Raw genomic sequence first — 56,951 nt, 5'->3', positions numbered from 1 at the left:
CGCAAGGGCGTGAACCGGGCGATGACGAGCATCAGCACGAAGCCGAGGGCGAGGATGTACGCGCTCGCGGCGCCGAACTGCTCGGCGGCCATGGCGGTGACGACCTCGTTGGTGGGGACGACGCCCTCGGCGCCGGTGACGGCGAGCACGAGGCCGCCGAGCGGTTCGAGGGCGGCGGTGACGACGCCGGCGCCCGCACCCAGGATGAGGAATCCGAGCGCGGCCTTGAGCGCGCCGCCGATGACCTGCCCCGCGCTCTTCTTCAGCGCGATGAGGCCGACGGCGACGATGATGCCGACGAGGTAGGCGGGCACATTGAGGATCTGCTGCCCGATGAAGTCGAGTACGACGACGAGCCAGTCCATCGTGATTTCCCTTCTTGGCGGCGCGGTCTCCCGCGCCTCTCAGCTAGAGCGCAAGGCCCTGCTGGAGCTTCTCTTGCACCTCGTCCTGGTCGACGAAGTTGTCGACCACGACGACGGGGGTGTCGATGTCGCCCAGCTGGTCGGCGAGCTCGCCGCTGGTCATGACCAGGTCGGCGCTCGCGGCCGCGCCCCGGGCGGAGGAAATATCGGCGGCTTCCACATCCGCGTCCACGCCGAGGGCCTCGAGGGCGTTGTCGATGTTCATCTTGAGCAGCACGGACGTACCGATGCCCATGCCGCAGACGGCGATGATCTTCATGGTTCTCCTTCTTCGGTTGTGCCCCTGTCGGGGCGGTGCCGAGGCTATTCGCCGAGCAGCGCGGCTCGGATCTCGGCGGGGTCGGTGGAGGCGCGCAGCCGCGCGAGGGTGTCGGCGTTCGCGAGCACGCCCGCGAGCTTCGACATGACCTGGATGTGGGCGTCGTGGTCGCGCGAGGCTAGGCCGACGACGAGGTCGACGGGGTCGTTGCTCGCGCTGCCGAACTCGACGGGCTCGGCGAGCGTGACCCAGCTGAGGCCGGTGCGCCTGACCGCCTCGGAGGGGCGCGCGTGGGCGAGCGCGAACCCGGGGGCGATGACCATGTAGGGGCCGAGCTCCTCGACCGCGGCGATCATCGCGTCGGTGTACTCGTCGGTGGTCGCGCCGCTCGCGACGAGCAGATCTCCGCTCGCCCGGACGGCATCGCGCCAGTCGGCCGCCCCGGCCTTGAAGGCGATCGCGGATTCGGGAAGAACATCGTGCGTCATGAGCCGTCCTTGGGTCTGGAGACCAGCGATGAATTGCTTTCATTTTACGCCCGGCACCCTTCGAAACCCCAGGGCGATTCGGCGACCCCACCCGGGTGCCCGGTTCATGGGACAATGCTCGTACCATGCCGATCAAGCCCAATATCCTGCAGCCGCTCGCGACTCCCGCCGAGCGCATCCGCAACTTCTGCATCATCGCCCACATCGACCACGGGAAGTCGACGCTCGCCGACCGCATGCTGCAGCTGACCGGCTCCGTCGAGGAGCGCGTGATGCGCGCGCAGTACCTCGACAAGATGGACCTCGAGCGCGAGCGCGGCATCACCATCAAGTCGCAGGCGGTCCGGATGCCGTGGCACATCGCGGGCGAGGACTTCATCCTCAACATGATCGACACCCCGGGGCACGTCGACTTCTCCTACGAGGTCTCGCGCTCGCTCGCGGCGTGCGAGGGCGCGATCCTGCTCGTGGACGCGGCGCAGGGCATCGAGGCCCAGACGCTCGCGAACCTCTACCTGGCGCTCGAGAACGACCTCGAGGTCATCCCGGTGCTGAACAAGATCGACCTCCCCTCGGCCGATCCCGACCGCTACGCGGCGGAGATCGCGAACCTCATCGGCGGCGAGCCCGAGGACGTGCTGCGGGTCTCCGGCAAGACCGGCGCCGGCGTCGAGGCGCTGCTCGACCGCATCGTCGACCGCATCCCCGCGCCCGACGGCGAGCTCGACGCCCCCGCCCGCGCCATGATCTTCGACTCGGTGTACGACACCTACCGCGGCGTGGTCACCTACGTCCGGGTCGTGGACGGGGCCCTGAGGAGCGGCGAGAAGATCCAGATGGTCTCGACCGGCGCCTCCCACGACCTGCTCGAGCTCGGCGTCTCGGCCCCCGAGCCGCGCCCCGCGGACGGCCTCGCGGTGGGGGAGGTCGGCTACCTCATCACCGGCGTGAAGGACGTCCGCCAGTCCCGGGTGGGCGACACGGTCACGACCGCGCGCAAGCCCGCCCAGGAGGGGCTCGAGGGCTTCGTGGAGCCGAAGCCGATGGTGTACTCCGGCCTCTATCCGATCGACGCGGGCGACTACCCGGACCTGCGCGAGTCGCTCGACAAGCTCAAGCTCGAGGACGCCGCGCTCAACTACGAGCCGGAGACCTCCGTCGCGCTCGGCTTCGGCTTCCGGGTCGGCTTCCTCGGCCTCCTGCACCTCGAGATCATCACCGAGCGCCTCTCGCGCGAGTTCGACCTCGACATCATCACCACGGCGCCCAGCGTCACCTACGACGTGCAGGTCGAGGACGGCACGGTGCACCACGTCACGAACCCCTCCGAGTTCCCGGAGGGCAAGATCGACGAGATCCGCGAGCCGATCGTGCGCGCCTCGGTCCTCGTGCCGAAGGAGTACATCGGCAAGGTCATGGAGCTGTGCGAGAAGCGCCGCGGCAGCCTCATCTCGATGGACTACCTGTCGGAGGAGCGCGTGGAGCTGCGCTACACCCTCCCGCTCGGCGAGATCGTCTTCGACTTCTTCGACCAGCTGAAGTCGCGCACCCAGGGCTACGCGTCCCTCGACTACGAGCCGGTGGGCGACCAGGCCGCCGACCTCGTGAAGGTCGACATCCTGCTGCAGGGCGAGAAGGTCGACGCGTTCAGCGCGATCGTGCACCGCGACAACGCCTACTCCTACGGCACGATGATGGCGGAGCGGCTGCGCAAGCTCATCCCCAGGCAGCAGTTCGAGGTGCCCATCCAGGCCGCGATCGGCGCGCGCATCATCGCGCGCGAGAACATCCGCGCGATCCGCAAGGACGTGCTCGCCAAGTGCTACGGCGGCGACATCTCGCGAAAGCGGAAGCTGCTGGAGAAGCAGAAGGAGGGCAAGAAGCGGATGAAGATGGTCGGCCGCGTCGAGGTGCCGCAGGAGGCCTTCATCGCGGCGCTCTCCGGGGACACGGAGAAGAAGGGCGACAAGAAGAAGTAGGTCGCGGCCGTGGGCGCCGACGCCTTCGCTTGCTAGCGTCGTCCCTATGCGATTCGGCACCGATTTCGGCACCACGCGCTCCGTGGTGGCCGCGGCAGACCGCGGCAACTACCCCATCCTCACCGTGGACGACGCGGACGGCGATCCGCAGGACTACATCCCCACCCAGATCGCCCTCGACGAGGGGCGCATCGTCGCCGGCTGGGACGCCGTGCGGCTGGGCGAGGAGGGGCTGCCGGTGGCGCGCTCGTTCAAGCGCCTGCTCGCGGCCCCTGGCAGCACGGCGCAGACGCCCGTGCGCATCGGGGAGGACCGGGTCGCGCTCGGCGACGCCGTGACGGCCTTCGCCGAGCACGTGGCCGGGATCATCCGGCGGCACCCGCTGGCCGCGGATTCGGCGGACGAGCCGATCCGCGCGGTCGTGGGCGTGCCGGCGAACGCGCACAGCGGCCAGCGGCTGCTCACCCTCGACGCCTTCGCCCGGGCCGGCATCGAGGTGCTCGCCCTCGTGAACGAGCCCAGCGCGGCGGCCTTCGAGTTCACCCACCGCTACCCGCGGGGCATCAACTCGAAGCGCACCTCCGTGGTGGTCTTCGACCTCGGCGGCGGCACCTTCGACACCTCGATGGTGCGGGTGGCCGGCACCGATCACGAGATCCTCCGCACACGGGGCATCAACCAGCTCGGCGGCGACGACTTCGACGAGGTCCTGGCCTCGCTCGCGAAGAGGGCCGGGGGACTCGAGCACGACGCGATGGGGACCAGGGCCCGGGCACGGCTGCTCGACGAGGCGCGCAGCGCGAAGGAGCGCATCGCCCCGCAGTCCCGACGCATCTTCCTCGAATTCGGGGACACCGACATCACCGTGCCGGTGGAGGCGTACTACGAGGCCTGCGAGGGGCTCGTCGAGCGCGCGATCGGCGCCGTCGGGGAGCTGCTCGGCGAGGAGCCCGCCGAGCAGCTCGCGGGCTCCGAGGTCGCCGGCGTGTACCTCGTGGGCGGCGCCTCCGGGCTCCCGCTCATCCCGCGCATGCTGCGGGAGCGCTACGGACGCCGGGTGCACCGCTCGCCGTACCCGGCCGCGTCCACCGCGATCGGGCTCGCGATCGCGGCCGATCCGGATTCGGGCTATGCGCTGCGGGACCGCATCGCGCGGGGCATCGGCGTGTTCCGCGAGCACGACACGGGCCGCCGAGTCGGCTTCGACGCGCTCATCGAACCCGGGACGCCGCCCGACGAGCGCGGCGAGCTCGTGGTCCGCCGCCGCTACCGGGCCGCGCACAACCTGGGCTGGTTCCGCTTCGTCGAATACGCCGCGCTCGACCCGGCGGGGGAGCCCACGGGGGACCTCTCGCCGCTCGTCGAGCTCCTCGTGCCCTTCGACCCGGCGCTGCGGGACGCGGACGACCTCCGGCGCGTCCCGGTCGTGCGCCGCGAGGGCGGCCCCCTCGTCGAGGAGACGGTGCGCATCGACGCGAACGGGATCACCTCGGTGCGGGTCGAGGACCTCGACACGGGATACGCGGTCGAGGCCGAGGCGCGCAGCGCGGAGGAGCGTCGGCCGCGCGGCCGCCGGCTCGCCGCCGGGCGCGGCTAGCGGGTGGTCGCCAGCGGGGCGTTCCGCCGCACGCCGACGACGTCGTGCGCGGGCCGACCGGCGAGCCGGCCGCGCTCCTCGAAGTGCGTGAGCAGGCGCCCCTCGAACCGCGGGGCGAACCCGCCGCGCTCGGGCTGCTCGTCCGCGGGGTCGGGGCGCTCGCCGCGGTGCGGGTTCTCGAACCAGGCCGAGTCCTCCACCACGTCGCGCATCTGCCAGGCGTAGTTCTCCCAGTCGGTGGCCATGCGCCAGACGCCGCCGGGCTCGAGCACGCCGGCGGCCGTGTACGTGAACACGTCGCTCACGAGCCGGCGCTTGCGGTGCCGCGCCTTGCGCCACGGATCGGGGAAGAAGGTCCACAGCTCGCGGGCGCGCGGGTTCGCCGCGTTCGGGTGGGCCGGGTCCGGCCGGCCGGTGGCGATCCCGGTGCCGTCCACGCCCACGCCGACCCCGCCCTGCACCGCGCGCTCGTCCTCGCGCACCTCGAGACCGAACACGACCGGCAGCGCCTGGGCGACGTCCGCCTCGATCACCCGCACGTTCTCGAGCCCGTTGCGGGCGAAGTTGCCCACGCACTTCGCGACGCCCGGATGCCAGGCCTCGAACGCGAGGAAGTCCCAGTCGGGATGCTCCTTCGCGGCGTGGGCGAGCTGCTCCCCGTTGCCGGGGCCGATCTCGACGACGAGCGGGGCCTCCCGCCCGAACTCGGCGCGCAGGTCCACGACGGCCCCGGAGGAGACGGTCGCGGTCGCATCGCCCTCGGGGAGGTCGATGATGTACTTCGGTCCGAAGCGCTCGAGATTCTCCTCGTAGTCGCGCGCCATGCGGGTGTGTCCGCGCATGGAGAACGACCGGATGCGGAAGCGCTCGCGGGCCTGCGCGTTCGAGCGCCCGGCCTCGTTCGATGTAGTCATTGCTCCCTATTAAACCCCGATGAGCGGTACCCTGGACGAGTGACTGTGAACAATCCCTTCGGCCAGGTGCTCGTAGCGCTCATCACCCCCATGGATCACGACGGCGAGGTCGCGTGGGGCGATGTCGAGCGTCATGTCGACTCGCTCGTCTCGCAGGGCGTGGACGGCGTCGTCATCTCCGGGACCACCGGGGAGACCTCGACGCTGACGGACGACGAGAAGCTCAAGCTCATCAAGGTCGCGAAGGACGTCGCGGGGGACCGCGCCCGGATCATCCAGGGCGGGCCGTCGAACGAGACCGCGCACGCCATCCAGCTCGCGAAGCAGTCCGAGGACGCCGGCGCCGACGCCATCATGGCCGTCACGCCGTACTACAACAAGCCCACGCAGGCGGGGCTGCTCACGCACTTCCGCATGATCGCGGACGCCACCGACCTGCCCATGATCCTCTACGACATCCCCGGACGGGCCGGCGTGCCCATCAGGTACGAGACGATCCTCCGGCTCGCGAAGCACCCGAACATCCTCGCCGTGAAGGACGCCAAGGGCGACCTGGCCGAGGTCTCGCGGGTGCTCAACGAGACGGATCTGCTCTACTTCTCGGGGGACGACCCCATGGTGCTCCCGGCCATGTCGATCGGCGCGAGCGGGCTCATCGGCGTCACCGCCAACATCGCCCCGCAGCCGTACCGTACAATCGTGGATGCAGTCAACCGCGGCGACCTCGCCGCAGCCACCGCCGAGCACCGGCTTCTCGAACCGCTTGCGCGCGCCACCATGCGCCACATCCCGGGAACCGTCTCGACCAAGTACATCCTGCACGGTCTCGGCCGCATCTCGTCCCCCCGGGTACGGTTGCCGCTCGTCGGGCCCGAAGACTCCGAGGCCACGCTCATCGAGAACGACCTCGCGCAGGTGCACGGTCTCGCCGGCGTCGACTTCACAAATTTCCGCCCCGATCGGAACGCGGCCGCAGGCGGCGCGCTCCCGAAGATCGCCGGCACCACCCGCTAGCAAGACGCCGCGAGGCGGTGCCGCCAAACTGACAGGTACTGAATGACCGATACGTCCACCAAGGAATCTGCGAAGCAGAACCTTCCCAAGCTCAAGCGCGATGCCATGCGCATCATCCCCCACGGGGGCCTCGGCGAGGTCGGCCGCAACATGACCTCCTTCGAGATCAACGGCAAGATCCTCATCATCGACTGCGGCGTGCTCTTCCCCGAGTCCACGCAGCCGGGAGTCGACCTCATCCTGCCCGACATCGAGTCGGTCATGGACCGGCTCGACGATGTCGTCGGCATCTTCCTGACCCACGGCCACGAGGACCACATCGGCGGCGTGCCGTACCTCCTCAAGCGCAAGCCCGACATCCCCCTCATCGGCTCGAAGCTCACGCTCGCGCTGGTGGAGGCGAAGCTGCGCGAGCACCGCATCAAGCCCTACACGCTCACCGTCGCCGAGGGCGACGTCGAGGAGTTCGGCCCCTTCCGCTGCGAGTTCATCGCGATCAACCACTCGATCCCGGACTCGCTCGCGGTGCACGTGTCGACGAAGGCGGGCTCCTTCATCCACACGGCCGACATCAAGCTCGACCCCACGCCGCTCGACGGCCGGCTCACCGACCTGCGCGCCTTCGGCCGCCTCGGCGAGCAGGGCGTCGACCTCTTCCTGTGCGACTCCACCAACGCCGAGATGCCGGGCCACTCCGGCAGCGAGATGAGCGTGGCCCCGGCCATCCACGAGGCGGTGCGCACCGCCACGGGGCGCGTGGTCGTCTCGAGCTTCGCGAGCCACATCCACCGCGTGCAGCACGTCATCAACGCCGCCGTCGCGAACCGACGCAAGGTCGCGCTGGTCGGCCGCTCGATGACCCGCAACATGGGCATCGCGCTCGACCTCGGCTTCCTCGACGCCCCCGAGGGCACGCTGGTCGACTACAAGAAGGCCCTCGGCATGCCGAGGAACAAGGTGGTCTTCATCTGCACCGGCTCGCAGGGCGAGACCCTCGCCGTGCTGAACCGCATCGCGCAGCACGACCACGCGATCGAGGTGGGCGAGGGCGACCGCGTCGTGCTCGCCTCCAGCCTCGTCCCCGGCAACGAGGTGCCGGTGTCGAACATGATCAACAACCTCATGAAGTCCGGCGCCGATGTGGTGCACAAGGGCAACGCCCGCGTGCACGTCTCCGGTCACGGCTTCGCCGACGAGCTGCTCACCTGCTACAACGTGATCAAGCCGAACTACGCAATGCCGGTGCACGGCGAGTACCGCCACCTCGTGGCGAACTCGCGCATCGCCGCATCCTCGGGCGTGCCCGAGGACCACATGGTGATCACCGAGAACGGCGGGGTCATCGACCTCGTCAAGGGCGTGCCGCGCAAGGTCGCGGACATCCCGGTCGGCTTCGTCTACGTCGACGGCAAGACCGTCGGCTCGGTCACCGAGGACGACCTCAAGGACCGCCGCACGCTGTCCGAGGAGGGCTTCATCTCGATCTTCGCCGTGGTCAACCCCACGGACGGCAGCATCGTCGCCGGCCCGGAGCTGCACGCCCGCGCCTTCGCCCCCGACGACCGCGTGTTCGAGCCGCTGGTGCCCCAGGTGCGCAAGGCGCTCGAGGACGCGCTCGCCGACGGCGTGCGGGACAAGTACCGCCTCTCGCAGGCGGTTCGCCGCGTGGTCGGCCGCTGGGCCGGCACCAAGCAGCGCCGCCGGCCGATGATCGTCCCGGTCGTGACGTTCTCGAACTAGCGCTCCCGCCGGTGGGCGCGCGGATTCGGGGCACTCCGCGAGATGTGCCCGCGCCTGCGCGCCCGCACCGGTAGCGTATTGACCATGTCTAACTCGTCGCCGAAACGCGCCCAGAACCGGAACGCGGGCACCAAGACCGGTGCCCGCGGCCAGTCGGGGAAGTCGTCGGGCAAGACCGACACCAAGGTCCAGCTGAGCGTCGAGGAGCAGGCGCTCGGGGCCCGCGCCTGGAACGGCTTCGCCCACGCCATCGGCGGGGGAGCCCGGGCCATGGGCCGCGAGCAGCTCGCGGCCGAGGACCGCCGCGACTCCTTCCCGACGGTGCTCATCCTGCTCGCGATCGTCGGCGCCGTCATGGTCTGGTTCTTCCCGGGCCACGGCTTCGCGATCGCCATGAACGCGTTCACCTTCGGCGGTCTTTTCGGCGTGGTCTCCTACGCCATGCCGGTCGTCCTCATCGCCCTCGCCCTGTGGCTCTTCCGGCACCCCTCCTCGGTGTACGACAACGGACGCGTCATGACGGGCCTCGCCCTCGCGCTGTTCAGCGTGTGCGGCATCTGCCACCTGCACGGCGGCGAGCCGGAACCCGCTCAGGGCATGCCGCTGCTCGCGCAGGCGGGCGGCATCTTCGGCTGGATGGTCGGCGGGCCGCTCGGATTCCTCATCACGAAGATCGGCGCCACCGTCGTGCTCGCGCTCGTATTCGTGCTGTCGCTGTTCGTGCTCACGAAGACGCCGCCGCGGCAGCTCCCCAACCGGGTCCGCGAGGGCTGGAACTGGCTCGTCGGAGCCGACGCCACGACGGCGGATGCGGGCGAGAAGGCCGAGCGGAAGGCCGCCGACAAGGACGGCGGCCGCTCCGGCTCGGACCGCGAGGACGACCGGGTGCCCTGGTGGCGCCGCAACGAGTCCGGTCGAGAGGTGGACCCCGCCTACGACACGCCGCTCGTCGACCCCGAGGATCGCGAGGGCGCCGACGCGATCACGGAGCTGCTCGACGAGGCCGAGACGCAGGTGCTGCCGCAGACCGGCAAGGGCCGCGGGAAGCAGCGTCGGCAGGCGGCCGCGCAGGACGGGGCCCCGGCGCCGGACGACCACCCCACCGAGGTGATCGGCGGCGCGGATGCGCCGACCGCGCAGATGCCCGCCGCGCCCGCCTCGACGGAGCCGAGCGAGGCGGACGCGCTCGCCGCGGTGGAGGAGGACGAGACCGCCCACTGGGATACGCGCGCCGACGACGAGGAGGCGGGCGAGTACGTCCTGCCCTCGCAGACCTTCCTCAAGCGGGGCGCGCCCGCCGCGACGAGGACCGAGGCCAACGACGAGATCATCGAGGCCCTCAACCAGACGTTCGCCTCCTTCAACGTGGACGCCAAGGTCACCGGCTTCTCCCGGGGCCCCACCGTCACCCGCTACGAGGTCGAGGTGGCGCCCGGCACCAAGGTCGAGAAGGTCACGCAGCTCTCGAAGAACATCTCCTACGCCGTGCGCTCGAACCAGGTGCGGATCCTCTCGCCCATCCCCGGCAAGTCCGCGATCGGCGTCGAGATCCCCAACACCGATCGCGAGGTCGTGCAGCTCGGCGACGTGCTCGCCTCGCAGAAGGCGGTCAAGGCGACCCACCCCATGACGATCGGCGTGGGCAAGGACGTCGAGGGCGGCTTCGTGCTCGCGAACCTCGCGAAGATGCCGCACCTGCTCGTGGCCGGCTCCACGGGCTCCGGCAAGTCGAGCTTCGTGAACTCGATGATCGTGTCGCTGCTCACCCGCTCCAAGCCCTCCGACGTGCGCATGGTGCTCGTCGACCCGAAGCGGGTCGAGCTCACGCCGTACGCGGGCGTCCCGCACCTCATCACCCCCATCATCACGAACCCGAAGAAGGCCGCCGAGGCGCTGCAGTGGGTCGTGAAGGAGATGGAGATGCGCTACGACGACCTCGAGAACTTCGGGTTCCGGCACGTCGACGACTTCAACGCCGCGATCCGCGCCGGCGAGGTCCAGGTGCCAGAGGGGTCCAAGCGCAAGCTCAAGCCCTACCCCTACCTGCTCGTCGTGGTGGACGAGCTCGCCGAGCTGATGATGGTCGCCCCGCGCGACGTCGAGGACTCGATCGTGCGCATCACCCAGCTGGCCCGCGCGGCCGGCATCCACCTCGTGCTGGCCACGCAGCGGCCCTCGGTGGACGTGGTCACCGGCCTCATCAAGGCCAACGTGCCCTCCCGCCTCGCATTCGCGGTGACCAGCTCCACCGACTCCCGGGTCATCCTCGACCAGGTCGGCGCGGAGGCGCTGATCGGGCAGGGCGACGGCCTGTTCTCGCCCGCGGGGCAGAAGCCGATCCGCGTGCAGGGCGCCTGGGTGGACGACGGCGAGATCAACCACGTCGTCTCGCACGTCAAGGCGCAGGCCCAGCCCGAGTACCGCACCGACGTCACGGCCCCCGCCGAGAAGCGCGAGATCGACTCCGACATCGGCGACGACCTCGAGCCGCTGCTCGCGGCCGCGGAGCTCGTCATCACCTCGCAGTTCGGGTCGACCTCGATGCTGCAGCGCAAGCTCCGCGTCGGCTTCGCCAAGGCGGGCCGGCTCATGGACCTGCTCGAATCGCGCGAGATCGTCGGCCCCTCGGAGGGCTCCAAGGCGCGCGACGTGCTGCGAACGCCCGAGGAGCTGCCGCAGGTGCTCGCGATGATCCGCGGCGACGAGCCCCCGGCCCCGCAGGCCGCGCCGCAGGGCGGCGGCGACTACGACGACGGCCCCGCCGACCTGGTGACCGAGCAGTACGAAGGGCTCGAGGTCGTCGAGGGCGAGGAGGACGAGGACGCCTGGGGCCTGACCGGGCGCGACTAGCGGAACGACGATGACGGGGAAGAATCGAGCGATGACGTGACCGAGGCGAAGCGCATCTGGCGCCGGGGGGACGGGCCGGTGAGCGCGTGGGCGGTGCCGAACATCATCACGATGGTGCGCATCCTGTTCGTCCCGGCCTTCGCGTGGGCGATGTTCGCGGACGCCGGGCAGGACGGGCCGTTGCGGTGGGCGGCGTTCGCGCTGTTCGTGGTCGGGATCTCCTCGGACGCGATCGATGGGCACCTCGCCCGCAGCCGCAACCTCATCAGCGACCTCGGGAAGATCCTCGACCCGATCGCCGACAAGGCCCTCACCGGGGCGGCGCTCGTGGTGCTGTCCATCCTCGGCGAGCTGCCCTGGTGGGTGACCGGGCTCATCCTGCTGCGCGAGCTCGGCATCACCGTGTGGCGCCTCGTCGAGGTCCGTCGCATCGTGCTCCCGGCAGGGCGCGGCGGCAAGCTGAAGACCGTCGCCCAGGCGGTGGCGATCTCCCTCGCCGTCGCACCGCTGACCGCGATCCTGGGGGACTGGTTCGCGTGGGTCGACACGGCGACGATGTCGATCGCGTTCATCCTCACGATCTGGTCAGGTATCGACTATCTCGTGCGGGCATACTGGCCTCAGCAGGGCGAGCGATGAGCCGCTACGGCCGTCCGACCTCGTAGGAGCGCAACCATGGTGACACCGAACCCCTTCGGCTCGCGGTTCGAACCGGCCGATCACGGCACGAAGCTCTCGGACGCGAACCTGATCGCGCCCATCACCGCCGACGACGAGTCGCAGCGCCAGGCGGTGCCGGCGCAGCCGCCCCGGCCGCCGGCGCAGTCCGACCCGCCGCCGGCGCCCGCGCGCACGGAGCCTCCGGCGCCCCCGGCCCAGGCCGATCCCGCGGTCGATGCGGGACTGCCGCCCCTGCCACCGGTCGCGAGCACGACGAACGCGCCGGCGGAGGCCACGGTGGAGCTCGCGAACCTGCTGCTCGGCGCCGGGCTGAGCATCGCGGTCGCCGAATCGCTGACAGGCGGCGGGCTCGCGGCCGAGCTCGTCCGGGTGCCCGGCATCTCCGAGTCGTTCCGCGGCGGCATCGTCGCCTATCAGAACGAGATCAAGCACTCGCTGCTCGACGTCGACTCGCGCGTGCTCTACGAGCACGGGGCGGTGCACCCGGAGGTCGCGCGGCAGATGGCCGCGGGCGTGCGGGAGAAATTCGTGATGGACGACCGCCATGCCGACATCGGGGTGTCGACCACCGGCGTCGCGGGACCGGGGCCGGCGGAGGACAAGCCGGCCGGCACGGTCTTCATCGGCGTGAGCTCCCTCTGGGGCGAGCACGTCGCGACGCTGGACTTCTCGAACCTCGTGCGCGAGGACGACCCCGTCGGCTCGCGGCAGCGCATCCGGTTCGCGACGATCGAGGCGGCGGTGTTCAACGTCGTCGAGCACCTCGCGACCTACGCGGAGACATGATCCGAACGGCTCGGGCGCACCCGGTGCGGACTTCTCGGGGAACGGGAATGATTTCTGTCGGGGGCGGGTTATACACTGCATCAGCCCCTACCGACGTACCACGAAAGGGAGGTTCCGTATGGTGCTAGTCCGACACGAAATGGGAGAGGTGCTTCGGAACGTCCGTCTCCGCAAGGGCGCTACGCTCCGGCAGGTGGCAGGGCGCGCGTCCGTCGCTCTCGGCTACCTGTCCGAGATCGAGCGCGGCCAGAAGGAGGCGTCGAGCGAGATCCTCGCCTCGGTGGCCGAGGCGCTCGAGACGCCGCTGTCGCAGATCTATCACGAGGTGGGCGACCGGCTCGTGGTGCACGAGGGCCTCGAGCAGCGCGAGCAGCGCCTCGCCGGCGTCATCCCCGACACGGTTCCCGACGACATCCTGAACAGCCCCCGCGAACCGATCGCCGCGCACTAGCGCGACGCACCGTCAGCCGAGCCCCCGCCGCCGATTCCGGCGGCGGGGGCTCGTCGTCGCGCCGGCGGGCGTACCATTGCCGGATGCGATTGAGCGAGTTCCAGCGTGCGGTCACCGACGAGTTCGGCGAGGTCTACGGCGAGAGCGTCGTGCGCGATGTCGTGCTGGACCGCCTCGGCGACCGCACCGCGAAGCAGGCGCTCGACGCGGGCGAGGACGCCCGCCGGGTCTGGGAGGCGCTGTGCACGGCCATGGACGTGCCGAAGGATCGCTGGTACGGGGTCGGCAGGCTCGACCCGCGGCGCGATTCCTGAGCGGACGGCGTTTTTGTTCTGACACGCCACACCGGCTCGCTCGAACGACTGTTCGAGACGGTGTAGTGTCGTGCACGTGGGTTGTGGAGACCCGGTCATCCCCATGGCGACGCCCCGTCGGAGCCGATGTCGGTGGCCGGCCCTACCTTGGTGGGCAACAGGTCGAAACCAACCCGCACGCCTTGTCCGAGCGCTCCGCATCAGCGCAAGACAGCCTGTAGGCGACAACACCCGCAACGCAAGGAGCCGATCATGGCCGCACCCAAAGACCGCGAAAAAGCACTGGAATCCGCACTCACCCAGATCGACCGCCACTTCGGCAAGGGGTCGGTCATGCGCCTCGGCAGCGAGGAGCGCGCACCCATCGAGGTGATCCCCACCGGCTCGATCGCGCTGGACGCGGCGCTCGGCATCGGCGGCCTCCCGCGCGGCCGCGTGGTCGAGGTCTACGGGCCCGAGTCCTCGGGCAAGACCACCGTGGCGCTGCACGCCATCGCCAACGTGCAGGCGCAGGGCGGCATCGCCGCCTTCGTCGACGCCGAGCACGCGCTCGACCCCGAATACGCCAAGAAGCTGGGCGTGGACATCGACCAGCTGCTCGTGTCGCAGCCCGACACGGGCGAGCAGGCGCTCGAGATCACGGACATGCTGGTCCGCTCGGGCGCGATCGACCTCATCGTCATCGACTCGGTGGCGGCGCTCGTGCCGCGGGCCGAGATCGAGGGCGAGATGGGCGACTCGCACGTCGGCCTGCAGGCCCGCCTCATGTCGCAGGCGCTGCGGAAGCTCACCGGCGGGCTGAACCAGACCAAGACCACCGCCATCTTCATCAACCAGCTGCGCGAGAAGGTCGGCGTGTTCTTCGGCAGCCCCGAGACGACCTCGGGCGGCAAGGCGCTCAAGTTCTACGCCTCGGTCCGCCTCGACATCCGCCGCATCGAGACCCTCAAGGACTCGGGCGACGCGGTCGGCAACCGCACCCGGGTCAAGGTGGTGAAGAACAAGATGGCCCCGCCGTTCAAGCAGGCGGAGTTCGACATCCTCTACGGCCACGGCATCTCCCGCGAGGGGTCGCTCATCGACTACGGCGTGGAGCACGGCATCGTGAACAAGTCCGGCTCCTGGTTCACCTACGAGGGCGACCAGCTCGGGCAGGGCAAGGAGAACGTGCGCCGGCATCTCCTCGACAACAAGGACCTCGCCCGCGAGATCGAGGAGAAGATCCAGGTCAAGCTGGGGCTGCGCGAGGGCGAGCCCGAGCCGGTCGTGGATGAGGAGACCGGCGAGATCGTCGAGCTCGGAGCCTGATGGCCGAGGAGCACGAGGATCTCGCGAAGGTCATCCCGTTCCCGACGGCGAAGCCTTCCGACCCCGCAGCCGCGTCGACCGCTCAGGAGGAGCGGTTGGCGCGGCTGCGCGCCGATATCGCGGCGACCGAGGCGGAGTACGCGCCGGTCGCCGCGGCGCCGGGCGAGGAGCCGGTCGAGGTCTCGGTCGAGAGCGCGATGGACGAGGCCGCCGAGCTGCTCGTCCGCGCTCTCGCGCGAAGCCCGAAATCGGAGCGGGAGGCCGATCGTCTCCTCGCGGAGCAGACCGACCTCGAACCGCTCGAACGGGAGCGGGTCGTCCACCGGATGATCGACCTCGGCTACCTCGACGATGCGCGTCTCGCGGAGCAGCTCGCGACCGGTTCGCTGAGCCGGAAGGGGCTCGGGCGGGGCGGCATGAGCCGAGAGCTGCAGCGCCGGGGCATCCCGGAATCCGTGGCGGAGGCGGTACTCGCCGAGTTCGGCGGGGACGAGGAGTACGAGCGCGCGCTCGAGCTGGGCGCCGACCGGGCGCGCAAGCTGCGCGGCGTCGACCGCGAGGCGGCCCGCCGCCGGCTGTACGGCTTCCTCGCCCGGCGCGGGTACGGCGGCGACATTGTGGGCCGCGTCGTCCGCGAGCTGCTCTCCTGAACGCCGCGTCCCCGGCCTAAGCTGGTGGGCGATCCCGATCGTCGATGCAGAACCGAGGTGCAGACAGTCCGATGTCCGCTTCTTCCGAGGGGCGCCGCGGCATCGCCCGCACGCTCGGCGATCGGCTCCTGCCCCGAGCCTCCGACTACCGACCGTTCGCGCGGCACTGGCGGGTCGACATCACCGCGGGCATCACGGTGGCGATCGTCGCGCTGCCGCTCGCCCTCGCCTTCGGCATCAGCTCGGGAGTCTCCGCCGCGGCGGGACTCGTCACGGCGGTGGTGGCCGGTCTCGTGGCCGCCGTCTTCGGCGGCTCGAACGTGCAGGTGTCGGGGCCGACCGGGGCGATGGCCGTGGTGCTGGCCCCGGTGGTCGCCGTGCACGGAGCCGGGTCGGTCCCGCTGCTCGCCCTCATGGCGGGGATCCTGCTGCTGTTCATGGGTCTGCTCGGGCTCGGCCGCGTCGTCTCCCTGATCCCCTGGACCGTCGTCGAGGGGTTCACACTCGGCATCGGCATCATCATCTTCCTCCAGCAGGTGCCGATGGCCTTCGGCACCACCGCGACGATCGGCATGAACCCGGTGCTCGCCGCGGGCGAGTCGATCGGGCGGGCCGACTGGTCGGTCGCGTGGCAGACCCTCCTGGTGGTCGCCGTCACCTGGGCGCTCATCCTCGTGCTGCCGCGCGTGCACAGGGCGATCCCGGCCAGTCTGATCGCGGTGGCGGCGGCCACGGCGCTGGTCGTGCTCGTCGATATGCCCGTCCCCCGTATCGGCGAGCTGCCGACGGCGCTTCCCGCCCCCTCGATTCCCGCGTTCGATCTCGGCTCGCTGAGCGCGCTCATCGCGCCGGCGATCTCGATCGCGCTCCTCGCGGCCATCGAATCGCTGCTCTCGGCGCGGGTCGCCTCGCGGATGGCCGACACCGGTCACTACAACCCCGATCGGGAGCTCAGCGGGCAGGGCCTCGCCTCGATCGCCTCGGGCCTCTTCGGCGGGATGCCCGCCACGGGCGCCATCGCCCGCACCGCGGTCAACGTGCGATCCGGTGCGCGCAGCAGGGCGAGCGCCATCGTGCACGCCTTGATCCTGCTCGTCGTGATCTACCTCGGGGCCGCTCTCGTCTCCGAGATCCCGCTCGCGGCGCTCGCCGGCGTGCTCATGGCCACGGCCATCCGGATGGTGTCGCCCCTCACGATCAAGGCCGTCATGCGCGCGACGCGCGCCGACGCCCTGATCTTCTTCGCGACGGCCGGGATCACCGTGGCGTTCGACCTCATCGTCGCCGTGGAGATCGGTCTCGTGGCGACGGCGATCTTCGCGCTCAAGCATCTCGCGGACCAGGCCGGGGTGCGACGGGAGGAGCTCCCCGGCGACCGCGTGGAGGGCGATGAGCGGATCGCGCTCGTGCGCATCGACGGCGCCATGTTCTTCGGCGCCGCCGAGCGGCTGCGACGGCAGTTCGAGGATCTCACCGGCATCGAGGTGGTGATCATCAGGCTGTCCCACCTCAGCGGACTCGACGCGACCGGCGCGAACGCCCTCGTCGAGATCATCGAGACTTTCGAGCAGCGCGGGGTGACGGTGCTCATCAAGGGCCTGCACCCGCGCTATCAGCAGGTCGCCAAGGCGCTGGGCGTCTATGACGCGCTGCGCGACGAGCGCCATGTCCGGGCTTCGCTCGAGGACGCCGTCGACCACGCCCGGAGCCATATCCGCAGGGGACCATGGCGGGCACCCGGAGGCGGGCGCGAACCGGAGCCCGCGGACTAGCGCCCGCGCGCCGATCGGTCGCCTCGCCCGCGCGGGTGATGCGCGCCCGCGGGGTACCCCGGATACTGGGGGCATGGTCACGATCGGCGGGATCGCGGGCGGCGAGGCCCGGATCGGCGGCAACGGCGCGCTCGTCGCCGCCGCGGTCGTCCTCGTGCTCGCGATGCCGCTCACGCTGGTCACCCTCGTGGAGGGGACGGCGCAGCCGCTCGACCGGGCGGCGTTCGCGTGGATCGTCACGCTCTGCGCGCTGCTGCACGCTACGGCGTTCCTGAACAGATGGGCTCCGCTCACCGCGTTCGTCGTCGGCTCCGCCCTCATGCTCGTCCTGGCGCTCACCCCGATCCCGGAGCTGTCGAGCGCGGCGATGATGCCCTCGAGCCTCGCCTACCTGCCGCTCGTCTGGCGGATGGCGGCGGACGACTCCAGAACGCGCTCGACCGCAGCGCTCGCCGTCGGGTTCGCCGGAGCGGCCCTCATCACCGCCGTCGACGCCGTGCAGGGCGGCGCGCGCGAGCCGCTGCTGCTCATCGTCGAGGCGGGAGCGCTGGCCGCGGGCATCCTCGCCGCGTGGGCGCTCGGCTCGCTCTCGAAGCAGCGGCGCCTGGCCGAGGCCGAGCGGGTCGAGGAGCGCGCCCGCCGTGCCGTGGCGGAGGAGCGCGAGCGGATCGGCCGCGATCTGCACGACATCGTGTCCCACTCGCTCGCCGTGATGATCGCGCAGGCGGAGGCGGCGCGCGTGCTCGCCCGCGGCTCCGGCGCCGACGACGCGCTCGAGAAGGTCGCGGAGACCGGGCGCTCGGCCATGCAGGGGCTGCGCGGCATGCTCCGCGTGCTCGACGATCCAGGGCGGAGGCCGTTGGCGCCGACGCCCGGCATCGACGGGATTCTGGCGCTCGTCGAGCGGGCGCGCAGCGCCGACCACTCGATCCGGCTGACCGTCCGGGGCGATCCGGGCACGGTGGAGCCCGATGCGGGCATCGCGGCCTACCGGGCCGTGCAGGAGGCGCTGACCAACGCCGTGCGGCACGTCGCCCCGCCCCTGCGAATCGACGTCGACATCGCATGGGAGGCCGCCGAAGTGGCCGTGACCGTCCACGACGACGGCGGCAGCGGCGCGAGGCCGGCAACCGGGGGCGAGCAAGCGGGGACCGGGCTCATCGGCATGGCCGAGGGCATCGAGCGGGCCGGGGGAGCGCTCTCGATCCGCCGCGGACGCGGCTGGCGGCTCCGCGTCGTGCTCCCCGCAGCGGAGCCGTCGTGAGCAGCGCCGGACCCCGACCGGTATCGGTGCTGCTCGTCGACGATCAGGACCTGCTGCGCGACGCCCTCGCCACCGTCCTCGGCGCGGACCCGCGCATCCGCGTATCTGGCGGGGTCGCGAACGGCGATGCCGCCGTGGAGCACGTGCGCTCGCACCGCGTGGACGTGGTGCTCATGGACATCCGGATGCCCGGAATGGACGGCATCGCCGCCACCTCCGCGGTGCTGCGGCGCAGTCCCGCCACCCGCGTGCTCGTGCTCACGACGTTCGACCTCGACGAGTACGTGTTCGCGGCCGTTCGCGCCGGGGCGAGCGGATTCCTCACCAAGGACACGCGCCCCGCGGATCTCGCCGACGCCGTCTGCCGGGTCGCCGAGGGCGACGCCGCGGTCGCGCCCAGGGCGGCCGCGTCGCTGCTGCGGCACGTCCGACGCCAGGTGCTGCCGGACGGCGATCCGCTCGCCGTGCTGACGCCGCGCGAGCGCGAGGTCTTCTTGCTCCTCGCGCGGGGCGCGTCCAACGCCGAGATCGGTGCCCGGCTCTTCCTCACCGGCAACACCGTGAAGACCCACGTCCGCGCGGTGCTCGCGGGCCTCGGCCTGCCGGACCGCATCCAGGTGGTCATCTGGGCCTACGAGCACGGCATCATCCGACCGGGCGAGGCGGACGAAGACCACCCGGACGGGTGAGCGCCCTCCGCCCGGACGGGCGAAGACCCGGCGCCCCGGCACGGGCGATCGTCGAGTCATGCATACTCCATCGCAGAACGAACCCCGTCGTCCATCCGTCCCAGAACGCTTCCCAGGCCTCCTCCGGAGCGCGACCGCGCTGGGCGTCGTCGTGCTCGCGACGGCCCTCCTCTGGCTCCTCGCGCCCGAGCACGGCCCCTACGTCGGCGCCCCGCTCCCGCTGCAGGCGCTGCTGGGCTCGCCGGAATCGGGCCCCGCGATCATCGCCGCCCTGCAGGCGCTCGTCGGCGCGGCGACCACCGCCGTCGGCCTCGCCTCGATCGCCGGCCGGACGCCCTCGGCCGCGCTCCTCGGCACGACGGGGATCGCCTCCGGCGCGATCATCGGGATCGGCTTCGTCGGCTTCAACGGCATCGCCGTCTCCGGCTACCTGCTCGCGCTCGCGCTGCCCGTCGCCGTGCTCGCGCTGTCCGCGATCCTCATCGCCCGTCGGCGCGTGCTCGGCGCGCTCCTCGCGGCGCTGCTCCTCGCGCTGGTGCTGCTCGCGATCCTGGGGCCGATCCCGGCAGGCCTCTTCTACGAGCAGGTCGCGACCGCGCTCCCGGAGCGGCTGCTGCCGATGCTCGCGACGCTGCTCTTCGTGCTGTTCGCGGGGGTGTGGCTCCTCTGCGGCGCGCTCGCGGTGCTCCGCGAGCCCGGACGGTTCGGCGCGTTCGTGCGCCGCCATCGCATCGCGATCACCGTGCTGGCCGCCTGCTGCTCCCTGCCCTACGCGATCGCCCGCGCCAGCTGGCTGACGCCGTGGCCGCTCTTCGGCGGGGAGGAGATCGAGCGGGGCGGGGCGACGGTCCTGGCGACCGGGCTCATGCTGGGTGCGGCGCTGCTCCTCGGCGGCGTGCTGACGCTCGGCCTGATCCTGCCCTGGGGGACGACCTTCCCGCGCCTGTTGCCGCGGATCGGCGGCCGGCCCGTGCCGGTGCCGCTGGCGGTCGTGCCCGCGGTCGTCGTGGCGGCGCTGTTCACCGCCGGAGGGGCGGAGTCCCTCCTGGTTGCCCTTGCCTCGTCCGGGACGCTCCCGGTCGCCCAGCTCGCGCTGGTCCTCGTGCTGCCGTTCTGGTTGTGGGGCCCGCTGCTCGGCCTGGCCGCGTGGGGATACGCGCAGCATCGCTCCGCCTCCCCGGAGCCGACCTACTCCTCCGCGGAGGCGTGATCGCGGGCGGGGGCCAGGCGGAGCACCTCGCCCCGCCAGCGCCGGCGCAGCCAGCGGTCGTGGCTCGCGATCACCACAGCGCCGGGGTAGTCGGGAATCGCCCGTTCGAGCTCCTCGGCCAGCGCGAGGGCGAGATGGTTCGTCGGCTCGTCGAGCAGCAGCAGCTCGGGCGGCTCGACGACGAGCGGCGCCAGGGCGACGCGGCGCCGCTGCCCGTAGGACAGCTCGGCGATCGGAACGCCCGCGGCGGCGTCCTCGAGCAGTCCCAGCTCAGCGAGCCCCGGCGCGGAGTCCGGGTGCCGCAGGGCCGCGCGGTACGCGGCCTCGGCGGCGAGCGCGGGATCGGGCCAGGCGTCGTACTGCGAGAGCCTGCCGACCGTGCAGGTCCGGGTGACGGCCCCCTCGTCGGGGTCGACCTCGCCCGCGAGCACCGCCAGCAGCGTCGACTTGCCCGCGCCGTTCGGCCCCTCGACGAGCAGCCGCGAGCGGGGGCCGATCTCGAGGGACACCGGATCCAGTCGATCGCGGACCGCGACCGCGTCGAGTGCGACGAACGGCTCGTCCCCGCCGGCGGGCGCCGCGGCGTCGACGGCCTCCTCGCGGTCGGCGAAGCCGCGGAAGCGCAGCGGCCGGGGTGGCTCGGCCACTGGGGATCGGTCGAGCTCCGCGAGCCGGTTCCGGGCCTGGCGCACCCGGCCCCCGACGGTCTTCGCGGCCCGATCGGCCTCGAACTTCTTGGCGATGCGGCCCTCGCCGCGGGGCTGCTCGGTGTGGAACACCTGCCGGGCGCTCACGCCGATGACGTGCGCGAGGCGGGCCCGCTCGTCCTGCTCCTCGGCGTAGGCCTCGCGCCAGCGCGCGAGATCGCGGTCCCGGGCGAGCAGGTAGTCGCTGAACCCGCCCGTGTAGCGCCGCCCCTGCATGACGCCGTCCCGCGGCCCGCCGGGCCCGAACGAGGGATCGATGTCCACCACGCCGGTCGCGACCGCATCGAGGAACGCCCGGTCGTGGCTCGTGAAGAGCACCGGCCCGGGCCAGGAGAGGAGCTCCCGCTCGAGGAAGGCCACGGCCTCGTCGTCGAGGTGGTTGGTGGGCTCGTCGAGCAGCAGCGCGTCGGGCCGCTCGAGCAGCAGCGCGGCCACGGCCAGCCTGCGGCGCTGCCCGCCCGACATCGCCGAGAGCGGACGGTCCCGGTCGAGCGAGCCGAGCCCGAGCCCCTCGAGGACGGACGCGATGCGGGCGTCCAACGACCAGAGGCCGGCGCGCTCGGCGTCGACGAGCGCCGCCTCGTAGCGCTCCGCGGCCGCTGCCGCCTCGGGCGCGTCCTCGCTCGAGAGCGCGAGGGCCGCGGCCTCGAGCCGGTCGCCGATGGCGCGGACGGGCGCGACCGCGCGGTCGATCGCCTCGCCGAGCCGCAGCAGCGCCGGCTCGGGCTCGAGTTCCTGGGGGAGCAGGGCCGTCGCGGCGGGGCGCCCGACGGCGCCGGAGGCCGATTGGGCGTCGAGCCGGCCGGCGATGAGCTCGAGCAGCGTCGACTTGCCGGAGCCGTTCGCCCCGATCAGGCCGACGCGCTCGCCGGGGCCGGCCGTGAGGCCGACGTCGCGGAGGAGCCGCCGGGTGCCGTGGAGGACGGAGACGCCGTCGAGGACGATGGCCGAAGCGGTGCGGAAGGCGAGTGGGGGCGCCATGAATGTTCCTTGCAGATCGCGGTGGGAGGAGAACACTCAGCGCTGGAACATGCCCGACAGCCTAACCGCAAATACCGGCCCTGCCAATACCGCCGTAGAATTGCCCCATCATGACCGAAACCGCCACCACCATCACGCCCTCGCCCGCAGCATTCGGCCCGGACGGCGAGCCGCGGAGCTTCTTCGTGCGCACGCTCGGCTGCCAGATGAACGTCCACGACTCCGAGCGCATCACCGGCTCGCTGCTGTCGGCGGGCTACGTCGAGTCCGAGACCGAGGACGCCGACGTCATCGTCATCAACACGTGCGCGGTGCGCGAGAACGCGGCGAACAAGCTCTACGGCAACCTCGGCCAGCTCGCGAGCCGCAAGCGCGAGCACGAGGGCATGCAGATCGCGGTGGGCGGCTGCCTCGCGCAGATGGAGCAGCAGAAGATCGTCGAGAAGGCGCCGCAGGTGGACGTGGTCTTCGGCACGCACAACATGGGATCGCTGCCGGTGCTGCTCGAGCGCGCCCGGCACAACCACCAGGCGGAGGTCGAGCTGCTCGAAGCCCTCGAGACCTTCCCGTCGACGCTGCCCACCAAGCGCGAGTCCACCTACTCGGGCTGGGTGTCGATCTCGGTGGGCTGCAACAACACCTGCACGTTCTGCATCGTCCCCTCGCTGCGCGGCAAGGAGAAGGACCGCCGCCCCGGCGACGTGCTCGCCGAGGTGCGGGCCCTCGTCGACCAGGGCGCCATCGAGGTCACGCTGCTCGGGCAGAACGTCAACTCCTACGGAGTCGAGTTCGGCGATCGGCAGGCGTTCTCGAAGCTGCTCCGCGCGTGCGGCGAGATCGAGGGGCTCGAGCGGGTGCGGTTCACGAGCCCGCACCCGGCGGCCTTCACCGACGACGTGATCGACGCGATGGCCGAGACGCCCAACGTCATGCCGCAGCTGCACATGCCGCTGCAGTCCGGATCGGACCGGGTCCTCCGCGCGATGCGCCGCTCCTACCGATCCAAGAAGTTCCTCGGCATCCTCGACCGCGTGCGCGAGCGCATGCCGCACGCGGCGATCACGACGGACCTCATCGTCGGGTTCCCGGGCGAGACGGACGAGGACTTCGAGGAGACGATGCGCGTCGTCGAGGCCTCCCGGTTCTCGAGCGCGTTCACCTTCCAGTACTCCATCCGCGAGGGCACCCCGGCGGCGACCATGCCCGACCAGGTGCCGAAGGAGGTCGTGCAGGAGCGCTTCGACCGGCTCATCGAGCTGCAGAAGCGCATCTCCCTCGAGGAGAACCGGGCGCTCGTGGGCACGACCCAGGAAGTGATGGTCGCCGCCGACTCCGGCAAGAAGGACGGCGCGACGCACCGGCTCACCGGCCGGGCCGAGGACAACCGGCTCGTGCACTTCGCAGTGCCCGAGGGTTCCGCGCAGCCGCGCCCCGGCGACGTCGTGTCCCTCGAGATCACGCGCGGCGCGCCCAGCTATCTCGTGGCCGACGATCCTTCGGGCGCGCCGCTGCGCATCCGGCGGACGCGCGCGGGAGACGCGTGGGACGCGGCGCGGGCGGAGAGCTGCGGCTCGCCGACCGCCGACGGGTCGGGCGCCGGCGGCGCGGTGAGCCTCGGGCTGCCGACGCTCCGCATCGGCGCTCCGGGCTCCGCGTGACCGATCTCGTCGTCATCGGCGGGGCGACGGGCACCGGCAAGACGGGGCTCTCGCTCGCCGTCGCGGAGGCGCTGGCCCGCAGGGGCCGCGCCGCGGAGATCGTCAACGCGGACGCCATGCAGCTCTATCGCGGCATGGACATCGGCACCGCCAAGCTCCCGGTCGCGCAGCGGCGGGGCATCCCGCACCACCTCTTCGACGCGCTCGACGTCGCCGAGACCGCCACGGCGGCCTGGTACCAGCCGCTCGCGCGCGAGACGATCGACGAGGTGCGCTCGCGGGGCGCGGTGCCCATCCTCGTGGGCGGCTCGGGGCTGTACATCGCCTCGGCGGTCTTCGACCTCCGCTTCCCGGGCCGGGACGAGCGGGTCCGCGCCGACCTCGAGCGCGAGCTCGAGCAGTGGGGGCCGGGCATGCTCTTCCAGCGGCTGCGGGAGTACGACCCCGCGGCCGCCGAACGGATCGACCCGAGGAACGGGAGGCGCATCGTCCGCGCGCTCGAGGTGATCAGGGTCACCGGCGAGCAGTTCTCCGCGCAGCTGCCGGAGCAGGACCGCTGGTGGCGCGAGACCGCGATGGTGCTGGCCGAGGTGCCGCGCGAGGAGCTCGTGCCGCGACTGGACGACCGGGTGGTGCAGATGTGGCGGGACGGGCTGGTCGAGGAGACGGCCGGACTGCTCGAGCGGGGGCTCGCCCCGGACTCCACCGCGGGCAAGGCGATCGGCTACGCCCAGGCCGCGGCGCAGCTCGCCGGCGCCGTGGGCGAGACCGAGGCGATCGCGGAGGCGCAGCTGCTCACGCGCAAGTACGCGCGCCGGCAGGTCTCGTGGTTCCGCCGCTACGACTCCGCCCTGCGCCTTCGCGCCGACGAGCCCTGGGCGGCCGAGCGCGTGCTCGAGCACGCGGGTCTCGCCTGAGGAGGAGGCCCCTGCGCGTCCGGCTAGCATGGCTGGCATGGCGCGAATCTCGTTCACGAAGGTGCAGGCGGCGGGCAACGACTTCCTCGTGGTGGTGGACGCGGACGACGCCCTGGCGCTCTCGAGCGAGTCGATCGCGGAGCTCTGCGACCGGCGGCTCGGGGTCGGTGCCGACGGGCTCATCCGCATCGTGCGCAGCGAGCGGCTCGCCGAGGGGCGAGGGGTGCTCCGCGAGGCGCCCGAGGCGGAGTGGTTCATGGACTACGCGACCCGCACCGGGGCCACCGAGGCCTTCAGCGCGAACGGGCTGCGGGCGATGGCGCGGGTCCTGATCGACGCGGGCCTCGCCGAGCTCCCCGCAGGGGAGACGCTCTCGATCGCCACCCGGGTGGGCGTCAAGGACGTCCAACCCAACTCCACCGGCGGCTTCCAGACCGATCTCGGCCGCTGGCGGCTCGCGGGCGGAGAGCCCCTCGTGCACGCGAAGGGCCTCGCCGTCGCGCGCCCCGGCCTCGGCGTCGAGGTCGGCGTGCCGTACGTCGTGGTCGCGCTCTCGAGCGAGGAGGAGCTCGAGGCGCTGGACCTGGGGGTCGCGCCGAGGATCGAGCCCGCCCACCCGTCGGGGCTCAGCACCGCGTTCGTCGTGCCGCAGGAGCCCCTGGTCAAGAACGGGGTGGGCAGGCTGCGGTACCGCGTCCACCGGCGCGACCTCGGCGAGACCCGCTCGAGCGGCACCGCGGCCGCGGCGGCGGCGCTCGCCGTCCGGCACTGGGCGGGATCGGGCGCGCCGCATCACTGGAGCGTGGCCGCGGAGGGCGGGGTCCTCCAGGTCCGGATGTTCCCCACGGAGGAGGGCGAGCACCTCGGCCAGGCCGGCCCGGTGCGGACCGTCTTCGCGGCCGAGATCGATCTCGCGCGCGCCGAGCCGGAGCGCTGAGCCCCGGACGGATGAGGATCCGTTCCCCCGCGTGCCGTGTCCGCGACCGGGGGCGGGGCGACTGGCAGGGCGGCGCACGGAGGATCCGGGATGGTCCCGGAGCCGGGCGGCGATCAGCCCTCGGTCGGTCGCCCGGCGCGGCGGCCGGTCCTACGCTTGCGGGACACGTCCGGTCCCGTCGAGGAGGATGCATGCGATCATCTGCCCACCGTCGTGCGGCGTTCGGCCTCGCGCTGATCGCGGTGCTCGCGACGGCGGGCTGCGCGCCCGCCGCGCCGGCGACGATCCCCGCCACGGCGTCGTTCCCGCCCGTGGCGGACGCGCTGCCGCTCGGCTGCGCGGAACCGGTCGAGGGCGAGTTCCCCTCGCCGCTGGCCTACGCGCCGGCGGCGCAGTACGCCGAGCTCTCCAGGCGCGGCGAGGATCTCGTCCTGACCGCGCATCTCGCGGGCCGGCAGCCGGAGCAGGAGTTCCTCGCGGTGCTCGACATCACCCGGTACGGCCCCGAGGGCGGCGCGAACCTCCTCCTCGGCGCGGACGTGCGCATCGACGCCGAGGGCCGGTGGTCCGTGGCAGCCACGAGCGGTCTGGAGGAGGCCCCGGAGACGGGCGAATCCTCGGTCCGCCCCACCGCCGACGGCTACGAGCTCGTGATCGCGGGCGCGGGCGCCGCCTTCGACCGGCTCGACCCGTCGGCGGGCCCCGGCATCGTGGAGGTGGACGCCCTCCTCGGCGCACCGGTCGCCTGCGGCTCCGGATACCCGGGCCGGCCGCAGGACGGGCCGGCCTTCGTCGCGGAGGGGCTGCTGCGCTGCGTCGACCGGCGCGGCGGGGGCGAGACGGCGCTCCCGCCGGAGTCGACGCTCGGATACTTCGCCATCGGCGAGGACGGCGCGGCCACGGTGATCCGCGGGCAGGAGTTCCCCGAGATCGAGGAGGCGAAGCCGGGCGGCGCCTCCTCCTCGCATCCCCCGCTCGCCCGGGGCGAGGCGGCGGAGATCCCGCGGCTCACGCCCGACATGGAGCGGGGAGAGGGATTCTCGACGCGCATCGGGCTCGAGGGCGGCGGCGTCGAGTGCTCCTCGGGCTACCTCCCCGCGCCGGACTGGTAGGCGCGGCCGCTCAGTCGAGGCAGAACTTGTTCTGCTCCGGATCCCGCATCACGATGAACCCGCGATGCATGCCGTTCGTCGCGGGCTCGACCCGGGTCACCCGGGTCGCGCCGAGTCCGACGAGCTCGGCGGCGCGCCGCTCGAGCGCGGCCATGCGCTCCTCGCCGGCGAGCTCCGTCGCGGTGCGGATGTCGAGATGGAGGGGGTTCTTGCCGGTGTGCGTCTCGGGAACGCGCTGGAAGAAGAGCGAGGGGCCGTCGCCGTCCGGATCCACGAGCAGCGAGGCCGAGTCCCGGTCCGCCTCGGGGACGCCGGCCGAGGCGAGGAACGCGTCCCAATCGGCGAAGCCCGCGGGCGGCGGCGCCTCGACGTAGCCGAGCGCCTCCGCCCAGAAGGAGGCGAGCGCCTCGGGGCCGTGGCAGTCGAACGTGACTTGGAATCGCAGGCTCATGGCCTCACGCTAGGCGCGCATCATGCGGGAGCCCCGTGAACGGCGCGGTCCCGGGGCGGCGAGGCCCGCCCGCGGTCAGCCGCGCGCGATCCGGAGCACCCGGAAGCCCTTGCTCGTCGCGGCCCGCGAGACCGAGTAGCCGTCGCCGAGGGACTCCGCCAGGCGCCGCTGCAGCGAATCGGCGCCGAGATTCTTCCCGACGACCAGCCAGGCCTCGCCCTCGGGGGCGAGGCGCGGCAGCCAGCCGAGCAGCAGCTCGTCGAGCGCGGCCTTCCCGATGCGGATCGGCGGGTTGGACCAGATCACGTCGAAGCGCAGGTCCTCGGGCACCGCATCCGGCTGCACGGCGCGCACGCGGTCGAATCCGTGCCGCTGCGCGTTCTCCGCGGTGAGGCCGAGCGCGCGCTCGTTGACGTCGACCGCCCAGACGTCGAGCCCGGGAGACTCGGCGGCGAGCGCGAGGGCGATGGGACCCCAGCCGCAGCCGAGGTCGAGCGCGGCGCCGCCCGCGGGCGGCTCGGGGGCCTCCGCCAGCAGGATGCGGGTCGCGTGGTCGAGGTGCGCCGCGGAGAAGACGCCGCTGTCGGTGGCGACGGTCAGCGGACGGCCGCGGAGCTCGACGTCGATCTCGCGCCGACGCGCCGCGGCCTGGGGATTCTCCACGAAGTAGTGCTCGGACATGTCTAGAACGGTATCGCAGGGCGTAGGATTGCTCGAACATGCTCGAAAATCATCACACCCCTTCTTTTTCGACTTCGTCCGACACGGACGCCGAGAACACTCCAGACACCGCACCCGGCTCGACCGATCGTAACGACGCGATGGTCGAGCGGGTCCTCGACCGCGAGGCCTCGCCGCGCGCCCGCAGCAGCGTATTCGGCGAATCCCGCGCCGAGGCGCTGCAGCACGAGTCCACCGTCGCCGATTCGGAGATCGACGGCCTCCAGCTCGACCGCGAGGCGCGGCGCTCGCTCCAGACCGTGGACGGCCTGTCCACGGAGCTCGAGGACGTCACCGAGGTCGAGTACCGCCAGGTGCGGCTCGAGAAGGTGGTGCTCATCGGCGTGTACCCGGCCGGATCGCAGCAGGACGCCGAGAACTCCCTGCACGAGCTCGCGGCGCTGTGCGAGACGGCGGGGGCCGTCGTGCTCGACGGCGTGCTGCAGCGCAGGCCCAATCCCGACCCCGCGACCTATCTCGGGCGGGGCAAGGCGGGGGAGCTCGCCGACATCGTCGCCGAGACCGGCGCCGACACAGTCGTGGCCGACACCGAGCTCGCGCCCTCGCAGCGTCGCGCGCTCGAGGACGTCGTGAAGGTCAAGGTCATCGACCGCACCGCCGTCATCCTCGACATCTTCAGCCAGCACGCCAAGAGCCGCGAGGGCAAGGCCCAGGTCGAGCTCGCACAGCTCGAGTACCTGCTGCCGCGCCTGCGCGGCTGGGGCTCGTCCATGTCCCGGCAGGCCGGCGGCCAGGTCGGCGCGGCCGGGGCCGGCATGGGCTCCCGCGGCCCCGGCGAGACGAAGATCGAGCTCGATCGGCGCCGCATCCACACCCGCATGGCCAAGCTGCGGCGCGAGATCGCGGCGATGAAGACCGCGCGCGACACGAAGCGGGCCCGCCGTGAGCGGAACCTCGTGCCGGCCGTGGCCATCGCCGGCTACACCAACGCCGGCAAGTCCTCGCTGCTCAACCGCATCACCCGGGCGGGCGTGCTCGTCGAGAACCAGCTCTTCGCGACGCTGGACGCGACGGTGCGGCGCACGGAGACGGCGGACGGCCGTCCCTACACGCTCGCCGACACGGTCGGGTTCGTGCGGAACCTGCCCCACCAGCTGGTCGAGGCCTTCCGATCCACGCTCGAGGAGGTCGCCGACTCGGACGTGCTCGTGCACGTGGTCGATGCGTCCCACCCCGATCCGGCGGGCCAGCTGCAGACGGTGCGGGAGGTCATCGGCGAGATCGACTCCCGCGACATCCCCGAGCTGGTGGTCTTCAACAAGGCCGACCTCATCGACGACGACACGGAGCTCGCGCTCCGCGGCCTCGAGCCGGACGCGGTGTTCGTCTCGGCCCGGAGCGGCAGGGGCGTCGAGGAGCTGCTCGAGCGCATCGCCGGGATGATCCCGGTTCCCGAGATCGAGGTCGACCTGGTGGTGCCCTACGATCGCGGCGACATCGTCTCGCTGCTCCACGGCGAGGGCGCGATCCGCAGCGAGGCGCACGAGGCGGACGGCACGCATATCCGCGCGCGGGTGCATCCCGACCAGCTCGGCGTGGTCGGGCCGTACTGCGTGGGAGAGGGCGCGCCGGAGCGCACCCGACCCGCGGTGCGCCGCAAGCCGAAGCAGGATGGGGAGCCCGAGCGGGAGCGGGAGCTCGATCTCCCGCGCCGCGACCAGGCGGGCTGACCGGCCGAGGCCGGGAAACGGCGGAGCGGGCCGGAGTCGATCCTTCGACTCCGGCCCGCTCGCCTCGTCGGGCGCGAACGGCTCAGACGGCGCGGAGCACGGCCACGACGCGGCCGAGGATCTCCGCCTCGTCGCCGAGGATGGGCTCGTACGCGGTGTTGCGGGGGAGCAGCCAGGTGTGCCCGTCCCGCTGGCGGAAGACCTTGACGGTGGCCTCGCCGTCGAGCATCGCCGCGACGATCTCCCCGTTCTGCGCCGTCTGCTGCTGCCGCACGACGACCCAGTCGCCGTCGCAGATGGCGGCGTCCACCATCGAGTCGCCCGAGACCTCGAGCATGAAGAGCTCGCCGAGGCCGACGAGCTGGCGTGGCAGCGGGACCACCTGCTCGACCTGCTGGTCGGCGGTGATCGGGGCGCCCGCCGCGATGCGGCCCACCAGCGGGATGTAGGCCGCCTCCGCGGGGAGGTGCTGCTCGACCTCCTCCGGCGCGGGCGGCTGGTATAGAAGTTCGATCGTGCGCGCCTGATTCGAGTTGCGGCGGATGTAGCCGTACTTCTCGAGCTGGGCGAGTTGGTGCGACACCGACGAGGAGCTCGCGAGGCCGACGGCGTCGCCGATCTCGCGGATCGTGGGGGCGTACCGGTTGCGCTGCATGTGCTCGGCGATGAAGCCCAGCACCTGCTCCTGCTTCGCGGTGAGCGGCTTGATGGGCTTCTTCATTGCTGGCACCTCGGGCTTCCTGTGGGCGGCCGGTCGTCCCGGCCGGGTGTCGATCGGGGCGGAAGACCCCGATGTCGGGGGCTCGTGTTCTTCTCGTCCTACGTCGTTTCCGACTCTAGTCGACTCGAACGAAGGGTTCAAACATGCATTCGAGCGTGTCGCGCGCTCGAATCGAAGAAAATCCTTGTGATTCGAAATATTCGAAGCTAGATTCGAAACGTGCGTTCGGAAAGAACATTCGGATACCGCATTCGAAAGGCGAAATCATGACTGCAATCTCGATGACCGGCGGCTCCCTCCGTCAGGCCGAGCCTCGGAAGGCGCTCGCGCTGACCGTCCGCGGTCGACGCGTACTCGCGGCCCTCCTGCTGGCCCCGCTCGGGCTCGGCATCGGGCTGATCGCCGCCCAGGCGCCCAGCGCCCTCGCGGGCGACGACCGGCCGCTCGCGGGCGCCGTCGAGGAGTTCGAATCGCACACTGTGCTCCCCGGCGAGACCCTCTGGGACATCGCCGCCGGGATGGGCGTGGACGGCGACGTCCGCGACGTGGTCGCGGAGATCATGCGGCTCAACGCCCTGCCCTCGGCCACGCTCCAGGCCGGCCAGCAGCTCGCGCTGCCGAACCTCTAGGGGCGTCGGCCGGATCCGCGGGAGGGGCGCGCCGTCTAGGATGTCCAGGTGACTTCTCTCGACGATCTTCCCCTCCGCGACGATCTGCGCGGCAAGCGCCCCTACGGCGCGCCCCAAGAAGAGGTGCGCGTCTCGATCAACGTGAACGAGAACCCGTATCCGGTCCCCGAGGCGGTCGCCACCAACGTCATCCAGAAGATCGCGCGGTCCCTCCCGGGGCTCAACCGGTACCCCGATCGCGAGTTCTCGGAGCTGCGGGAGCGCCTCGCGGCGTACCTCGGCGGGGGCATCGTCTCCGAGCAGGTCTGGGCCGCGAACGGCTCCAACGAGGTCCTGCAGCAGCTGCTGCAGGTCTTCGCGGGGCCGGGCCGGACGGTCATGGGCTTCGGGCCGACCTACTCCATGTACTCCCTGCTTGCTCAGGGGGTGGGCAGCGAGTGGATCGCCGCGGAGCGCGACGAGGACTTCGAGCTCTCGCCGGAGAGCGCCCGCCGGGCCGTGCTCGCGCACCGGCCCGACGTGCTGCTCCTGTGCAGCCCCAACAACCCGACGGGCACGCCCCTCTCGCTCGAGACCATCCGGGCGGCCTACGAGGCGGCCGACGGCCTCGTCGTCGTCGACGAGGCCTACGGCGAGTTCCGCCCCGACGGGATGCCCTCCGCGCTCGAGCTGCTGCCCGGGCGCCCGCGGCTCGTGGTCTCGCGGACGATGTCCAAGGCCTTCGCCTACGCGGGCGCGCGGCTCGGCTACTTCGCGGCCGACCCGGTGATCGCCGACGCGGTGCGCCTCGTCCGGCTGCCGTACCACCTCTCCGCGATCACGCAGGCCGCCGCCTGCGGCGCGCTCGAGTTCAGCGACGTCATGCTCTCGCAGGTCGATCTCATCCGGGCGCAGCGCGACCGGCTCGTGACGGAGATCGCGGCGCTCGGGTACCGGGTCTACCGTTCCGCGGCCAACTTCGTGATGTTCGGCGGGGTCGCCGACCCGGCCGCGATGTTCCAGGAGTTCTACCGCCGGAGCATCCTCATCCGCGACAACGGGATCCCCGGCTGCCTGCGGGTCACCGCCGGCACGGAATCCGAGACCACGCTCTTCCTCGAAGCGCTCGCCGAGATCACTCGCGAGCGACCGGAGCTCAAGGCCTAAGGAGGCTGCAACATGACCGAGGCGCGCACCGCGACGGCGACTCGCGGGACCAGCGAGTCGAAGGTCGAGATCACGATCGATCTCGACGGCACCGGCGCATCCGACATCGATACGGGGGTCCCGTTCTTCGACCACATGCTCACCGCCTTCGCCAAGCACTCCCTCAGCGATCTGACGGTGCGCTCGGTCGGCGACGTGCACATCGACGAGCACCACACGATCGAGGACACCGGCATCGTCCTCGGCGAGGCGATCCGCGAGGCGCTGGGGGACAAGCGCGGCATCGGCCGCTACGGCGACGCCCTCGTGCCGCTGGACGAGGCGCTCGCGCAGTGCGTGGTGGACGTCTCGGGCCGGCCCTACCTCGTGCACTCCGGCGAGCCCGAGGGCTTCTCGCTGCACCGCATCGGGGGGCACTTCACGGGCTCCATGGTCCGTCACGTGTTCGAGGCCATCACCTTCCACGCCGGGCTGACGGTGCACCTGCGCGTGCTCGAGGGCCGCGACCCGCACCACATCGCCGAGGCCGAGTTCAAGGCCTTCGCGCGGGCGTTCCGGGCGGCGAAGCGCCGCGACCCGGAGGTCGTGGGCGTGCCGTCCACGAAGGGCGCCCTGTGACCCGCCCCTCGGTCGTCGTCTTCGACTACGGATTCGGCAACGTCCACTCCGCGGCCAAGGCGCTCGAGCACGCGGGAGCATCGGTCTCGCTCACGAGCGACCCCGCCGCGGCGCTCGCCGCCGACGGCCTGCTCGTGCCCGGCGTCGGCAGCTTCGCCTCGGTCATGGCGGGCCTCGACCGCGCCGACGGGCCGCGCATCATCGATCAGCGGCTCGCCGGGGGCAAGGCCGTGATGGGCATCTGCGTCGGCATGCAGGTCATGTTCGAGCGGGGGCTGGAGGGCGCCGACGAGGTGGCCGAGGCGCCGCTCGTCGAGGCCGGCGACGCCCGCGGCCGGGTGCACGCCGAGAACGCCGACTCGTTCTGGTGGGACGACTATCCGGAGCAGGAGCGGCCCGGCACCGCGGGGCTCGGGCAGTGGCCGGGCGTCGTGCGGCGGGTGCGCGCCGAGAGGCTGCCGCACATGGGCTGGAACACCGTGACGCCGGGGGAGGGCACCGCGCTCTTCCGGGGCATCGAGGACGAGCGCTTCTACTTCGTGCACTCCTACGCCGCCACGAGGCTCGAGCTCGACGAGATCATCCCCCACGCGGTGTCGATCGTGCGCACGCACAGCACCTACGGCGAGCCCTTCCTCGCGGCCGTGGAGAACGGCGCGCTGACCGCCACGCAGTTCCACCCCGAGAAATCGGGGGCGGCCGGGATCGCGCTGCTGCGGAACTGGCTCGCCGCGCTTTGATTCCGCCCGGGCTCCCCACTACGCTGATGCGGTCGGCGGGCGTCCAACGCGCCCGCCCCCTTCAGCAGGAGGGCGGTTCCCGCCCTCGATCTCGAACCCAAGGATGACCAGTGAGTGAATTCAACGATTCGCCGGCGCTTACGCTGTTCCCGGCAGTGGACGTGGCGGACGGCAAGGCCGTGCGCCTCGTGCAGGGCGAGGCCGATTCGGCGACGTCCTACGGCGACCCGGTGGACGCGGCGGCCGACTGGGCCGACCAGGGCGCCGAATGGATTCACCTCGTCGACCTCGACGCCGCCTTCGGCCGCGGCGACAACCGCGCGGTCATCCGCCGGGTGATCGAATCGCTCGGCGAGCGGGTGCAGGTGGAGCTCTCCGGCGGGATCCGCGACGACGAGTCGCTCGAGGCCGCGGTCGAGATGGGCGTCAAGCGCATCAACCTCGGCACGGCCGCGCTCGAGAACCCCGAGTGGGCGGCGAGCGTCATCAGCACCTACGGCGAGCTCATCGCGGTGGGACTCGATGTGCGCGGGACCACGCTCGCGGCCCGCGGCTGGACCCGCGACGGCGGCAACCTCTGGGAGGTGCTCGACCGGCTCGAGTCCGCCGACTGCGCCCGCTACGTCGTGACCGACGTCAAGAAGGACGGCACGCTCAAGGGCCCGAACCTGGCGCTCCTCGAGCAGGTGGCCGAGCGCACGGACCGTCCGGTCGTCGCCTCCGGCGGGGTCTCCTGCCTCGACGACATCGCGGCCCTCCGCGAGCTCGTGCCGCTCGGAGTCGAGGGCGCGATCGTGGGCAAGGCGCTCTACTCCGGGGCCTTCACGCTGCGCGAAGCGCTCGACGTCGCGGGACGCTAGCCGATGCCCGAGCTCCCACCGCACCTCCGCGCCGGTCTGACCGACTCGGCCGGGCAGCCGTGGGAGGGACGGACGTTCGGCGAGAACCCCTGGCAGGACGACGACGGCTCGACGCCGGTCGCGCTGGGCGGCGCGCTGCGCGCGTTTCGGGCGGGGGAGGCCTCCCCGAGCGCCGTGGTGGACGCCCTGCGCGAGACCAGGCTGCTGGTGCCGCTCGTCGCCGAGCTCGGCGAGGAGGGCGAGAACGAGCAGGGCGTGAAGGTCGACAAGTCCGCGGACCTGTCCATCGTCACGGTCAAGGCGCCCGACGGCCGCGGCGTCGTGCCGGTGTTCTCCTCGGTCGACGCCATGCGGCGCTGGGACGCCGCGGCGCGTCCGGTGCCGGTGGACTCGCGCCGCGCCGCTCTCGCCGCCGTGGACGAGGGGAACGAGCTGCTCATCCTCGATCCCGGCAGCGAGGAGACCGAGTTCGTCGTGCGCCGCCCCGCGGTCTGGGCGATCTCGCAGGCGGCGGAGTACGAGCTGCCCTGGCAGGACGCCGAGGTCATGCGCATCGCGCGCTCCGTGCTCGCGGCCGACGACCGCATCCTCGGCATCGACCTGCTGCCGGGCGACCCGGGCTGCGTCTTCGCCGGCCCGGAGCTCGTCTTCGCGGTGCAGCTCGACGAGGAGCTCGAGCAGGACGCGCAGCGGGAGGTGCTCGAGACGGTGCAGCGGCTGCTCGCCGGCTCCGAGGAGCTCGTGCGACGGGTCGACTCGCTGGTCCTGCGAGTGGATCGGGTGCGCCGCGACCCCCTACCTTCGAAGGATGCCCGCACGCCTCGCGCAGGATTGTTCGGGCGTCGCCGACGTCGCTAATCTCGACGGGTGACTACCGAAACCCGCCCGAAGGGCCTCGACGACGACCAGGTTGCGCGCTCGCGGGCGGAGCACGGCTCCAACGTCCTGCCCACCAGCACGAGCCGGTCGATGTGGGAGATCCTGCGGGCGAACGTGTTCACCCTCTTCAACGGCATCGTGCTGGCCTGCTTCACGCTGCTCGCGGTGCTCGGCCGGTGGCAGGACGCGATCTTCGGCTTCTCCGCCGTCGCGAACTCGATCATCGGCGTCTGGCAGGAGTACTCCGCCAAGCGCCAGCTCGACAACCTGCGGGTGCTCAGCGCCCCGCACGCCAAGGCGTACCGCAGCGGGGGACTCGTCGACCTGCACCGCGACGAGCTCGTCGTCGGCGACCTCATCGCGCTGCGCGCCGGCGACCAGATCCCCGCGGACGCCCGGGTGGAGACCGCGACGGGCCTGCAGGTCGACGAGTCGCTCCTGACCGGGGAGGAGGACGCGGTCGACAAGCCCGAGGGCGCCGCCCTGCTGTCGGGCGCCATCGTCGTCGCGGGCAGCGCCACGGCCACGCTCGAGCGCGTGGGCGGGGAGTCCTTCGCCGCGAAGCTGACGGCCGAGGCCAAGCGGTTCTCGCTCGTCAACTCGGAGATCCGCAACGGCCTCAACCGGGTGCTGCGCCTGGTCGCGTGGCTGCTGCTGCCGGTGCTGCTCATCGTCGTGAACGGCCAGATCCAGGCGTTCGGCGGCTGGGAGGCGGCGATCGAGACGGGCGCCTGGCGGGAGGCCGCGGTCGGCGCCGTGGCGGCGGCCATCGCGCTCGTGCCCCTCGGCCTGCTGCTCATGACCTCCGTCGCGTTCGCGGCTGGGGCGCTCAAGCTCGGGCGCAAGAAGGTGCTCGTCCAGGAGCTCCACGCGGTCGAGGGGCTCGCGCGCGTGGACGTGCTGTGCTTCGACAAGACGGGCACGCTCACCGAGGGCGGGGTGGCCTACGGCGACACGCACCCCGGCCCGGATCCGGCGCCGGGGTGGCGGCACGCGCTGGCCTCCTTCGCCGCGGACGAGGGCGCGAACGAGACCGCGCGCAGTCTCGTCGAGGAGTACGGCGCGGGCCTCGCGCGCCCCGTCGCGACGGCGATCCCGTTCGACTCGCAACGGAAGTGGTCGGCGCTGAGCCTCGAGGGTGCGGAAGCCCCCGGCACCTGGATCCTGGGCGCACCCGACATCGTCCTCCAGCCGGACCGCGACGCGGAGCTCCTCGAGGAGGTCGAGCGGCTCAGCAGCGCCGGGCTCCGCGTGGTCGCGCTCTGCCACGACGCGGAGGGCCTCACGACGGCCGCGTCCCGGGCCGCGGCGCTCCCGGCGGAGCGGCGGGGCGTGCTCGTGCTCTCGCTGCGGGAGCGCATCCGGGCGGATGCCGCCGAGACGATCCGCTACTTCCACGAGGAGGGCGTCTCGCTGCGGGTGATCTCCGGTGACGATCCCCGCACCGTGACCGCGGTCGCCCGGGAGGCGGGGCTCATCGGGGCGGACGAGACCGGCATCGACTCGCGCACGCTGCCGGACGACCCGGAGCTGCTCGGCGAGGTCATGGAGGACAACCACGTGTTCGGCCGGGTGACCCCCGTGCAGAAGCGCCAGATGGTGCAGGCGCTGCAGGCCAAGGGGCACGTGGTGGCGATGACCGGCGACGGCGTCAACGACGTGCTCGCCCTCAAGGAGTCGGACCTCGGCATCGCGATGGGCAACGGCTCCGGGGCCTCCCGGGCCGTGTCGAGGCTGACGCTGCTCGACAACCAGTTCGAGGCGCTCCCGAGCGTGGTGCTGGAGGGGCGGCAGGCGATCGCGAACGTGGAGCGGCTGTCCATGCTGTACCTGGCGAAGACCGCCTGGGCGTTCCTCATCGCGATCATCTTCGGGCTGATGCTCGTCCGGTACCCCTTCGAGCCCCGGCAGCTCTCGCTCCTCGACGGCATCTCGATCGGCTGGCCCGCGTTCGTGCTCGCGCTGCTGCCGAACTCCCGCCGCTACATCGCGGGCTACTTCCGCAGGGCCCTGTCGTTCGCGCTGCCCGCGGGGGCGGTGATCACCGCCGGAGTGCTCGCGGTCGCGTGGTTCGGCGACCGCTACGGGCAGACGGTCGCGCAGCAGCAGACCGCGGCCTCCATCGTCATGGCGGTGCTGAGCCTCTGGGTCCTCGGGCTCGTCTGCCGTCCGTTCCGCCCGCTGCTGGCGGCGGTGCTGCTGGGCTGCATCGGCGTGCTGCTGCTCGCGATGTTCACGCCGCTCACGGTCTGGTTCTTCGGCTTCGCGTGGCCGGACGCCCCGGTGCTGTTCGCGGCCGGCGGCATCTGCGCGGTCGGCTGCGCGCTCCTGGAGCTCCACGGGCGCTGGCGCGCGCGCAGCGCCGAACGCGAACTCGCCGGCCGCTGACCCCCGAGGCGGGGGAGCGGCCGGCGAGTCCGTCGGACGTGCTCCGGGTCAGAAGACCGGGCCCGTGTAGTCCTCGCCCGGGCCCTTGCCGACGGGGTCGGGCACGGAGGACGCCTCGCGGAAGGCGAGCTGCAGGGAGCGCAGGCCGTCGCGCAGGGGGCGGGCGTGATGATCGCCCAGGTAGGGGAGCGACGCGGTGATCAGGCCCGCGAGCGAGGAGATGAGCTTGCGCGCCTCGTCGAGGTCGAGGGTGTCCTCGCCCTCCTCGGCCAGGCCGAGGTTGACGGCGGCGGCGCTCATGAGGTGCACCGCCACCGTGGTGATGAGCTCTACCGCGGGCACCTCCGCGATGTCGCGCAGCTGCGCATCGAGGTCCTGGGGCTCGAACGCGTAGCGGTCGGCCGCGTCTGCTGGCCGCCCGTCCGTCGGAGTCGGCTGTGAATCGGTCAAGGTGTTCCTTTCGAGAGTGATCCTCTGCTAAGCTATTCGCTGGAGTTTGTGAATCAAGCTCTCGTGACAAGAGGATTCGTCCCACCCGCGCATACCGCTCAAGGTTACCGGGTCAGCCGCCAGGAGAGTGCTTCCCGCAAGGGCAGCGATCCGGCTTGCCGTGTGTGTTCCGTACCGGTTCACCCTCGGGGTGGTGAATTCTGTCGTCCACCCGGTGAAGCAATTCACACACGAGCAAAGGAGTCATCCATCAGCGAACCCCGCACCAATGACCGCATCCGCGCGCGCGAAGTCCGACTCGTCGGTCCGAGTGGCGAGCAGGTCGGTGTCGTCAAACTCGACATGGCCCTGCGTCTCGCGCAGGAAGCCGATCTCGATCTCGTCGAGGTCTCCCCGAACAGCACCCCTCCCGTGGCGAAGATCATGGACTACGGGAAGTTCAAGTACGAGGCCGCTCAGAAGGCCAAGGAGGCACGCCGCAACCAGGCGAACACCGTCCTCAAAGAGGTGCGCTTCCGCCTGAAGATCGACGACCATGACTACACCACCAAGCTCAAGCGCGCGATCGGGTTCCTCGAGTCGGGTGACAAGGTGAAGGCCATCATCCAGTTCCGCGGTCGCGAGCAGTCGCGCCCGGAGATGGGTGCGAAGCTCCTCCAGAAGTTCGCTGAGGACGTCGCCGAATTCGGCAACGCCGAGAATCGTCCCAAGCTCGACGGTCGCAACATGGTGATGATCATCGCCCCGGTCAAGAACAAGTCCGAGGCGAAGGCCCAGCAGAACGCGCGCCGCAACGAGCAGAAGCAGGCGGCCCGTGCCGCGAAGAACGCCGCCGCAACCCCCGCGGCTGAGTCGAATACCAAGGAGAACTGATGCCGAAGCAGAAGACCCACTCGGGCACCAAGAAGCGCTTCAAGGTCACTGGCAGTGGCAAGGTCATGAAGCAGCAGGCCGGTATGCGCCACAACCTCGAGGTGAAGCGCGCGCGTCGCAAGACCCGCCTCAACCAGGACCAGGTCGTCGCGCCCCAGGACGCCAAGGTCATCAAGAAGCTGCTCGGCAAGTAACGCCGACCTTCAGAATTCCAACCCGAGATTTTTTAGGAGAACACTGCAATGGCACGTGTGAAGCGGGCGGTCAACGCCCAGAAGAAGCGTCGCGTCACCCTCGAGCGCGCATCCGGTTACCGCGGTCAGCGTTCGCGCCTCTACCGCAAGGCAAAAGAGCAGGTCATCCACTCGTTTGTCTACAACTACGACCACCGCAAGGACCGCAAGGGCGACTTCCGCCGCCTCTGGATCCAGCGCATCAACGCGGCCTCCCGCGCGAACGGCCTCACCTACAACCGCTTCATCCAGGGCCTCAACCTGGCCGGCGTCGAGGTCGACCGCCGCATGCTCGCCGAGCTCGCCGTGAACGAGCCCGCCGCGTTCGCCGCGCTCGTGGAGCAGGCGAAGGCCGCGCTTCCCGCCGACACCTCGGCGCCGAAGAGCGCCGCGTAGTCGAGTTCTGCCATCGGGGGCGGTCGGCCGGGTTGCCGACCGCCCCCATCGCTTTCCACCAGCCGCCGCAACCGCATCCGTCGCCCCAGAGGAGCCCGTCATGATCGAGTCCCCCCGCAACCAGAAGGTCCGCGAGGTCCGCCGCCTCGCGCAGAAGGCCGAGCGCACCGAGCGGGCCGAGTTCGTGCTCGAGGGCCCGCAGGCGGTGCGCGAGGGGCTCTCCGACCGCCCGGATCTCATCGGCGAGCTCTTCATCACCCCGACCGCCCTCGAACGGCACCGCGACATCGGCGAACTCGCCGAGCGGGCCGGCATCGAGGTGCTCTTCGCGAGCGAGGAGGCCGTCGACGCGATGGCCGACACCCGCAACCCCCAGGGCGTGATCGCCGTCGCGCGGCAGTTCCCGACCGCGCTCAAGCGCATCTTCGACGGCGAGCCGAAGCTCGTCGCGATCCTCGAGGAGGTTCGCGACCCGGGCAACCTCGGCACGATCATCCGCCTCGCGGACGCCGCCGGCGCCGACGCGATCGTGCTGACGGGGCGCACGGTCGACCTCTACAACGCCAAGGTGGTGCGCTCGACCACCGGCTCCCTGTTCCACGTGCCCATCGCCGTCGAGGCGGAGTTCGAGGACGCCGTGGTTCGGGCCCGGGCCGCGGGGCTCCGCGTCGTCGCCGCGGACGTGCGCGGCGGGGATCTGCTGGCCGCCCGCGACGCCGGCGAGCTCGCCGCACCGACCGCCTGGGTGTTCGGCAACGAGGCGCGCGGCCTGCCCGAGGAGCTCGTGGCGCAGTGCGACGCCTCGCTCTCGGTGCCGATCTACGGCAGCGCGGAGTCGATGAACCTCGCGACCGCAGCCAGCGTGTGCCTCTACGAGAGCGCCTTCGCCCAGCGCACCCGCGCGGAGTTGTAGATACCGCACGAGGATCGCGGCGGGCCGGGGAGCGGGGCCGCAGCTTTCGCTGCACGTTGGTAACGAATGGGTAAATTGCCGGGCTCCCCGCTCCGCGGCTCGCGGCATGACAATATGCTGTCTCCATGCAGCAACAGCCTGACAAAGGTGCCAGTAGCGTGCCGCTCCAGAACGAACGCCCTCTCATCGAGATGGCGGGCGTCAACAAGTGGTTCGGCGAGAACCACGTCCTCCGCGACATCAACACCACGGTCGCCCGCGGCGAGGTCGTCGTCGTGATCGGCCCCTCGGGCTCGGGGAAATCGACGCTCTGCCGTTCGATCAACCGGCTCGAGACCATCCAGGAGGGGCAGATCTTCATCGACGGGGAGCTGCTCCCGGAGGAGGGCTCGGGGCTCGCGAAGCTCCGCAGCGACGTCGGGATGGTCTTCCAGTCCTTCAACCTCTTCGCGCACAAGTCGGTGCTGGAGAACGTGGCGCTCGCGCCCGTCAAGGTCCGGAAGGTGCCGCGCAAGGACGCCGAGAAGCGGGCGATGGAGCTCCTCAAGCGCGTCGGCGTCGAGGCGCACGCCCACAAGATGCCGGCGCAGCTCTCCGGCGGGCAGCAGCAGCGCGTCGCGATCGCCCGCTCGCTCGCGATGAACCCGAAGCTCATCCTGCTCGACGAACCGACCTCGGCGCTCGACCCGGAGATGATCAACGAGGTGCTCGACGTGATGGTCGAGCTGGCCAAGGAGGGGATGACCATGGTGGTCGTCACCCACGAGATGGGGTTCGCGAGGAAGGCCGCGGATCGAGTGATCTTCATGGACGAGGGGGCGATCGTCGAGGAGGCGCCGCCCGAGGAGTTCTTCACGAATCCGCAGTCCGCGCGGGCGAAGGACTTCCTCTCGAAGATCCTCACGAACTGAATACCGAACCGTACGATCGTGGAGAACAAAGGAGTTTTCATGAAACACAAGAAGGCATTCGCAGGAATCGGCCTCGCGATGTCCGCAGCGCTCGTCCTCGCCGGCTGCTCCGGCGACGGCGGTGGCGGCAGCGACCCGGAGGTCCAGGAGGACGTGCAGTTCGAGGAGGGCACGACCATGGCCGCGCTCGCCGAGAAGGGCTCGATCACCGTCGGCACCAAGTTCGACCAGCCCCTGTTCGGCCTCGCGGGCCCCGACGGCACGCCCGAGGGCTTCGACGTCGAGATCGCGAAGATCATCGCCGCCGAGCTGGGCATCGCGCCCGAGAACATCGACTGGGTCGAGACCGTCTCGCAGAACCGCGAGCCGTTCATCCAGGACGGCCAGGTCGACATCGTCGTCGCGACGTACACGATCAACGACGACCGCAAGGAGGTCATCGACTTCGCGGGGCCCTACTACGTGGCCGGGCAGTCGTTCCTCGTGCCCGCGGGCAACCCGAAGGGCATCACCTCCGATCCCGAGCAGCTCGGCGACGCCACGGTCTGCACCGTGACGGGGTCGACCTCGGAGGAGAACATCCGCGAGTACACGGACAGCGTCATCACGGTGGACAAGTACTCCGACTGCATCGAGCCCATCCGCTCCGGCCAGGCCGATGCGCTGACGACGGACAACGTGATCCTCGCCGGCCTCGTCGACCAGAACGGCGACGAGTTCGAGGTGGTCGACGGGTTCTTCACCGAGGAGCCCTACGGCGTCGGCCTGCAGAAGGGCGACGACGAGTTCCGCGACTTCATCAACGACACGCTCGAGGCGTCCTACGAGGACGGCCGCTGGGAGAACGCCTGGCAGTCCACCGTCGGGGACAACCTGACGATGCCCGAGCCGCCCGAGGTGGACCGCTACTGATCGGTCCGCGCCGGCTCCGTGCGGTGACGGCGGCATCCCCGCCGTCGCCGCACGGCCGTCCCGCACGCAGGCACCCCCTTCTTCTCACGCGAGGACTATGACGCGATGAACGCGATACTGACCAACTGGGACCTCGTCCTCCAGGGCTTCCTCACCACGCTGCAGCTGCTGGCCGTCGGCGCGCTCGGCGCGATCCTCATCGGGACGGTGGTCGCCTTCCTGCGCATCTCGCCGATCCCCGCGCTGCGGCTGATCGCCACCTCCTACACGGAGCTCATCAGGAACACCCCGCTCACGCTCGTGTTCTTCCTGATCATCGTCGTGCTGCCCGTGCTCGACCTCGGCGTCAACTCGAAGATCGGCGCGTTCATCGCCCTGTCGGTCTACACCTCGCCGTTCATCGCCGAGGCGCTCCGCTCGGGCATCAACGGCGTGCCGCTCGGGCAGGCCGAGGCGGCCCGCTCGCTCGGCATGCAGTTCTCGCAGACGGTGACGATCATCATCCTGCCGCAGGCGATGCGGATGGTCGTGCCCCCGCTCATCAACGTCATCATCGCCCTCGCGAAGAACACCTCCGTGGCGTCGGGGTTCCTCGTCGTCGAACTCGTGGCGATCTCGAAGACGCTCGTGAACCGGCACGGCAGCGAGGTCATCATGATCCTCCTCGGCATCGCCCTGTTCTACCTGCTCATCACGATCCCCCTCGGCCTCATCGCCAACTACGTCGAGCGAAAGGTGGCGGTGCTCCGATGAGTAGCGCATCAGTCCTCTACGACGCGCCGGGCCCCAAGGCCCGGGCCCGTTCCCGAGTCATCTCCGCCGTCTCGGGCGCGATCGTCGTCTTCCTGCTCGGCTGGTTCATCTTCCAGCTCGGCCAGCCCCGCATCACGGCCGCCGGCGCGGAGCTGCCCGGCCTCTGGGACCCCTCCCGCTGGGACATCTTCGCCGACCCCGAGGTGTGGGAGGGCCTGCTGTGGCGCGGCCTGGTCATGGGCACGCTGCGCGCGGCCGGTCTGGCCGCGGTGCTCGCGCTCGTGATCGGCGTGATCTTCGCGCTCGGCCGGATGGCGAAGAACCCGTTCATCCGGGTGCCGTTCACGATCGTGCTCGAGTTCTTCCGCGGCATGCCGGTCCTGCTCATGATGCTCTTCATCCTGCTCGGGCTGAAGGTCGGCGACTACTGGGCCGTGGTCTGGGCGCTCGGCATCTACAACGGCGCGATCATCGGCGAGGCGCTGCGGGCCGGCGTGACCTCGCTCCCGCGCGGGCAGGCCGAGGCGGCGTCCTCGCTCGGCTTCACGCACATGCAGACCCGCTTCATCATCGAGCTCCCGCAGGCGTTCCGGCAGATGCTGCCGATCATCGTCGCGCAGCTCGTGGTGCTGCTCAAGGACACGTCGCTGGCCTACATCGTGGCGTATCCGGAGCTGCTGCGGGTCTCCTACCAGCTCAAGGACTACTACGGCTCCGGGACGTACTCGTTCTCGCTGTTCTTCGTCTCGCTGCTCATCTACCTCGTCGTGAACTTCGCGTTGAGCGCGCTGGCCCGCTGGCTCGCGCGCCGCAGCGGCCCGAAGGGCGCCGGTCCCACGCGCAGGGGCCGCCGCCGTGGCGCCCCCAAGGCCCCGGGCGGGGGCGCCGGGCTCGACACCGCGCTGCTCTCCGTGGGCAGCCCCGAGAGCGCATTGGGCGCCCGCAAGGAGAACGGACCCGCGTGAATGCGGGACGCGGGGCCTCGGCCGACTAGACTAGGGCCCCGTGTCTGCATCCAATTCGTCTGAAAACCCAATCACGCCGGAGGCGGTGGACGAGGCCGTGACGGCCGCGCTCGCCGCCATCGCCGAGGCGCCCGATGCCGCCGCGCTCAAGCGCGTGCGCTCGGAGCACATCGGCGAGGGCTCGACGCTCGCGCAACTCAACTCCTTCATGCGCCACGTGCCGAAGGAGCAGAAGAAGGAGGCCGGCAAGCTCGTCGGCAGCGCGCGCGGCCGGGTCAACCAGGCCTTCGCGGCCCGCGAGGAGGCGCTCGCGGCGGCCGAGGAGGCCGCGCGCATCGAGGCCGAGGCCGTGGACGTCACGGCGGCCGCTCGTCGGGAGCGCAACGGCGCGCGCCATCCCCTCACGATGCTCCGCGACCGGGTCTCCGACATCTTCACGGGCATCGGATGGGACATCGTGGACGGCCCCGAGCTCGAGAGCGAGTGGTACAACTTCGACTCGCTCAACTTCGACGCGGACCACCCGGCCCGGGCGATGCAGGACACCTTCTTCGTCGAGCCCGTCGAGCGCCACATGCTGCTGCGCACTCACACCTCGCCGGTGCAGATGCGCGCGCTCCTCGAGCGGGGCGTTCCGCTGTACGTGCTGTCGCCGGGCCGCACCTTCCGGACGGACGAGCTCGACGCGACCCACACGCCCGTGTTCATGCAGTTCGAGGGGCTGGCGATCGACCGCGACCTCACCATGGCGCATCTTCGCGGCACGCTCGAGCACTTCGCGAAGTCGATGTTCGGCGAGGACGCGAAGATCCGCCTGCGGAACAACTACTTCCCGTTCACCGAGCCGAGCGCCGAGATGGACATCTGGCACCCGCTGGCCAAGGGCGGCCCGCGCTGGATCGAGTGGGGCGGCTGCGGCATGGTGCACCCCAACGTGCTCCGCGCCGCGGGGGTCGACCCGGAGGAGTACCAGGGCTTCGCGTTCGGCATGGGCATCGAGCGCACGCTCATGTTCCGGAACGACCTCACGGATATGCACGACATCGTCGAGGGCGATATCCGCTTCAGCGAACAGTTTGGGATGGTGATCTAGGGATGCGTGTCCCGATTTCTTGGCTGCGCGAGTACGTCGGCGTGCCCGCCGAGGCGACTCCTCGCGAGGTGCTCGACGCGTTCGTGCGCGTGGGCCTCGAGGACGAGGCGATCCACGCGGCCGGCGTGTCCGGGCCGATCGTGGTGGGCGAGGTCCTCGAGCGGACCCCCGAGCCGCAGAAGAACGGCAAGACCATCAACTGGTGCCAGGTGCGCGTCGCGCCCGAGGGGGAGCAGGCGGCCGACGGCGGCGCGGACGTCCGCGGCATCGTCTGCGGCGCGCACAACTTCGGCGCGGGCGACCACGTCGTCGTCGCGCTGCCCGGCGCCGAGCTGCCGGGCGACTTCGTCATCTCGGCGCGCAAGACCTACGGGCACGTGTCCGACGGCATGATCGCCTCCGAGCGCGAGCTGGGCCTCGGCGAGGACCACGACGGGATCATCGTGCTCGAGCGCAAGGGCGTCGAGGCGGCGCCGGGCACCCCCGCGCTGCCGCTGCTCGGCCTCGACGACGTCGCGGTCGAGGTGAACGTGACCCCCGACCGCGGCTACGCGATGTCGCTCCGCGGCCTGGCCCGCGAGTACTCGCACGCCACCGGCGCGGAGTTCAGCGATCCCGCGCTCCGCCCCGAGCTCGACGGGATCGTCGAGCGCGGGCTCGCGCCCGCCGCCGACGAGGTGCGGGTGCCCGTGTCGATCGCCGAGGAGCGGGCCGTGCGGGAGCAGCCGCTCAGCGAGGTCTTCGCCGGCTTCGTCGTCACCGGCGTCGACCCGGCGCGCCCCACCCCGGCCTGGCTCGCCCAGCGCCTCCGCCTCGCGGGCATGCGCCCGCTGGGCCTGCTCATCGACATCACGAACTACGTGATGCTCGAGCTCGGCCAGCCCATCCACGGCTACGACCTCGACCGGCTCCGCGGCGGCATCCACGTCCGTCGCGCGCGGCAGGGGGAGCGGCTCACGACCCTCGACGGCAACGACCGCGCGCTCTCGGACGAGGACATCCTCATCACCGACGACCGCGGCCCGATCGGCCTCGCCGGCGTCATGGGCGGCATGGAGACCGAGCTCTCCGACACGACCGAGAACGTGTTCATCGAGGCGGCGAACTTCTCGCCGATCTCCATCGCGCGCACGGCCCGCCGCCACCGCCTCCCCTCCGAGGCCTCGCGCCGCTTCGAGCGCACGGTGGACCCGGCGGTCGCCGTCCGGGCGGGCGCCCGGGTCGCCGAACTGCTCGTGGAGCTCGCGGGCGGCTCGCTCCGCCCCGTCGGCAGCGTGCTCGGCGAGCCCCGCGCGCCGCGGCCGGTGCGCATGGCCGCCGACCTGCCCGCCCGCCGCATGGGCATCGACTACGAGCGCGCGGAGGTGATCGACTCGCTCGAGGCGGTCGGCTGCGCCGTCGCGGACCCCGAGGCCGACGTGCTCGAGGTGACGCCCCCGACGTGGCGCCCCGACCTCACGGCCGACGTGGCGCTCGTCGAGGAGGTCGGCCGGCTCCAGGGCTTCGACCGCATCCCCTCGGTGCTGCCGCAGTCGCCCCAGGGCCACGGCCTCACCCGCGAGCAGACGCTGCGCCGCAAGCTGAGCGACGTGCTCGCCGCCACCGGCCACGTCGAGGTGCTGAGCTACCCCTTCCTGCCCGAGGCGGAGAACGCGCTGTTCTCGTCGCCCGAGGGCAAGCCGGTGGCGCAGATGAAGCTGCAGAACGCGATGGACGCGCAGCAGGCCTGGCTGCGCCGGAGCATGCTCCCGGGCCTGGTCGGCGTCGCGCACCGCAACGTCGCCCGCGGGATGACGGACCTCGGCATCTTCGAGCTCGGCCGGGTGTTCCTCCCCGAGCCGGGGAAGGAGTACGGCGTCGACGAGCTGCCGCCGGTGGCCGAGCGTCCGAGCCCCGAGACCCTCGAGCGGCTCGACGACGGCCTGCCGCCTCAGCCTTACGTGCTCGGCGCGGTGCTCGTCGGCAATCGCGCTCCCAAGCAGCCCGGCGTCGAGGCGCAGCCCTACGGCTGGCAGGACGCGATCGAGCTGGTGGACCGCGTGGCGCTCGCCACGGCGGCCGACCTGCGGGTGCGGCGGGGTTCGCATCGGGCCTTCCACCCGGGCCGGTGCGCCGAGGTGTACGTCGTCTCGCCCGCGGGCGAGGAGGCCGTCGTCGGCTTCGCCGGCGAGCTGCACCCGGCGGTGACGGTCGAGCGCGACCTGCCCCGGGTCGTGGCCGCGGCGGAGATCGACATCGACCGCGTCCTGGAGCACTCCGACCGGCACGTCTCGGCGGGCACGATCGTGGGCTTTCCGGCGGCGACGCAGGACCTCTCGCTGCTGGTGCCGGCCTCGGTGCCCGCGGCGGAGGTGCACGAGGCGGTCCGCGCCGGTGCCGGAGCGCTGCTCGAGTCGAGCCATCTCGTCGCGGACTACCGCGGCGCGGGGCTCGAGGACGGCGAGAAGTCGCTCACCTTCGCGCTCCGCTTCCGCGCGACGGACCGGACGCTCACCGCGGCCGAGGCGAGCGAGGCGAAGGAGGCCGGGGCCGCCCGCGCCGCCGAGCTGTTCGGGGCGCGCATCCGCGCCTGACCGGCATGCGGACAGGGGCCGTGCCCGCGATCCTCCGCGGGCACGGCCCCTGTCCGTGCGGCGGGCGGCGCAGGAGCGCCGGCCGCCCCGGGGTCAGGCGGCCTCGGCCTCCCGCAGCGCGGCCTCGAGCGCGACCCAGCCGAGCATCGCGCACTTCACGCGCATGACGTACTTGCCGACGCCCTCGAGGGCGATGGCGTCGCCGATGATCTCGGCCTCGGGGGAGTCGTCGGGGATGTCCATGGCGCCGCGGGAGCGGAGCATCGCGCGCATCGTGTCCACGCCGAGGCGCGCGTCCGCGACCGGGCGGCCGAGGAGCTGATCCACGAGGATCGAGGCGGAGGCCATCGAGATCGAGCAGCCGTCCCCGGTCCAGCCGATCGCGTCGATGCGGTCCCCGTCGAGCCGGACGCGCAGCGTGATCTCGTCCCCGCAGGACGGGTTCTTCTCGAAGTGCTCGGCGTCGAAGGGCTCGATCGCCCCTTCGCCCGAGCGGCGCCGCGCGTGATCGAGGATGAGGTCCTGGTACAGGCTGTCGAGGCCGCTCATCGGTCCGCCCCGAAGTACGCGCGCACGCCGCGGAGCGCGTCGAGCAGGGCGTCGATCTCGTCGTCCGAGGTCGTGAGGTAGGAGGAGGCGCGCGTCGACGCGGTCAGGCCGAGGCGGCGGTGCAGCGGCTGGGCGCAGTGGTGGCCGCCGCGCACCGCGATGCCGGCGGCGTCGAGGAACTGCGAGACGTCGTGGGAGTGCACGCCCTCGACGGCGAACGAGGCGAGGCCGGAACGAGGGGCGTCGGGGCCGTCCCCGAGCACGGCGACGCCGGGGATGGCGCTCAGCTCGCGCACGAGGCGGGCGCCGATGGCCTCCTCGTGCCGGCGGATCTCCTCCATGCCCACGGCGCGCAGATAGCGGCAGGCCTCGGCGAGGGCCACGGCCTGCGAGACCGGCTGCGTGCCCGCCTCGAAGCGGGTGGGCGGGTCCATGAAGGTGGTCCCGTCCATGGCGACCACCTCGATCATCGAGCCGCCCGTGCGGGCCGGAGGCAGCTGCGCGAGGCGCTCGCGGCGCCCGTAGAGCACGCCGATGCCGTTCGGCCCGGCCATCTTGTGGCCCGAGAACGCGGCGAAGTCGATGCCGAGGGCATGCACGTCCACGGGCCGGTGCGGCACGGACTGGCAGGCGTCGAGCACCGTGATCGCGCCGACGGCGGCGGCGAGCTCGACGAGCTCCGCCACGGGCGCGATCATGCCCGTCACGTTCGAGACGTGCGCGAAGGCGATGATGCGCGTGCGCGGGGAGACGAGCGCGCGGGCGTCGTCGATCGTCCAGGTGCCCCGCTCGTTGACCGGGATCCACCGCAGCGCGGCGCCGGTCGCGAGCGCGAGCTCCTGCCAGGGCACGAGGTTGGCGTGGTGCTCCGCCTCGGTGATGAGGATCTCGTCGCCGGGCCCGAGCCGCAGGGGCGCCGAGCCCTCGCCGCCGCGCCCGCGCGAGGCGGCGCCGATGCCGAGGGCCACGGTGTTGAGCGCGTCCGTCGCGCCGGACTGCCAGGCGATCTCGTCGACGTCGGCGCCGATGAACTCGGCCACGGTCGCGCGCGCGTCCTCGAAGTCGCCCGTCGAGAGTGCGGCGAGCTCATGGGCGCCGCGGTGCACCGCGGCGTTGTGCTCGGACAGGAACGCGCGTTCCGCATCGAGCACCGCGCGCGGGCGCTGGGCGGTGGCGCCGAAGTCGAGGTAGACGAGCGGCCTGCCGTGCACCTCCTGACTCAGGACGGGGAAGTCGCGGCGCAGCTCCTGTGCGCGCCGGTCGTCGAGTCGAGCGGTGGACGCGGGCGATTCCGATGTCGTCAAAACTTTCCTCTGCGGGTCGGGAGACACTGGAGACCAGGGTAGTCCTCGCGCCGGGCTTAGGATGGACCCCATGACGTTTTCGGTAGCAGTAGCCGGTGCATCGGGCTACGGCGGGGGCGAGCTGCTGCGCCTGCTGGCCGTGCACCCGGAATTCGAGGTCCGTACGGTGACCGCCCACTCGCAGGCGGGGCAGCGGCTGCGAGACGTGCACCCGCATCTCGCGAGCTACGGCGACCTCGTGCTCGAGAAGACCGAGGCCGAATCGCTGCGCGGCCACGACGTCGTGTTCCTCGCGCTGCCGCACGGGCACTCCGGCGCGCTCACCGAGGAGCTCCCCGAGGGGACGCTCGTCGTCGACGCGGCGGCCGATCACCGGCTCGAGCGGGAGGCGGACTGGACCGACTACTACCCGGGCGAATGGGCCGGATCATGGACCTACGGGATGCCGGAGCTCGTGCTCGCCGACGGGGGCAAGCAGCGCCGCAACCTCGAGGCCGCGCGCCGCATCGCCGTGCCGGGCTGCAACGTCACCGCGGTGACCCTCGCGCTGGCGCCGCTCGTCCGCGCGGGCCTGATCGGCTCGGAGGGGATCAGCACGGTGCTCGCCGTCGGCCCCTCCGGAGCGGGCAAGAAAGCCTCCGTGGGCATGCTCGCGAGCGAGCTGATCGGCAACCTCGTGCCCTACAACGCCTTCGGCGGCCACCGGCACAACCCCGAGATCCGGCAGAACCTGCGCAACGCCTCGGGCAGGGACGTGCGCCTCAGCTTCACGCCCGTCCTCGTGCCGGCCTCGCGCGGCATCCTCGCGACCTGCACCGGGCAGCTCGCGGAGGGCGCGACGCTCGAGCGGGTCCGGGAAGCCTACGAGGAGGCCTACGGCGACGAGACCTTCATCGAGCTGCTCGAGGACGGGCGGTACCCGCGCACCTCGGACGTCGCGGGCTCGAACCGCACGCAGATCGCGTTCGGCATCGACGAGCGCGCGGGCCGGCTCATCGCGATCAGCGCCCTGGACAACCTCGGGAAGGGCACGGCGGGCGCCGCCGTGCAGTCCGCGAACATCTCGCTCGGCCTCGAAGAGACCATCAGCCTGCCGATCAATGGAGTAGCACCGTGACAGTAACCGCACCTCAAGGATTCCGCGCCGCCGGCGTCGCCGCCGGGCTCAAGGCCAGCGGCGGCCGCGACGTCGTGCTCGTGGTGAACGACGGGCCTTCCGCGGCGGCCGCCGCGGTGTTCACCGAGAACCGCTGCGAGGCGCACCCCGTCACCTGGTCGCGCCGGGTCATCGCCGACGGCACGGTCTCGGCCATCGCGCTCAACTCCGGCGGGGCGAACTGCTTCACGGGCGAGTTCGGCGCCGAGACCACCCGGCTCACCGCGGAGAAGGCGGCGGGGCTGCTCGGCCTCTCCGCGGGCGACGTGCTCGTCGCCTCCACGGGCCTGATCGGCATGGGCGACCAGTCCTGGCGCGACAAGCTGCTCGCCGGGGTCGAGGCGGCGCATCCGCTGCTCGCCGCCGACGCCGGCGCGGGCTCCGACGCGGCCGACGGCATCCTCACGACCGACTCGGTACGGAAGGTCGCCACCCGCTCGGGCTCCGGCTACACGATCGGCGGCATGGCCAAGGGCGCCGGCATGCTGGCCCCGGGCCTCGCGACGATGCTCGTCGTCATCACCACCGACGCCGACCTGGAGTCGGCGCAGCTCGACTCGGCGCTGCGCGCGGCCACGAGGGTCACGTTCGACCGAGTCGACTCGGACGGCTGCATGTCCACCAACGACACCGTCGCGCTGCTCGCCTCCGGCGCCGCCGGCGTGACGCCCGACCTCGAGGAGTTCACGGGCCTGCTCACCGATCTCTGCGCCGAGCTCTCGAGCATGCTCCAGAGGGATGCCGAGGGCTCGAGCCACGACATCGCGATCACCACGGTCGGCGCCGCCACCGAGCAGGAGGCCGTGGACGTCTCGCGCGCCGTGAGCCGCTCCAACCTGTTCAAGGCGGCCATCTTCGGCCAGGACCCGAACTGGGGCCGCGTGCTCGCCGCGATCGGCACGACCGATGCGCGGTTCGACCCGCGGGCGATCGACGTGACGATGAACGGCTCGATGGTCTGCAAGGCCGGAACGCCGCACGAGCCCGTCGAGGGCGTGGACCTCTCGCCCCGCGAGACGGACGTGCTCATCGACCTCCACGCCGGCGACGCCTCGGCGACGATCCTCACCAACGACCTCACGCACGACTACGTGCACGAGAACAGCGCCTACTCCTCCTAGACCGGAAGGCACCATGTCAGACCCCTCCGAAGTCTCGGCGGACCCGCGCTTCGCCGCATCCACCGCCAAGGTCGAGACCCTCATCGAGGCGCTGCCCTGGATGCAGCGCTACAACGACCAGATCGTCGTCGTGAAGTTCGGCGGCAATGCGATGGTTGATCCCGAGCTCATCGAGGCCTTCGCCTCCGACATCGCGTTCCTCCGCTACGCCGGCGTCCACCCGGTGGTCGTGCACGGCGGCGGCCCGCACATCTCCAGGATGCTCGACAAGCTCGGCATCGAATCGGAGTTCCGCGCGGGCTACCGCTACACCTCCGAGGAGGCGATCGAGGTCGTGCGGATGGTGCTCGGCGGGCAGGTCGCCCGCGAGCTCGTCTCGGCGATCAACGACCTCGCCCCGGTCGCGACCGGCACCTCCGGCGAGGACGCGGGACTCTTCCAGGCCAAGCGCAAGACCACGGACGCCTCGGGCAACCCCGTGGATCTCGGCCACGTCGGCGAGATCGTGGCGGTGAACCCGAACGTGGTCCGGGCGGACATCGCGGCGGGGCGTATCCCCGTCGTGTCGACCATCGCGAGCGACGTCGACCAGCCCCGGAAGGCGCTGAACATCAACGCCGACCGCGCCGCCGCGGCGCTCGCGGTGGCGCTCGGGGCGAAGAAGCTCGTGATGCTCACCGACGTCGAGGGCCTCTACCGCAACTGGCCCGACCGCGATTCGCTCGCCTCGAGCATCACCGCGGACGAGCTCCGGCAGATGCTCGGCACCCTCGAGTCGGGGATGATCCCCAAGGCGCAGGCCTGCCTCGAGGCCATCGACGGCGGCGTCAAGCACGCGACCATCATCGACGGCCGGGTGCCGCACTCGACCCTGATCGAAATCTTCACCACCGACGGGTTCGGCACCGAGGTCGTCGAGTAGCCCCGCGCTACAGTGGTCACCTATCTAGAAAGGGCAGGAATGATCAGACATTTCCTCCGCGACGACGACGTCTCCCGCGCCGAGCAGTCCGAGATCCTCGACCTGGCGGCGAAGCTCAAGCGCGATCGATTCGCGACCCGCCCGCTCGACGGCCCGCAGTCGGTCGCGGTGATCTTCGACAAGAGCTCGACCCGCACGCGCGTGTCCTTCCACGTCGGCATCTCCGAGCTCGGCGGCAGCCCGCTCATCTTCACGACGGCGTCGAGCCAGCTCGGCGGCAAGGAGACCCCCTCGGACACGGCCCGCGTGCTCGAGCGCATGGTGTCGGCCATCGTGTGGCGCACCTACGCGCAGGAGGGCCTCGAGCAGATGAGCGAGGGAGCCCGCGTGCCCGTCGTGAACGCCCTGAGCGACGACTTCCACCCCTGCCAGCTGCTGGCCGACCTGCTGACCATCCGCGAGCACAAGGGCGGCACCGAGGGGCGGCGCCTCGCCTTCGTCGGCGACGGCTGCTCGAACATGGGCCACTCCTACCTGCTCGCCTGCGCGCTCGCGGGGATGCACGTCGCGATCGCCTCGCCCGAGGGCTACCTGCCCCGCGAGGACGTCGTGACGGACGCGCGCCGCATCGCCGCGGAGGCGGGCGGCTCGATCGAGATCGGCACGGACGTGGCCGGGCTGGTCGCGGACGCCGACGTGGTGGTCACCGACACGTGGGTCTCGATGGGGCTCGAGGACGAGCGGCAGCAGCGGCTCGACGACTTCGCCGGCTTCCGGGTCACGCAGGAGGTCATGGGCTTCGCGAAGCCCGACGCGATCTTCATGCACTGCCTGCCCGCCGATCGCGGCTACGAGGTCGACGCCGACGTGATCGACGGCCCGCAGTCCGTCATCTGGGACGAGGCCGAGAATCGCCTCCACGCCCAGAAGGCCCTGCTGGTGTGGCTGCTCGAGCAGTCGCGCTGAACCGGCATCCCGCATCCATCGACCACCGCGGCGAGCGGACGACCGGCTCGCCGAAGAACTCCGGAGTGTTCACGCAATGACAGATCAGCCGCAGTCCCGCGCAGGTGAGGACGGCGCCCTGTGGGGCGGCCGGTTCGAGGGCGGACCCTCGCCCGAGCTCGCGCGCCTCTCCAAGTCGACGCAGTTCGACTGGAAGCTCGCGCACTACGACCTCGCGGGCTCCCGGGCCCACGCCCGCGCGCTGCATCGCGCGGGGTACCTCGACGACGCCGAGCTGGAGGGCATGATCGCCGCGCTCGACGAGCTTGGCGCCCGGGTGGCCGACGGCCGCTTCGTCGCGGCGGAGTCCGACGAGGACGTGCACTCGGCGCTCGAGCGCGGGCTCATGGAGATCGCCGGCCACGAGCTCGGCGGCAAGCTGCGCGCCGGGCGGAGCCGGAACGATCAGATCGCCACGTTCGTGCGCATGTACATCCGCGACACCTCCGCCTCGCTCTCGGCGCAGATCGGCGCCCTCGTGCACGCGCTGGCCGAGCAGGCCGAGCGGCACCTCGACGTGATCATGCCGGGGCGCACGCACCTCCAGCACGCCCAGCCCGTGCTGCTCGCGCATCAGCTGCTCGCCCACGCGTGGCCGCTCGTGCGCGACCTCGGCCGCATCGCGGACCTCGGGCGCCGGCTCGACGAGTCGCCGTACGGCTCGGGGGCGCTCGCCGGCTCCACCCTCGGGCTCGACGCGACCGGCGTCGCCCGCGAGCTCGGCTTCTCCGCCTCCGTCGCGAACTCGATCGACGGCACCGCCTCGCGCGACCTCGTCGCCGAGTACGCGTACGTGCTCGCGCAGGTCGCGGTCGACATCTCGCGCCTGAGCGAGGAGATCATCGTCTGGAACACCAAGGAGTTCGGCTTCGTCACGCTCGACGACGCGTACTCCACCGGCTCCAGCATCATGCCGCAGAAGAAGAACCCGGACATCCCCGAGCTCGCGCGGGGCAAGACCGGCCGGCTGCTCGGCAACCTCACGGGCCTGCTGGCCACCTTCAAGGCGCTCCCGCTCGCCTACAACCGCGACCTGCAGGAGGACAAGGAGCCGATCTTCGACTCGGTCGAGCAGCTCGACGTGCTGCTGCCCGCCTTCGTGGGCATGGTCGCGACGATGCGCTTCCACGGCGAGCGGATGCGCGAGCTCGCGCCCCAGGGCTTCTCGCTCGCCACGGACATCGCGGAGTGGCTCGTCAAGCGCCACGTGCCCTTCCGGGACGCCCACGAGATCTCGGGCGGCTGCGTCAAGCTCGCGGAGTCGAAGGGCGTGGACCTCGACGGGCTCGACGACGAGGACTTCGCGAGCGTCTCCCAGCACCTCACCCCCGAGGTGCGCGAGGTGCTCACCGTGGACGGCTCGGTGGCGACGCGCGACGGCCGCGGCGGAACCGCGCCCGCCCGTGTCCGCGAGCAGCTCGAGGAGCTCCGCGCCAGGGCCGCTGCGCTCCTCGGCTGAGCCCTCCCGCGCCCAGGGCCCCGATCGCGCATTCTCGTCGCGATCGGGGCCTTCCGTGTTGGTACTGTTGAGCGCGTGACACTACGCGATCTCTCATGGCAGAAGAACGATCCCTCGTTCGACCACATCCTCGACGAACTCGAGTGGCGCGGCTACATCCACGTCTCCACGGACCTGGACGAGCTGCGGGCTCGCATGGACGAGGGCCCGATCACGTATTACTGCGGCTTCGACCCGACCGCGCCGAGCCTGCACCTCGGCCACCTGGTGCAGCTGCTGCTCCTGCGCCGACTGCAGCTCGCGGGCAACAACCCGATCGGCCTGGTCGGCGGATCCACCGGCCTGATCGGCGACCCGCGGCCCACCGCGGAGCGCACGCTCAACTCCCGCGAGGTCGTGGCGGAATGGGTCGAGGGCCTGCGCGGACAGGTCGAGTGGTACCTCGACTTCGAGGGGGAGCACGCCGCGCGCATGGCCAACAACCTGGACTGGACCATCGACCTCAGCGCGATCGACTTCCTGCGCGATCTCGGCAAGCACTTCCGGGTGGGGTCGATGCTCAAGAAGGACGCCGTCTCGGCGCGGCTGAACTCCGATGCGGGCATCTCCTACACCGAGTTCAGCTACCAGATCCTCCAGGCCTACGACTTCCTGCAGCTCTACCGCAACTACGGGCTCGAGATGCAGACCGGCGGCTCGGACCAGTGGGGCAACCTCGTCGGCGGCGTGGACCTCATCCGCCGCGTGGAGGGGGCGTCGGCGCACGCGCTCGGCTCGCCGCTGATCACCAACTCGGACGGCACCAAGTTCGGGAAGTCCGAGGGCAACGCGATCTGGATCGACGCCGAGCTGACCTCGGCGTACGCGTTCTACCAGTTCTGGCTCAACACCGACGACGCCGACGTGGTCGACCGTCTCAAGGTGTTCACGTTCTTCACCCGGGAGGAGATCGGCGAGTTCGCCGAGAAGGTGCAGCGCGAGCCGTTCCGCCGCGAGGCCCAGCGCGCGCTCGCCCGAGCGGTCACGTCCCTCGTCCACGGCGACGAGGCGACCGACAAGGCGATCGCCGCGTCCGAGGCGCTCTTCGGCCAGGGGGATGTCTGGCGGCTGGACGGCGAAACCCTCCGCTCCGCCATCGCCGAGCTGCCGCACGCCGAGGCGTCGATCGGCGACGAGGTCGCGCAGGTGCTCGTCGCCACCGGGGCCGTGGACTCCCTGAGCGCCGCCCGGCGCGCGATCAAGCAGGGCGGGGTCTCGCTGAACAACGTCCGGGTGGAGGACGAGCATCGAGTGCTCGGCGGGGACGACCTGCTCGCCGGCCGCGCGGTCATCGTCCGTCGAGGCAAGAAGACTCTCGTAGGGGCCATCGTGGGGGAGTAGCCTCCCGCGGCGGCGCAACGGACAGGCCCGCATCTCGGCGTACGACACGCCCGAGATGCGGGCCTGATTTGCGCGAGGGGTGGGAAGTCCGTAATGTTCTTCCTTGTCGCCGCGAGGCACGGAACACCGCAGGGTGAACCGGGCAGCGCGAACGACACAGCGAAGAAGCCAGACGGTCCGATCATCGGATCGGCGCGCTTCTTCCAGGCTCATCGGCTCCGGTCGATGAGGCTAGGTCGGAGGCTCAGGTCTCCGGTTCCCGAGCTGCGTGAACCGCGTGGAAACACGAGGTTGACAAGCGCAGACGACTCGGGCAAAAATATTCTAGCTGCGGCCGAGCAGCGGCCCGATTTGGTCGGGTTGGGCGTTCGGTTGCATCCGATCCTTGAGAACTCAACAGTGTGCACTTTTATTGTCTAATGCCATTTTTTGGACCC

The 56,951-nt window shown here is 71.5% G+C and carries 54 protein-coding genes (1 of these 54 running past the window's edge); 43 read left to right on the top strand and 11 right to left on the bottom strand.

Going from position 1 to position 56,951, the window contains the following annotated elements; genetic code table 11:
* The 3 genes in view from FM112_RS15030 to FM112_RS15020 are tightly spaced (at most 44 nt apart) and all read right to left on the bottom strand, a layout consistent with a single transcriptional unit that may run on beyond the window.
* Window positions 1-365: the start of a PTS ascorbate transporter subunit IIC gene (locus FM112_RS15030; RefSeq protein ID WP_087009053.1), read on the bottom strand. Its footprint begins 1,144 nt before the window's first position; 365 of the gene's 1,509 nt are visible here — the first part of the coding sequence; it begins with the start codon at window positions 363-365; the stop codon falls past the left edge of the window.
* 43 nt (window positions 366-408) lie between these two features.
* A complete protein-coding gene (locus FM112_RS15025; RefSeq protein WP_087009051.1) occupies window positions 409-684 on the bottom strand; it encodes a PTS sugar transporter subunit IIB in 276 nt (91 codons plus the stop codon).
* A 44-nt stretch (window positions 685-728) separates the two neighbouring features.
* Entirely contained in the window at window positions 729-1,172 is a 444-nt protein-coding gene (locus tag FM112_RS15020; protein WP_087009049.1) for a PTS sugar transporter subunit IIA, read from the bottom strand.
* Between the two features lie 125 nt (window positions 1,173-1,297).
* Between FM112_RS15020 and lepA the strand changes: the two genes are divergently transcribed.
* Window positions 1,298-3,151, top strand: a complete 1,854-nt coding sequence (gene lepA / locus FM112_RS15015; RefSeq protein ID WP_176386855.1) for a translation elongation factor 4 — start codon at window positions 1,298-1,300, stop codon at window positions 3,149-3,151.
* A gap of 46 nt (window positions 3,152-3,197) precedes the next feature.
* Entirely contained in the window at window positions 3,198-4,748 is a 1,551-nt protein-coding gene (locus FM112_RS15010; RefSeq protein WP_087009047.1) for an Hsp70 family protein, read from the top strand.
* On the opposite strand, the gene FM112_RS15005 is transcribed toward FM112_RS15010, so the two are convergent.
* A complete protein-coding gene (locus tag FM112_RS15005) occupies window positions 4,745-5,662 on the bottom strand; it encodes a tRNA (guanosine(46)-N(7))-methyltransferase TrmB (protein WP_176386854.1) in 918 nt (305 codons plus the stop codon). The genes FM112_RS15010 and FM112_RS15005 overlap by 4 nt on opposite strands.
* Window positions 5,663-5,701: 39 nt before the next feature.
* Here FM112_RS15005 and dapA point away from each other — a divergent pair, with 39 nt between their 5' ends.
* The 13 genes from dapA to FM112_RS14940 all read left to right on the top strand — a co-directional run bounded on the left by dapA (window position 5,702) and on the right by FM112_RS14940 (window position 20,391).
* A complete protein-coding gene (gene dapA, locus FM112_RS15000; protein ID WP_087009045.1) occupies window positions 5,702-6,676 on the top strand; it encodes a 4-hydroxy-tetrahydrodipicolinate synthase in 975 nt (324 codons plus the stop codon).
* Between the two features lie 105 nt (window positions 6,677-6,781).
* On the top strand, window positions 6,782-8,416 hold the full coding sequence (locus FM112_RS14995; RefSeq protein WP_254910535.1) for a ribonuclease J: 1,635 nt from the start codon (window positions 6,782-6,784) through the stop codon (window positions 8,414-8,416).
* 84 nt (window positions 8,417-8,500) lie between these two features.
* Window positions 8,501-11,266 (top strand): DNA translocase FtsK, encoded by a 2,766-nt coding sequence (locus FM112_RS14990; RefSeq protein ID WP_087009041.1) that lies wholly within the window; start codon window positions 8,501-8,503, stop codon window positions 11,264-11,266.
* A gap of 36 nt (window positions 11,267-11,302) precedes the next feature.
* Entirely contained in the window at window positions 11,303-11,905 is a 603-nt protein-coding gene (pgsA, locus tag FM112_RS14985) for a CDP-diacylglycerol--glycerol-3-phosphate 3-phosphatidyltransferase (protein WP_254910527.1), read from the top strand.
* Between the two features lie 36 nt (window positions 11,906-11,941).
* Entirely contained in the window at window positions 11,942-12,733 is a 792-nt protein-coding gene (locus tag FM112_RS17680; protein ID WP_303394051.1) for a CinA family protein, read from the top strand.
* Between the two features lie 118 nt (window positions 12,734-12,851).
* Window positions 12,852-13,184: a helix-turn-helix domain-containing protein gene (locus tag FM112_RS14975; RefSeq protein WP_087009037.1), complete on the top strand. Its 333-nt coding sequence runs from the start codon at window positions 12,852-12,854 to the stop codon at window positions 13,182-13,184.
* Window positions 13,185-13,267: 83 nt separating this feature from the next.
* Entirely contained in the window at window positions 13,268-13,498 is a 231-nt protein-coding gene (locus FM112_RS14970; protein ID WP_087009035.1) for a DUF3046 domain-containing protein, read from the top strand.
* A gap of 252 nt (window positions 13,499-13,750) precedes the next feature.
* Window positions 13,751-14,806 carry a recombinase RecA gene (gene recA / locus FM112_RS14965; RefSeq protein ID WP_087009033.1) on the top strand — a complete coding sequence of 352 codons (1,056 nt, stop codon included), beginning with the start codon at window positions 13,751-13,753 and terminating at the stop codon, window positions 14,804-14,806.
* A complete protein-coding gene (locus FM112_RS14960) occupies window positions 14,806-15,456 on the top strand; it encodes a regulatory protein RecX (protein WP_087009031.1) in 651 nt (216 codons plus the stop codon). Before recA ends, FM112_RS14960 begins: the two co-directional genes overlap by 1 nt.
* A gap of 71 nt (window positions 15,457-15,527) precedes the next feature.
* On the top strand, window positions 15,528-17,228 hold the full coding sequence (locus FM112_RS14955) for a SulP family inorganic anion transporter (RefSeq protein ID WP_087009029.1): 1,701 nt from the start codon (window positions 15,528-15,530) through the stop codon (window positions 17,226-17,228).
* A 73-nt stretch (window positions 17,229-17,301) separates the two neighbouring features.
* Window positions 17,302-18,492, top strand: a complete 1,191-nt coding sequence (locus FM112_RS17620) for a sensor histidine kinase (protein ID WP_254910526.1) — start codon at window positions 17,302-17,304, stop codon at window positions 18,490-18,492.
* On the top strand, window positions 18,489-19,181 hold the full coding sequence (locus FM112_RS14945) for a response regulator transcription factor (RefSeq protein ID WP_254910525.1): 693 nt from the start codon (window positions 18,489-18,491) through the stop codon (window positions 19,179-19,181). The genes FM112_RS17620 and FM112_RS14945 overlap by 4 nt, the downstream gene beginning before the upstream one ends.
* Before the next feature lie 58 nt (window positions 19,182-19,239).
* Window positions 19,240-20,391, top strand: a complete 1,152-nt coding sequence (locus FM112_RS14940; RefSeq protein ID WP_140400719.1) for a hypothetical protein — start codon at window positions 19,240-19,242, stop codon at window positions 20,389-20,391.
* Here FM112_RS14940 and FM112_RS14935 read toward each other — a convergent pair.
* Window positions 20,370-22,079, bottom strand: a complete 1,710-nt coding sequence (locus FM112_RS14935) for an ABC-F family ATP-binding cassette domain-containing protein (RefSeq protein ID WP_087009021.1) — start codon at window positions 22,077-22,079, stop codon at window positions 20,370-20,372. The genes FM112_RS14940 and FM112_RS14935 overlap by 22 nt on opposite strands.
* Window positions 22,080-22,189: 110 nt before the next feature.
* On the opposite strand from FM112_RS14935, the gene miaB reads away from it, so the two are divergent.
* The 4 genes from miaB (at window position 22,190) to FM112_RS14915 (ending at window position 26,703) form a co-directional block, all read left to right on the top strand.
* On the top strand, window positions 22,190-23,737 hold the full coding sequence (miaB, locus tag FM112_RS14930) for a tRNA (N6-isopentenyl adenosine(37)-C2)-methylthiotransferase MiaB (RefSeq protein ID WP_087009019.1): 1,548 nt from the start codon (window positions 22,190-22,192) through the stop codon (window positions 23,735-23,737).
* A complete protein-coding gene (gene miaA, locus FM112_RS14925) occupies window positions 23,734-24,654 on the top strand; it encodes a tRNA (adenosine(37)-N6)-dimethylallyltransferase MiaA (RefSeq protein WP_087009133.1) in 921 nt (306 codons plus the stop codon). The genes miaB and miaA overlap by 4 nt, the downstream gene beginning before the upstream one ends.
* 37 nt (window positions 24,655-24,691) lie before the next feature.
* Complete coding sequence (locus FM112_RS14920) at window positions 24,692-25,591, top strand: diaminopimelate epimerase (protein WP_087009017.1); 900 nt, start codon at window positions 24,692-24,694, stop codon at window positions 25,589-25,591.
* A 191-nt stretch (window positions 25,592-25,782) separates the two neighbouring features.
* Window positions 25,783-26,703 carry a hypothetical protein gene (locus FM112_RS14915; protein WP_087009015.1) on the top strand — a complete coding sequence of 307 codons (921 nt, stop codon included), beginning with the start codon at window positions 25,783-25,785 and terminating at the stop codon, window positions 26,701-26,703.
* 10 nt (window positions 26,704-26,713) lie between these two features.
* Here FM112_RS14915 and FM112_RS14910 read toward each other — a convergent pair whose 3' ends face one another.
* Window positions 26,714-27,154 carry a VOC family protein gene (locus FM112_RS14910; protein ID WP_087009013.1) on the bottom strand — a complete coding sequence of 147 codons (441 nt, stop codon included), beginning with the start codon at window positions 27,152-27,154 and terminating at the stop codon, window positions 26,714-26,716.
* A gap of 75 nt (window positions 27,155-27,229) precedes the next feature.
* Window positions 27,230-27,835: a class I SAM-dependent methyltransferase gene (locus FM112_RS14905; protein ID WP_087009010.1), complete on the bottom strand. Its 606-nt coding sequence runs from the start codon at window positions 27,833-27,835 to the stop codon at window positions 27,230-27,232.
* 140 nt (window positions 27,836-27,975) lie between these two features.
* Between FM112_RS14905 and hflX the strand changes: the two genes are divergently transcribed.
* Window positions 27,976-29,565: a GTPase HflX gene (gene hflX, locus FM112_RS14900; RefSeq protein WP_087009007.1), complete on the top strand. Its 1,590-nt coding sequence runs from the start codon at window positions 27,976-27,978 to the stop codon at window positions 29,563-29,565.
* An 82-nt stretch (window positions 29,566-29,647) separates the two neighbouring features.
* Here the strand turns inward: hflX and lexA are convergent, their stop codons facing one another.
* The gene (lexA, locus tag FM112_RS14895) at window positions 29,648-30,286 is read right to left on the bottom strand and encodes a transcriptional repressor LexA (RefSeq protein ID WP_087009005.1); all 639 of its coding nucleotides are present in this window, start codon (window positions 30,284-30,286) and stop codon (window positions 29,648-29,650) included.
* A 266-nt stretch (window positions 30,287-30,552) separates the two neighbouring features.
* Here lexA and FM112_RS14890 point away from each other — a divergent pair, with 266 nt between their 5' ends.
* From FM112_RS14890 to FM112_RS14860, 7 genes are all read left to right on the top strand, one after another.
* The gene (locus FM112_RS14890) at window positions 30,553-30,915 is read left to right on the top strand and encodes a LysM peptidoglycan-binding domain-containing protein (protein WP_254910524.1); all 363 of its coding nucleotides are present in this window, start codon (window positions 30,553-30,555) and stop codon (window positions 30,913-30,915) included.
* 48 nt (window positions 30,916-30,963) lie between these two features.
* Entirely contained in the window at window positions 30,964-32,061 is a 1,098-nt protein-coding gene (locus FM112_RS14885) for a histidinol-phosphate transaminase (RefSeq protein ID WP_087009001.1), read from the top strand.
* Between the two features lie 12 nt (window positions 32,062-32,073).
* Window positions 32,074-32,679, top strand: a complete 606-nt coding sequence (hisB, locus tag FM112_RS14880) for an imidazoleglycerol-phosphate dehydratase HisB (protein ID WP_087008999.1) — start codon at window positions 32,074-32,076, stop codon at window positions 32,677-32,679.
* Window positions 32,676-33,419, top strand: coding sequence for an imidazole glycerol phosphate synthase subunit HisH (locus FM112_RS14875; protein ID WP_087008997.1), 744 nt, complete (start codon window positions 32,676-32,678; stop codon window positions 33,417-33,419). The genes hisB and FM112_RS14875 overlap by 4 nt, the downstream gene beginning before the upstream one ends.
* A gap of 110 nt (window positions 33,420-33,529) precedes the next feature.
* Complete coding sequence (gene priA, locus FM112_RS14870) at window positions 33,530-34,279, top strand: bifunctional 1-(5-phosphoribosyl)-5-((5-phosphoribosylamino)methylideneamino)imidazole-4-carboxamide isomerase/phosphoribosylanthranilate isomerase PriA (RefSeq protein ID WP_087008995.1); 750 nt, start codon at window positions 33,530-33,532, stop codon at window positions 34,277-34,279.
* 3 nt (window positions 34,280-34,282) lie between these two features.
* Window positions 34,283-35,137, top strand: a complete 855-nt coding sequence (locus FM112_RS14865) for an SseB family protein (RefSeq protein WP_087008993.1) — start codon at window positions 34,283-34,285, stop codon at window positions 35,135-35,137.
* Window positions 35,138-35,146: 9 nt separating this feature from the next.
* Window positions 35,147-37,546 carry an HAD-IC family P-type ATPase gene (locus tag FM112_RS14860; protein WP_254910523.1) on the top strand — a complete coding sequence of 800 codons (2,400 nt, stop codon included), beginning with the start codon at window positions 35,147-35,149 and terminating at the stop codon, window positions 37,544-37,546.
* Window positions 37,547-37,594: 48 nt separating this feature from the next.
* Here FM112_RS14860 and FM112_RS14855 read toward each other — a convergent pair whose 3' ends face one another.
* Window positions 37,595-37,906 carry a DUF1844 domain-containing protein gene (locus FM112_RS14855; protein WP_087009131.1) on the bottom strand — a complete coding sequence of 104 codons (312 nt, stop codon included), beginning with the start codon at window positions 37,904-37,906 and terminating at the stop codon, window positions 37,595-37,597.
* Window positions 37,907-38,245: 339 nt separating this feature from the next.
* Here FM112_RS14855 and infC point away from each other — a divergent pair, with 339 nt between their 5' ends.
* From infC to pheT, 10 genes are all read left to right on the top strand, one after another.
* Entirely contained in the window at window positions 38,246-38,869 is a 624-nt protein-coding gene (gene infC / locus FM112_RS14850) for a translation initiation factor IF-3 (RefSeq protein WP_087009130.1), read from the top strand.
* Complete coding sequence (gene rpmI / locus FM112_RS14845) at window positions 38,869-39,063, top strand: 50S ribosomal protein L35 (RefSeq protein WP_087008991.1); 195 nt, start codon at window positions 38,869-38,871, stop codon at window positions 39,061-39,063. The genes infC and rpmI overlap by 1 nt, the downstream gene beginning before the upstream one ends.
* Before the next feature lie 48 nt (window positions 39,064-39,111).
* Window positions 39,112-39,498, top strand: a complete 387-nt coding sequence (gene rplT / locus FM112_RS14840) for a 50S ribosomal protein L20 (protein WP_087008989.1) — start codon at window positions 39,112-39,114, stop codon at window positions 39,496-39,498.
* A gap of 100 nt (window positions 39,499-39,598) precedes the next feature.
* Window positions 39,599-40,411: an RNA methyltransferase gene (locus tag FM112_RS14835; protein ID WP_087008987.1), complete on the top strand. Its 813-nt coding sequence runs from the start codon at window positions 39,599-39,601 to the stop codon at window positions 40,409-40,411.
* 125 nt (window positions 40,412-40,536) lie between these two features.
* Entirely contained in the window at window positions 40,537-41,322 is a 786-nt protein-coding gene (locus FM112_RS14830) for an amino acid ABC transporter ATP-binding protein (protein WP_176386853.1), read from the top strand.
* Between the two features lie 39 nt (window positions 41,323-41,361).
* Window positions 41,362-42,234: a glutamate ABC transporter substrate-binding protein gene (locus FM112_RS14825; protein WP_087008983.1), complete on the top strand. Its 873-nt coding sequence runs from the start codon at window positions 41,362-41,364 to the stop codon at window positions 42,232-42,234.
* A gap of 105 nt (window positions 42,235-42,339) precedes the next feature.
* Window positions 42,340-42,987 carry an amino acid ABC transporter permease gene (locus FM112_RS14820; protein WP_087008981.1) on the top strand — a complete coding sequence of 216 codons (648 nt, stop codon included), beginning with the start codon at window positions 42,340-42,342 and terminating at the stop codon, window positions 42,985-42,987.
* A complete protein-coding gene (locus FM112_RS14815) occupies window positions 42,984-43,952 on the top strand; it encodes an amino acid ABC transporter permease (protein ID WP_087008979.1) in 969 nt (322 codons plus the stop codon). Before FM112_RS14820 ends, FM112_RS14815 begins: the two co-directional genes overlap by 4 nt.
* 40 nt (window positions 43,953-43,992) lie before the next feature.
* Window positions 43,993-45,045, top strand: coding sequence for a phenylalanine--tRNA ligase subunit alpha (gene pheS, locus FM112_RS14810; RefSeq protein WP_087008976.1), 1,053 nt, complete (start codon window positions 43,993-43,995; stop codon window positions 45,043-45,045).
* A 2-nt stretch (window positions 45,046-45,047) separates the two neighbouring features.
* Window positions 45,048-47,618 (top strand): phenylalanine--tRNA ligase subunit beta, encoded by a 2,571-nt coding sequence (pheT, locus tag FM112_RS14805; RefSeq protein WP_087008975.1) that lies wholly within the window; start codon window positions 45,048-45,050, stop codon window positions 47,616-47,618.
* Between the two features lie 93 nt (window positions 47,619-47,711).
* On the opposite strand, the gene sufU is transcribed toward pheT, so the two are convergent.
* Together sufU and FM112_RS14795 are read right to left on the bottom strand one after the other, a co-directional pair.
* Window positions 47,712-48,167, bottom strand: a complete 456-nt coding sequence (sufU, locus tag FM112_RS14800) for a Fe-S cluster assembly sulfur transfer protein SufU (protein ID WP_087008974.1) — start codon at window positions 48,165-48,167, stop codon at window positions 47,712-47,714.
* On the bottom strand, window positions 48,164-49,471 hold the full coding sequence (locus FM112_RS14795; protein WP_254910522.1) for an aminotransferase class V-fold PLP-dependent enzyme: 1,308 nt from the start codon (window positions 49,469-49,471) through the stop codon (window positions 48,164-48,166). The genes sufU and FM112_RS14795 overlap by 4 nt, the downstream gene beginning before the upstream one ends.
* 70 nt (window positions 49,472-49,541) lie before the next feature.
* On the opposite strand from FM112_RS14795, the gene argC reads away from it, so the two are divergent.
* The 6 genes from argC to tyrS all read left to right on the top strand — a co-directional run bounded on the left by argC (window position 49,542) and on the right by tyrS (window position 56,514).
* Entirely contained in the window at window positions 49,542-50,588 is a 1,047-nt protein-coding gene (gene argC, locus FM112_RS14790) for an N-acetyl-gamma-glutamyl-phosphate reductase (RefSeq protein WP_087008972.1), read from the top strand.
* A complete protein-coding gene (gene argJ, locus FM112_RS14785; protein WP_087008971.1) occupies window positions 50,585-51,748 on the top strand; it encodes a bifunctional glutamate N-acetyltransferase/amino-acid acetyltransferase ArgJ in 1,164 nt (387 codons plus the stop codon). The genes argC and argJ overlap by 4 nt, the downstream gene beginning before the upstream one ends.
* Before the next feature lie 13 nt (window positions 51,749-51,761).
* Window positions 51,762-52,670: an acetylglutamate kinase gene (argB, locus tag FM112_RS14780; protein WP_087008969.1), complete on the top strand. Its 909-nt coding sequence runs from the start codon at window positions 51,762-51,764 to the stop codon at window positions 52,668-52,670.
* A gap of 39 nt (window positions 52,671-52,709) precedes the next feature.
* Window positions 52,710-53,636, top strand: coding sequence for an ornithine carbamoyltransferase (gene argF / locus FM112_RS14775; protein ID WP_087008967.1), 927 nt, complete (start codon window positions 52,710-52,712; stop codon window positions 53,634-53,636).
* Window positions 53,637-53,712: 76 nt separating this feature from the next.
* Window positions 53,713-55,134 carry an argininosuccinate lyase gene (argH, locus tag FM112_RS14770; protein WP_087008965.1) on the top strand — a complete coding sequence of 474 codons (1,422 nt, stop codon included), beginning with the start codon at window positions 53,713-53,715 and terminating at the stop codon, window positions 55,132-55,134.
* A 75-nt stretch (window positions 55,135-55,209) separates the two neighbouring features.
* Entirely contained in the window at window positions 55,210-56,514 is a 1,305-nt protein-coding gene (tyrS, locus tag FM112_RS14765) for a tyrosine--tRNA ligase (RefSeq protein WP_087008963.1), read from the top strand.
* Window positions 56,515-56,951 lie beyond the last annotated feature (437 nt).

The organism is Gulosibacter sp. 10 (assembly GCF_900163695.1).
Classification (GTDB): domain Bacteria; phylum Actinomycetota; class Actinomycetes; order Actinomycetales; family Microbacteriaceae; genus Gulosibacter.
The sequence above is the reverse complement of the archived record's forward strand: the minus strand, read 5'-3'. Positions and strand labels throughout refer to the sequence as shown.

Coding starts and splice junctions, on each gene's coding strand:
- FM112_RS15005 (WP_176386854.1), bottom strand. CDS start 5,662: ATGACTACATCGAACGAGGCCGGGCGCTCGAACGCGCAGGCCCGCGAG.
- FM112_RS14910 (WP_087009013.1), bottom strand. CDS start 27,154: ATGAGCCTGCGATTCCAAGTCACGTTCGACTGCCACGGCCCCGAGGCG.
- FM112_RS17680 (WP_303394051.1), top strand. CDS start 11,942: ATGGTGACACCGAACCCCTTCGGCTCGCGGTTCGAACCGGCCGATCAC.
- FM112_RS14960 (WP_087009031.1), top strand. CDS start 14,806: ATGGCCGAGGAGCACGAGGATCTCGCGAAGGTCATCCCGTTCCCGACG.
- rplT (WP_087008989.1), top strand. CDS start 39,112: ATGGCACGTGTGAAGCGGGCGGTCAACGCCCAGAAGAAGCGTCGCGTC.
- miaB (WP_087009019.1), top strand. CDS start 22,190: ATGACCGAAACCGCCACCACCATCACGCCCTCGCCCGCAGCATTCGGC.
- FM112_RS14825 (WP_087008983.1), top strand. CDS start 41,362: ATGAAACACAAGAAGGCATTCGCAGGAATCGGCCTCGCGATGTCCGCA.
- lepA (WP_176386855.1), top strand. CDS start 1,298: ATGCCGATCAAGCCCAATATCCTGCAGCCGCTCGCGACTCCCGCCGAG.
- FM112_RS14905 (WP_087009010.1), bottom strand. CDS start 27,835: ATGTCCGAGCACTACTTCGTGGAGAATCCCCAGGCCGCGGCGCGTCGG.
- FM112_RS14915 (WP_087009015.1), top strand. CDS start 25,783: ATGCGATCATCTGCCCACCGTCGTGCGGCGTTCGGCCTCGCGCTGATC.
- lexA (WP_087009005.1), bottom strand. CDS start 30,286: ATGAAGAAGCCCATCAAGCCGCTCACCGCGAAGCAGGAGCAGGTGCTG.
- FM112_RS15025 (WP_087009051.1), bottom strand. CDS start 684: ATGAAGATCATCGCCGTCTGCGGCATGGGCATCGGTACGTCCGTGCTG.
- FM112_RS17620 (WP_254910526.1), top strand. CDS start 17,302: ATGGTCACGATCGGCGGGATCGCGGGCGGCGAGGCCCGGATCGGCGGC.
- FM112_RS14940 (WP_140400719.1), top strand. CDS start 19,240: ATGCATACTCCATCGCAGAACGAACCCCGTCGTCCATCCGTCCCAGAA.
- FM112_RS14935 (WP_087009021.1), bottom strand. CDS start 22,079: ATGGCGCCCCCACTCGCCTTCCGCACCGCTTCGGCCATCGTCCTCGAC.
- FM112_RS14820 (WP_087008981.1), top strand. CDS start 42,340: ATGAACGCGATACTGACCAACTGGGACCTCGTCCTCCAGGGCTTCCTC.
- argB (WP_087008969.1), top strand. CDS start 51,762: ATGTCAGACCCCTCCGAAGTCTCGGCGGACCCGCGCTTCGCCGCATCC.
- hflX (WP_087009007.1), top strand. CDS start 27,976: ATGGTCGAGCGGGTCCTCGACCGCGAGGCCTCGCCGCGCGCCCGCAGC.
- hisB (WP_087008999.1), top strand. CDS start 32,074: ATGACCGAGGCGCGCACCGCGACGGCGACTCGCGGGACCAGCGAGTCG.
- FM112_RS14990 (WP_087009041.1), top strand. CDS start 8,501: ATGTCTAACTCGTCGCCGAAACGCGCCCAGAACCGGAACGCGGGCACC.
- FM112_RS14865 (WP_087008993.1), top strand. CDS start 34,283: ATGCCCGAGCTCCCACCGCACCTCCGCGCCGGTCTGACCGACTCGGCC.
- FM112_RS15010 (WP_087009047.1), top strand. CDS start 3,198: ATGCGATTCGGCACCGATTTCGGCACCACGCGCTCCGTGGTGGCCGCG.
- FM112_RS14815 (WP_087008979.1), top strand. CDS start 42,984: ATGAGTAGCGCATCAGTCCTCTACGACGCGCCGGGCCCCAAGGCCCGG.
- argC (WP_087008972.1), top strand. CDS start 49,542: ATGACGTTTTCGGTAGCAGTAGCCGGTGCATCGGGCTACGGCGGGGGC.
- FM112_RS14970 (WP_087009035.1), top strand. CDS start 13,268: ATGCGATTGAGCGAGTTCCAGCGTGCGGTCACCGACGAGTTCGGCGAG.
- rpmI (WP_087008991.1), top strand. CDS start 38,869: ATGCCGAAGCAGAAGACCCACTCGGGCACCAAGAAGCGCTTCAAGGTC.
- FM112_RS14995 (WP_254910535.1), top strand. CDS start 6,782: ATGCGCATCATCCCCCACGGGGGCCTCGGCGAGGTCGGCCGCAACATG.
- FM112_RS14835 (WP_087008987.1), top strand. CDS start 39,599: ATGATCGAGTCCCCCCGCAACCAGAAGGTCCGCGAGGTCCGCCGCCTC.
- FM112_RS14975 (WP_087009037.1), top strand. CDS start 12,852: ATGGTGCTAGTCCGACACGAAATGGGAGAGGTGCTTCGGAACGTCCGT.
- FM112_RS14955 (WP_087009029.1), top strand. CDS start 15,528: ATGTCCGCTTCTTCCGAGGGGCGCCGCGGCATCGCCCGCACGCTCGGC.
- recA (WP_087009033.1), top strand. CDS start 13,751: ATGGCCGCACCCAAAGACCGCGAAAAAGCACTGGAATCCGCACTCACC.
- FM112_RS15020 (WP_087009049.1), bottom strand. CDS start 1,172: ATGACGCACGATGTTCTTCCCGAATCCGCGATCGCCTTCAAGGCCGGG.
- FM112_RS14920 (WP_087009017.1), top strand. CDS start 24,692: ATGGCGCGAATCTCGTTCACGAAGGTGCAGGCGGCGGGCAACGACTTC.
- argH (WP_087008965.1), top strand. CDS start 53,713: ATGACAGATCAGCCGCAGTCCCGCGCAGGTGAGGACGGCGCCCTGTGG.
- argF (WP_087008967.1), top strand. CDS start 52,710: ATGATCAGACATTTCCTCCGCGACGACGACGTCTCCCGCGCCGAGCAG.
- FM112_RS14890 (WP_254910524.1), top strand. CDS start 30,553: ATGACTGCAATCTCGATGACCGGCGGCTCCCTCCGTCAGGCCGAGCCT.
- FM112_RS14830 (WP_176386853.1), top strand. CDS start 40,537: ATGCAGCAACAGCCTGACAAAGGTGCCAGTAGCGTGCCGCTCCAGAAC.
- pheT (WP_087008975.1), top strand. CDS start 45,048: ATGCGTGTCCCGATTTCTTGGCTGCGCGAGTACGTCGGCGTGCCCGCC.
- sufU (WP_087008974.1), bottom strand. CDS start 48,167: ATGAGCGGCCTCGACAGCCTGTACCAGGACCTCATCCTCGATCACGCG.